55 protein-coding genes and 1 tRNA gene (1 of these 56 cut by a window edge) are annotated in these 56,917 nt (G+C 49.8%); 34 read left to right on the top strand and 22 right to left on the bottom strand.

The window, feature by feature from the left end:
- Window positions 1-454 carry the 5' portion of an alpha/beta fold hydrolase gene (locus tag AACT35_RS00950; RefSeq protein WP_099238536.1) on the bottom strand. It extends 437 nt beyond the left edge of the window, so the window shows 454 of its 891 coding nt (coding positions 1-454); it begins with the start codon at window positions 452-454; the stop codon falls past the left edge of the window.
- 86 nt (window positions 455-540) lie between these two features.
- The gene (locus AACT35_RS00945) at window positions 541-1,263 is read right to left on the bottom strand and encodes a hypothetical protein (RefSeq protein WP_099238534.1); all 723 of its coding nucleotides are present in this window, start codon (window positions 1,261-1,263) and stop codon (window positions 541-543) included.
- A 190-nt stretch (window positions 1,264-1,453) separates the two neighbouring features.
- Between AACT35_RS00945 and AACT35_RS00940 the strand changes: the two genes are divergently transcribed.
- The 9 genes from AACT35_RS00940 to AACT35_RS00900 all read left to right on the top strand — a co-directional run bounded on the left by AACT35_RS00940 (window position 1,454) and on the right by AACT35_RS00900 (window position 10,926).
- Window positions 1,454-2,005: a GNAT family N-acetyltransferase gene (locus tag AACT35_RS00940; RefSeq protein ID WP_369802353.1), complete on the top strand. Its 552-nt coding sequence runs from the start codon at window positions 1,454-1,456 to the stop codon at window positions 2,003-2,005.
- A 371-nt stretch (window positions 2,006-2,376) separates the two neighbouring features.
- A tRNA-Pro gene (locus AACT35_RS00935) sits at window positions 2,377-2,450 on the top strand.
- 420 nt (window positions 2,451-2,870) lie between these two features.
- Complete coding sequence (locus tag AACT35_RS00930; RefSeq protein WP_099238604.1) at window positions 2,871-3,713, top strand: Tic22 family protein; 843 nt, start codon at window positions 2,871-2,873, stop codon at window positions 3,711-3,713.
- A 21-nt stretch (window positions 3,714-3,734) separates the two neighbouring features.
- Window positions 3,735-4,610, top strand: a complete 876-nt coding sequence (gene prmC / locus AACT35_RS00925; protein ID WP_099238530.1) for a peptide chain release factor N(5)-glutamine methyltransferase — start codon at window positions 3,735-3,737, stop codon at window positions 4,608-4,610.
- A 281-nt stretch (window positions 4,611-4,891) separates the two neighbouring features.
- Window positions 4,892-6,385: a hypothetical protein gene (locus AACT35_RS00920; protein ID WP_099238528.1), complete on the top strand. Its 1,494-nt coding sequence runs from the start codon at window positions 4,892-4,894 to the stop codon at window positions 6,383-6,385.
- Between the two features lie 2 nt (window positions 6,386-6,387).
- Window positions 6,388-6,927, top strand: a complete 540-nt coding sequence (locus AACT35_RS00915) for a hypothetical protein (RefSeq protein WP_065716502.1) — start codon at window positions 6,388-6,390, stop codon at window positions 6,925-6,927.
- The gene (locus tag AACT35_RS00910) at window positions 6,902-7,444 is read left to right on the top strand and encodes a pilus assembly FimT family protein (RefSeq protein ID WP_065716503.1); all 543 of its coding nucleotides are present in this window, start codon (window positions 6,902-6,904) and stop codon (window positions 7,442-7,444) included. Before AACT35_RS00915 ends, AACT35_RS00910 begins: the two co-directional genes overlap by 26 nt.
- 69 nt (window positions 7,445-7,513) lie before the next feature.
- The gene (locus AACT35_RS00905; RefSeq protein ID WP_099238526.1) at window positions 7,514-10,354 is read left to right on the top strand and encodes a prepilin-type N-terminal cleavage/methylation domain-containing protein; all 2,841 of its coding nucleotides are present in this window, start codon (window positions 7,514-7,516) and stop codon (window positions 10,352-10,354) included.
- 41 nt (window positions 10,355-10,395) lie between these two features.
- On the top strand, window positions 10,396-10,926 hold the full coding sequence (locus tag AACT35_RS00900; RefSeq protein ID WP_052349659.1) for a GspH/FimT family pseudopilin: 531 nt from the start codon (window positions 10,396-10,398) through the stop codon (window positions 10,924-10,926).
- Between the two features lie 93 nt (window positions 10,927-11,019).
- Here the strand turns inward: AACT35_RS00900 and psbQ are convergent, their stop codons facing one another.
- Window positions 11,020-11,478, bottom strand: coding sequence for a photosystem II protein PsbQ (psbQ, locus tag AACT35_RS00895; RefSeq protein WP_254047972.1), 459 nt, complete (start codon window positions 11,476-11,478; stop codon window positions 11,020-11,022).
- A 123-nt stretch (window positions 11,479-11,601) separates the two neighbouring features.
- Window positions 11,602-12,474 carry an alpha/beta fold hydrolase gene (locus AACT35_RS00890; protein ID WP_254047971.1) on the bottom strand — a complete coding sequence of 291 codons (873 nt, stop codon included), beginning with the start codon at window positions 12,472-12,474 and terminating at the stop codon, window positions 11,602-11,604.
- Window positions 12,475-12,576: 102 nt separating this feature from the next.
- Between AACT35_RS00890 and mraY the strand changes: the two genes are divergently transcribed.
- The 4 genes from mraY (at window position 12,577) to hemC (ending at window position 17,920) form a co-directional block, all read left to right on the top strand.
- The gene (mraY, locus tag AACT35_RS00885) at window positions 12,577-13,671 is read left to right on the top strand and encodes a phospho-N-acetylmuramoyl-pentapeptide-transferase (RefSeq protein ID WP_099238522.1); all 1,095 of its coding nucleotides are present in this window, start codon (window positions 12,577-12,579) and stop codon (window positions 13,669-13,671) included.
- Between the two features lie 56 nt (window positions 13,672-13,727).
- Window positions 13,728-15,533, top strand: coding sequence for a penicillin-binding protein 2 (gene mrdA / locus AACT35_RS00880; protein WP_099238520.1), 1,806 nt, complete (start codon window positions 13,728-13,730; stop codon window positions 15,531-15,533).
- 99 nt (window positions 15,534-15,632) lie between these two features.
- Complete coding sequence (gene tyrS, locus AACT35_RS00875; RefSeq protein WP_099238518.1) at window positions 15,633-16,808, top strand: tyrosine--tRNA ligase; 1,176 nt, start codon at window positions 15,633-15,635, stop codon at window positions 16,806-16,808.
- A gap of 146 nt (window positions 16,809-16,954) precedes the next feature.
- The gene (hemC, locus tag AACT35_RS00870; RefSeq protein ID WP_099238516.1) at window positions 16,955-17,920 is read left to right on the top strand and encodes a hydroxymethylbilane synthase; all 966 of its coding nucleotides are present in this window, start codon (window positions 16,955-16,957) and stop codon (window positions 17,918-17,920) included.
- Window positions 17,921-17,981: 61 nt separating this feature from the next.
- Here the strand turns inward: hemC and AACT35_RS00865 are convergent, their stop codons facing one another.
- Window positions 17,982-18,158: a hypothetical protein gene (locus AACT35_RS00865; protein ID WP_158227951.1), complete on the bottom strand. Its 177-nt coding sequence runs from the start codon at window positions 18,156-18,158 to the stop codon at window positions 17,982-17,984.
- 269 nt (window positions 18,159-18,427) lie between these two features.
- Between AACT35_RS00865 and AACT35_RS00860 the strand changes: the two genes are divergently transcribed.
- The 3 genes from AACT35_RS00860 to AACT35_RS00850 all read left to right on the top strand — a co-directional run bounded on the left by AACT35_RS00860 (window position 18,428) and on the right by AACT35_RS00850 (window position 20,114).
- On the top strand, window positions 18,428-19,033 hold the full coding sequence (locus AACT35_RS00860) for a GNAT family N-acetyltransferase (protein WP_041443511.1): 606 nt from the start codon (window positions 18,428-18,430) through the stop codon (window positions 19,031-19,033).
- A gap of 64 nt (window positions 19,034-19,097) precedes the next feature.
- The gene (locus AACT35_RS00855) at window positions 19,098-19,571 is read left to right on the top strand and encodes a hypothetical protein (protein ID WP_030006998.1); all 474 of its coding nucleotides are present in this window, start codon (window positions 19,098-19,100) and stop codon (window positions 19,569-19,571) included.
- Between the two features lie 84 nt (window positions 19,572-19,655).
- Entirely contained in the window at window positions 19,656-20,114 is a 459-nt protein-coding gene (locus AACT35_RS00850; protein ID WP_099238514.1) for a hypothetical protein, read from the top strand.
- An 87-nt stretch (window positions 20,115-20,201) separates the two neighbouring features.
- Here the strand turns inward: AACT35_RS00850 and trxA are convergent, their stop codons facing one another.
- Window positions 20,202-20,525 carry a thioredoxin gene (gene trxA / locus AACT35_RS00845; RefSeq protein WP_012307227.1) on the bottom strand — a complete coding sequence of 108 codons (324 nt, stop codon included), beginning with the start codon at window positions 20,523-20,525 and terminating at the stop codon, window positions 20,202-20,204.
- A 498-nt stretch (window positions 20,526-21,023) separates the two neighbouring features.
- Between trxA and AACT35_RS00840 the strand changes: the two genes are divergently transcribed.
- Window positions 21,024-22,214 (top strand): glycosyltransferase family 4 protein, encoded by a 1,191-nt coding sequence (locus AACT35_RS00840; RefSeq protein ID WP_065716510.1) that lies wholly within the window; start codon window positions 21,024-21,026, stop codon window positions 22,212-22,214.
- Between the two features lie 9 nt (window positions 22,215-22,223).
- On the opposite strand, the gene ilvA is transcribed toward AACT35_RS00840, so the two are convergent.
- The 7 genes from ilvA to ffh form a co-directional block, all read right to left on the bottom strand.
- Complete coding sequence (gene ilvA / locus AACT35_RS00835) at window positions 22,224-23,735, bottom strand: threonine ammonia-lyase, biosynthetic (protein WP_099238512.1); 1,512 nt, start codon at window positions 23,733-23,735, stop codon at window positions 22,224-22,226.
- 81 nt (window positions 23,736-23,816) lie between these two features.
- Complete coding sequence (locus AACT35_RS00830; RefSeq protein WP_062434312.1) at window positions 23,817-24,140, bottom strand: hypothetical protein; 324 nt, start codon at window positions 24,138-24,140, stop codon at window positions 23,817-23,819.
- A gap of 302 nt (window positions 24,141-24,442) precedes the next feature.
- Window positions 24,443-25,507: an anthranilate phosphoribosyltransferase family protein gene (locus tag AACT35_RS00825; RefSeq protein WP_099238510.1), complete on the bottom strand. Its 1,065-nt coding sequence runs from the start codon at window positions 25,505-25,507 to the stop codon at window positions 24,443-24,445.
- A 75-nt stretch (window positions 25,508-25,582) separates the two neighbouring features.
- Window positions 25,583-26,764, bottom strand: a complete 1,182-nt coding sequence (locus AACT35_RS00820; RefSeq protein ID WP_099238508.1) for a HEAT repeat domain-containing protein — start codon at window positions 26,762-26,764, stop codon at window positions 25,583-25,585.
- A gap of 122 nt (window positions 26,765-26,886) precedes the next feature.
- On the bottom strand, window positions 26,887-27,705 hold the full coding sequence (locus AACT35_RS00815; protein WP_099238506.1) for a DNA adenine methylase: 819 nt from the start codon (window positions 27,703-27,705) through the stop codon (window positions 26,887-26,889).
- A gap of 79 nt (window positions 27,706-27,784) precedes the next feature.
- Window positions 27,785-28,159, bottom strand: coding sequence for a group I truncated hemoglobin (locus AACT35_RS00810; protein ID WP_012307234.1), 375 nt, complete (start codon window positions 28,157-28,159; stop codon window positions 27,785-27,787).
- Window positions 28,160-28,211: 52 nt separating this feature from the next.
- The gene (gene ffh, locus AACT35_RS00805; RefSeq protein WP_099238504.1) at window positions 28,212-29,648 is read right to left on the bottom strand and encodes a signal recognition particle protein; all 1,437 of its coding nucleotides are present in this window, start codon (window positions 29,646-29,648) and stop codon (window positions 28,212-28,214) included.
- Between the two features lie 169 nt (window positions 29,649-29,817).
- On the opposite strand from ffh, the gene crtD reads away from it, so the two are divergent.
- Window positions 29,818-31,317: a C-3',4' desaturase CrtD gene (gene crtD, locus AACT35_RS00800; RefSeq protein WP_099238502.1), complete on the top strand. Its 1,500-nt coding sequence runs from the start codon at window positions 29,818-29,820 to the stop codon at window positions 31,315-31,317.
- Here the strand turns inward: crtD and AACT35_RS00795 are convergent.
- Together AACT35_RS00795 and AACT35_RS00790 are read right to left on the bottom strand one after the other, a co-directional pair.
- The gene (locus tag AACT35_RS00795) at window positions 31,314-31,859 is read right to left on the bottom strand and encodes a hypothetical protein (RefSeq protein ID WP_099238500.1); all 546 of its coding nucleotides are present in this window, start codon (window positions 31,857-31,859) and stop codon (window positions 31,314-31,316) included. The genes crtD and AACT35_RS00795 overlap by 4 nt on opposite strands.
- Window positions 31,852-32,091 carry a hypothetical protein gene (locus AACT35_RS00790; RefSeq protein ID WP_012307238.1) on the bottom strand — a complete coding sequence of 80 codons (240 nt, stop codon included), beginning with the start codon at window positions 32,089-32,091 and terminating at the stop codon, window positions 31,852-31,854. Before AACT35_RS00790 ends, AACT35_RS00795 begins: the two co-directional genes overlap by 8 nt.
- Window positions 32,092-32,196: 105 nt before the next feature.
- Between AACT35_RS00790 and AACT35_RS00785 the strand changes: the two genes are divergently transcribed.
- Entirely contained in the window at window positions 32,197-32,814 is a 618-nt protein-coding gene (locus tag AACT35_RS00785) for a peptidylprolyl isomerase (protein ID WP_099238498.1), read from the top strand.
- 116 nt (window positions 32,815-32,930) lie between these two features.
- Complete coding sequence (gene urtE, locus AACT35_RS00780; protein WP_030006985.1) at window positions 32,931-33,656, top strand: urea ABC transporter ATP-binding subunit UrtE; 726 nt, start codon at window positions 32,931-32,933, stop codon at window positions 33,654-33,656.
- Here the strand turns inward: urtE and AACT35_RS00775 are convergent.
- A complete protein-coding gene (locus tag AACT35_RS00775; RefSeq protein WP_099238496.1) occupies window positions 33,653-34,555 on the bottom strand; it encodes a histone deacetylase family protein in 903 nt (300 codons plus the stop codon). The two genes, urtE and AACT35_RS00775, sit on opposite strands and share 4 nt — an antisense overlap.
- Before the next feature lie 263 nt (window positions 34,556-34,818).
- On the opposite strand from AACT35_RS00775, the gene AACT35_RS00770 reads away from it, so the two are divergent.
- On the top strand, window positions 34,819-35,106 hold the full coding sequence (locus tag AACT35_RS00770) for an RNA recognition motif domain-containing protein (RefSeq protein ID WP_012307242.1): 288 nt from the start codon (window positions 34,819-34,821) through the stop codon (window positions 35,104-35,106).
- Window positions 35,107-35,226: 120 nt separating this feature from the next.
- Here the strand turns inward: AACT35_RS00770 and glnA are convergent, their stop codons facing one another.
- Entirely contained in the window at window positions 35,227-36,648 is a 1,422-nt protein-coding gene (gene glnA / locus AACT35_RS00765; protein ID WP_099238494.1) for a type I glutamate--ammonia ligase, read from the bottom strand.
- 572 nt (window positions 36,649-37,220) lie between these two features.
- Here glnA and apcB point away from each other — a divergent pair.
- A complete protein-coding gene (apcB, locus tag AACT35_RS00760) occupies window positions 37,221-37,730 on the top strand; it encodes an allophycocyanin subunit beta (RefSeq protein WP_012307244.1) in 510 nt (169 codons plus the stop codon).
- A 107-nt stretch (window positions 37,731-37,837) separates the two neighbouring features.
- Here the strand turns inward: apcB and AACT35_RS00755 are convergent, their stop codons facing one another.
- A complete protein-coding gene (locus AACT35_RS00755; protein WP_012307245.1) occupies window positions 37,838-38,755 on the bottom strand; it encodes a LysR family transcriptional regulator in 918 nt (305 codons plus the stop codon).
- A gap of 228 nt (window positions 38,756-38,983) precedes the next feature.
- Between AACT35_RS00755 and AACT35_RS00750 the strand changes: the two genes are divergently transcribed.
- Window positions 38,984-40,156, top strand: a complete 1,173-nt coding sequence (locus tag AACT35_RS00750; protein WP_099238489.1) for an S-layer homology domain-containing protein — start codon at window positions 38,984-38,986, stop codon at window positions 40,154-40,156.
- On the opposite strand, the gene hisF is transcribed toward AACT35_RS00750, so the two are convergent.
- Complete coding sequence (gene hisF / locus AACT35_RS00745) at window positions 40,146-40,928, bottom strand: imidazole glycerol phosphate synthase subunit HisF (RefSeq protein ID WP_012307249.1); 783 nt, start codon at window positions 40,926-40,928, stop codon at window positions 40,146-40,148. The two genes, AACT35_RS00750 and hisF, sit on opposite strands and share 11 nt — an antisense overlap.
- 205 nt (window positions 40,929-41,133) lie before the next feature.
- On the opposite strand from hisF, the gene AACT35_RS00740 reads away from it, so the two are divergent.
- Window positions 41,134-41,430: a hypothetical protein gene (locus AACT35_RS00740; RefSeq protein WP_099238600.1), complete on the top strand. Its 297-nt coding sequence runs from the start codon at window positions 41,134-41,136 to the stop codon at window positions 41,428-41,430.
- Here the strand turns inward: AACT35_RS00740 and AACT35_RS00735 are convergent.
- Window positions 41,427-43,019: a SpoIID/LytB domain-containing protein gene (locus AACT35_RS00735; RefSeq protein WP_099238487.1), complete on the bottom strand. Its 1,593-nt coding sequence runs from the start codon at window positions 43,017-43,019 to the stop codon at window positions 41,427-41,429. The two genes, AACT35_RS00740 and AACT35_RS00735, sit on opposite strands and share 4 nt — an antisense overlap.
- A gap of 62 nt (window positions 43,020-43,081) precedes the next feature.
- Window positions 43,082-46,276 carry a hybrid sensor histidine kinase/response regulator gene (locus tag AACT35_RS00730; protein WP_339374577.1) on the bottom strand — a complete coding sequence of 1,065 codons (3,195 nt, stop codon included), beginning with the start codon at window positions 46,274-46,276 and terminating at the stop codon, window positions 43,082-43,084.
- A gap of 140 nt (window positions 46,277-46,416) precedes the next feature.
- Here AACT35_RS00730 and AACT35_RS00725 point away from each other — a divergent pair, with 140 nt between their 5' ends.
- Entirely contained in the window at window positions 46,417-47,169 is a 753-nt protein-coding gene (locus AACT35_RS00725) for a YebC/PmpR family DNA-binding transcriptional regulator (protein WP_099238485.1), read from the top strand.
- A 155-nt stretch (window positions 47,170-47,324) separates the two neighbouring features.
- Entirely contained in the window at window positions 47,325-48,563 is a 1,239-nt protein-coding gene (locus AACT35_RS00720) for a GAF domain-containing sensor histidine kinase (protein WP_099238483.1), read from the top strand.
- Here AACT35_RS00720 and dapF read toward each other — a convergent pair.
- Complete coding sequence (gene dapF, locus AACT35_RS00715) at window positions 48,560-49,405, bottom strand: diaminopimelate epimerase (RefSeq protein WP_065710788.1); 846 nt, start codon at window positions 49,403-49,405, stop codon at window positions 48,560-48,562. The two genes, AACT35_RS00720 and dapF, sit on opposite strands and share 4 nt — an antisense overlap.
- Window positions 49,406-49,446: 41 nt before the next feature.
- On the opposite strand from dapF, the gene AACT35_RS00710 reads away from it, so the two are divergent.
- From AACT35_RS00710 to AACT35_RS00675, 8 genes are all read left to right on the top strand, one after another.
- The gene (locus tag AACT35_RS00710; RefSeq protein WP_062434363.1) at window positions 49,447-49,656 is read left to right on the top strand and encodes an Hfq-related RNA-binding protein; all 210 of its coding nucleotides are present in this window, start codon (window positions 49,447-49,449) and stop codon (window positions 49,654-49,656) included.
- 64 nt (window positions 49,657-49,720) lie between these two features.
- Window positions 49,721-50,635: a M23 family metallopeptidase gene (locus AACT35_RS00705; RefSeq protein ID WP_099238481.1), complete on the top strand. Its 915-nt coding sequence runs from the start codon at window positions 49,721-49,723 to the stop codon at window positions 50,633-50,635.
- A gap of 310 nt (window positions 50,636-50,945) precedes the next feature.
- Window positions 50,946-51,188 (top strand): FeoA family protein, encoded by a 243-nt coding sequence (locus tag AACT35_RS00700; RefSeq protein ID WP_065710790.1) that lies wholly within the window; start codon window positions 50,946-50,948, stop codon window positions 51,186-51,188.
- A gap of 3 nt (window positions 51,189-51,191) precedes the next feature.
- A complete protein-coding gene (gene feoB, locus AACT35_RS00695; protein WP_099238479.1) occupies window positions 51,192-53,039 on the top strand; it encodes a ferrous iron transport protein B in 1,848 nt (615 codons plus the stop codon).
- 185 nt (window positions 53,040-53,224) lie between these two features.
- Window positions 53,225-53,527, top strand: coding sequence for a DUF5132 domain-containing protein (locus tag AACT35_RS00690; RefSeq protein WP_065710792.1), 303 nt, complete (start codon window positions 53,225-53,227; stop codon window positions 53,525-53,527).
- A gap of 51 nt (window positions 53,528-53,578) precedes the next feature.
- Window positions 53,579-54,124, top strand: coding sequence for an HMA2 domain-containing protein (locus tag AACT35_RS00685; protein ID WP_065710793.1), 546 nt, complete (start codon window positions 53,579-53,581; stop codon window positions 54,122-54,124).
- Window positions 54,125-54,143: 19 nt separating this feature from the next.
- Window positions 54,144-56,285 carry a heavy metal translocating P-type ATPase gene (locus AACT35_RS00680; RefSeq protein ID WP_099238477.1) on the top strand — a complete coding sequence of 714 codons (2,142 nt, stop codon included), beginning with the start codon at window positions 54,144-54,146 and terminating at the stop codon, window positions 56,283-56,285.
- Window positions 56,286-56,360: 75 nt separating this feature from the next.
- A complete protein-coding gene (locus AACT35_RS00675) occupies window positions 56,361-56,897 on the top strand; it encodes a ferritin-like domain-containing protein (protein ID WP_099238594.1) in 537 nt (178 codons plus the stop codon).
- Window positions 56,898-56,917 lie beyond the last annotated feature (20 nt).

The following is a 56,917-nucleotide window of genomic DNA, read 5'->3' as shown; positions in this document are numbered from 1 at the left end:
GAAACTTTTCAAAGTCTTCTTTGAGATAAATGCCCCCCCCAGCATTGATACAGATGATTCCCCGCACCCGTTCGGGACAAATGGCGGCCCCCCACAGGGCAATACTTCCCCCAAGGGAATGACCCACAAGCCAAACGTTTTTGAGGTTGAGGGTGTCGAGTAAATGTTGGAGATCGGTGCCGTAATCTTGGAGAGTGTAGCCTTGGTCTGGGTAGCAGTGATCGCCTTGGGTCTTCGCGGCAGATTCCCCAAAACCTCGGAGATCGTAGGCGAGACAAGCATAATCTTGTTTTAAAAGATCAATGAGGGGCTGCCAATAGGCGCGACTCAGGAGCCAACCATGGATAAAAACAAGAGTGGGATATTCGGTCTCTTCTCCGACAGGATCTGCGGGGCGATCGCTGGGGGTAAAGTCATAGGCATGGAGCACATCGCGAATTACCGTTGTTGCCATAAAATCTTGTTACCAATGGGCTCACAGTTCTACCACCCTTTATCTTACCCAAGAGCGTTCTCCCAGGTTTCTTCGACCTAGGGACATCATGAAAGGTGCAGTAGGCGATCGCGCACATTGCTCGCAATCCGTTGGCCTAAATACTCAGGAATCGCGCTTTCATTGGGGCCAAAAAGATACAAAATCAGCCTTGTATTGCCACGCCAAGACACCAAATTCGCATTAATCACTAACAAATCTTCCTGCCAAATCGCATACATGGCCCGGTATAACAAACCTTCCTGTTCCTTGGCTTCGATGATTAGAGTCGGTAGATGGAAAACAGGGTCAATGTAAAATTCCGTATGCACCTCGGCGAGCCCCTCTGCAAAATCAAACTCGACGGCCAACATTTCCTCTACTTCAAAGCGCCCAGCCAGGGCTTCCCGCACCGCTCGACAGACGTTTCCGGCGGTATTTGGGGCAAGGGGCTGATTATTGCGATCAAGACTAATCTTAATAAAAACGAGCATCGGCGCTTGGATTTGTCCATACAGACTGAGGCTATGGATCTTCAAACCGTAGGCTAAGAGAATGCCGAAAATATCACTTAAAAGAAAAGACTGGTTTCGGTAGGCAAACTGGAAGACGCTCCGGTTGCCTTCGGGATTAATCTCAACAATCGGCTTCTTGGCCCGGTAGAGCTGGTAGGCTAACTGGAGATTTTGAAATTGCGCTTCGCTACTGACGAATTGTTCGTAAAATTCGGGAAATGAACGGTTGAAACGTTTCAGTAGATCTAAATTAGAAGATTTGAGGGTGGCGGCCATAGTTAATGGGGGGCAGTGGGGCTAAAGATACTCAACGATAAAGATGATGATGCGTTTGTGATCTCCGAATAACCCTTATTTTCTACAGTGTACTCCAGGAATTTTGCTCTTTCTGCTCCCTAGTGCCCCAGCAGCCCACAGTCAGCCTTCGCAAAAGATCTTGTAAGATTATCAAGAATATTTATTTGTCATGTCCTGCGACTTCATCCGAGGCGATCGCCCCCATAAAATGAGCATGGGTTTCCTAAAACGACTATTTAATCCCACCGTTGATGTTCCAAATGTCCAGATCAGTGATTCACAACTTGAGTCTGCTGGCCAACCGCGTATTTTCTTTAGCCTAGATCGCGACCTAGATCTCTACGAACTAGAAGAACTCTGTGATCAAGTCGGTTGGGCCAGACGCCCGATTCGTAAAGTCCGCAAAGCGATCCAACATAGCTTTCTGGTGGTCACCGTCTGGGAAGTGCGCAATAGTAAACGGCGGCGTCTCATTGGGTTTGCCCGGGCCACCTCTGACTGTGCCTTCAATGCGACGGTGTGGGATGTGGTGATTCATCCCCAGTTCCAGAGCCAGGGTTTAGGTAAAGGCCTGATGCAGTTCATTATCAAAAAACTGCGAGAGTCAGACATTAGCAACATTACACTTTTTGCTGATCCCCAGGTGGTGGAATTTTATCGGCGGTTGGGTTTTATCCTTGATCCAGAAGGGATTAAAGGGATGTTTTGGTATCCAAGCTAAAGTGGCCCCATGGAAAGAAAATGTCGCTATTGTCAACAACTGCAACCAGAATCACACTTCGAGATTGCTAACGTTGTTAAGGACAAGATCTATCGACGCCATCGCTGTCGGCAATGTAAACAAAAACTGCAAAACGCCCGCCGCCAAAAAATTTATGATTACCTCCGAGCCTACAAGCAAAACCTGAACTGTTCTCGATGTGGCTTTTCGGACTATCGTGCTCTCGAATTCCATCACACCGATCCCACAGCAAAGGATTTCTCGGTAGCTGACTTTGTGTCCCGGGGAGCTTCCCTGGCAAAAATCCAGAAAGAAATTGAAAAATGTTGTGTTCTTTGTGCAAATTGTCATAGAATAGAGCACTACGGTAACGGGATGTAGCGCAGCTTGGTAGCGCGCCTGCTTTGGGAGTAGGATGCCGCAGGTTCGAATCCTGTCATCCCGATTTTTTAAGTTTTAGGACTTTCTGGTGGCGATCGCCGCCATTAATTTGACCATCCCAGGTCAGCCAAGACACTTCAATCAAAAGCCTAGATCGCCCCAGAATAATTGAATTTTTTGTGTTAGAGTCGAAGTCGTTGGCCAGCCTATGCCGATACTTTTCTATCTGCAATGGAACTTGAGTATAAACATTTACGAAATGGAACTCCAATTTACGGAGTCACGTCTCTAGAATACATTGATAAACTGCAACATCCGTCATCCATGGGAGACCCCAGTTCATCTAGATCATGGTGTAGACTGCCGCTTTTTTAATGGGGATTTCTAAGACGTAAACCAAAGTATTTTGCAAAGTATTTTGACGGCTTATTTTTTTAGGATTAATTTTTCTAATCTTGCAGTTATTTTGTTTGAGGTTTTATTTATGAAAAGTCTGGTTCGTTTGGGTCAAAAAGCCCTACTGATGGGCACGGTAATCGCCGGAACAATCTTAGGTGTTAATGGCAGTGTGTTGGCGCTCCCTGAGGCAGCCGTCGTCGAAAAGCTCCGGCCAATTCCGATGTATATGCTGATCAACGACGAAGGACAGCCCATTTTTGCGACAGTTACCGACCAGAATGGCGGCGAGTCGGGGGTTACGGGCGTTTTTGTGAGTCTTTCGGATGCTGAAAACCTCGTGGCGGCCCGCCAAACAGAATCAAAAAGACTCCTCGATGCGGAACGGGCAAAACCCAATGCCGATCCCCAAATTGTCGCTGAACTAGAAGCTCAAGCGGCCCTGTGGCAAGAGGCCAACGTTCTTCCCATCGGTTTGGATAAGATCTACCAGTTTGCCCAGAGCGATGAAGCAGAAGATTTGACCTTTAAGTTTTTGCCGACCATGGCGCAGTTAAATGCGGCGGCCCAAGTGACGCAACAGGAAAACTTCCCCGGTGTGCCTTTATTTTTCCTCTCGATTCAGGAAAAGGATGCCAATGGACAAGATATTGTTTCTTTCCCAACCCTGGCAGGGGATGACAACAATGGCAACGGTGAGATTCCCGTTTTCTTTGAAGTACAGCCGATTCTTGAGCAATTAGATGCTTTCCCGGAAGATGAAGAGCTGAGTATCAATGTAATGCCCCTTGAGGTATTTATCGCCAAACTGCTCGACGAGGATCTACCGGCAGAGGAGCAGGAATTTTTGGAGTCGATGACCCTAATTCCCTCAACGGAATCGGCCCAGTTGATCCAAGCTGTCATTGAGCAGCAACGGCAACAACAATAGGGTATTGGGAACGGTTGATTCTTGAGTGAGATTATTGCGGCTCAGGATTTAGTACGGTGGCGACAGTGGGCCAAAACCCAGGCGATCGCCACCGATATTTCTATTGAGGAAGTGGATTGGTTTCTCCAGGGACTGACCACCGTGGATCGGTTGAGTTTGCGGCTGGGGCTTCGGGAAGCCGTACACAGCCAGGTGTCTTTAGCTGAACTTTCACGACTCTGGGAACGGCGCTGTCAAGAAAAAATCCCGGTGCAATATCTTGTCGGGAAAACGCCCTGGCGCAATTTTGAGCTAGTTGTTTCCCCTGCGGTCTTGATCCCTCGACCTGAAACGGAATATTTAATTGATCTGGCCCAGGCGAGTCATCATGATTTACACGCAGGTCATTGGGTCGATCTAGGAACGGGCAGTGGGGCGATCGCCTTGGGTCTGGCCGACAGTTTTCCCGCAGCGACGATTCATGCGGTTGATCAGAGTGCCGCTGCCCTTGAGGTCGCCCGAAAAAATGCGATCGCCTACGGATTGCAAGATCGAATTCAGTTTTACCACGGCAGTTGGTGGGAACCGCTGCAACACCTACAGGGACAGGTGGCGGGTATGGTTTCCAATCCCCCCTATATTCCTGCTGCCCTATTGCCGGACTTGCAGCCAGAGGTTTATCGCCATGAACCCCACAGCGCCCTTGACGGGGGCATAGATGGATTAGCTGATCTGCGAATTTTGGTGAATGAAGCGCCGGATTATCTGATTTTTGGTGGTATTTGGCTCGTTGAACTGATGCGTGGCCAGGGGGAAGCGGTGGCGCAATTACTCGCAGACAATGGTCATTACACTCAAATTCAAATCATTCATGACTTTGCTGGGGGCGATCGCTACGTGTTGGCCCAGCGTATCTAAGCCAAATTACGTAAGTGTCATTCGTGATTAAAATCACTGATAACATCTACCTTTAGACTTAAATTTAACTTAAGGCAGCTTATCTTTAACGCGTTGTCCCCACGTAACTTTTGGTTAATTGTCTCAGTTGGGAAAACTGATACATAAAATTTAATCTGTAAAATGTTACAAACACCTCAAGTTGTGGGCACCCTAATAATTAGAGGTAGAAGCAGTGCTGCCCAGGTCGTTGCTTAAAATATTGCGAAATTTCAACAAACACTGCGAGGTTAAAAACCACCATGTATACATTCTTACTCCAGTTCCTTCTAAAAACAAAGCAGACTCAGGAGAGCGGTTTTAGTCTCGTGGTTGCTCTAGGGCTAGGTCTTTTCATGGTGGTCACTGGCGCAACGATGATCCTCCGTTCCAATGACGATCAAGTCGCCTCGACTCTGCAACAACACAATCTGGAAAATATCGCGATCGCCGAAGCAGGTCTAAATCGAGTGCTTGGGGTACTTCGTTCTGATAACAACAGTCTTTTCCTAAAACTTGACTACGATCCTAATAATCTTTTAGGTAGCGGTATCAACGAGTGGGAAGACGCAGCCTATGCCGATAAACGTGTTCTCAAAACCTCTGTTTTCGATGGTGGTTGCAGTGGTAATTCTGGTGACGTAGAAGTTAGCGTCCCTAGCGGCTTGACCACCAATAGTACTGGCGATGGCAACTATGAACTGCTTGCCTATGATTACAACCCCCAAACCAACACGGGTACTTTCATTGTCGAGGGAGAATTCCAGGATGCTCAGGGCAATGCAAGCCAGGGAACGGCGCGCTTACAAGCATCAATTTATGTTGACAACTACCTTGATGAAGTACCAACCAGTTTTCCTGGCCTCTTTATGGAAAACTTCATTGAACTAGGTAATAACGATGTTTCTTTGATTCCTAATGTCAATGCTGATCCCAATGAAAAAAGCAGTGTAATCTGTGCAAAATGCCAATTTTCAGAGTCCGCGAAAGAAAATGCTTGTGCTGCCGGTATTTCTGAAGCAGATTACCAAGGCTATATTCACAGTAGTGCAATGGGGGCCCAGAATAATTCAACCCTAACAAATGTTATCCCTCGGCTGGGGAGACCCAACCTGCCAGATTTACCTGTAGCACCACAAACAATTACTGCAGATTTAGGTAATAGTGTTCGGGATTTACCTAGCGGTAGTGACGCAACAGTTTCTTTTGACCCCGATGGAAATGGCCCAGCCCAAGCTTATCAAGCCTATGTCTATAAAGCCAATAATTTGACAATTGGTGGTGGCGTTAGAAGCTGGACTATCAACACAACAAATGCGCCTGTCGTTGTCTTTTTGTCTGGTGATTTAACAATTTCTGGAAGCCGCCAAATTATTCATGAAGGTGATTTTGGTGACTTTGCAATTTTTGGTAAACCAGATAGTGGCACAGGCACAGCTTCGCAGAATATTCGCATCAATGGGACAGCTAGTTCGACATTCTTTGTTTATGCCCCTGATGCCCAGGTAGGGATCAATGGTGGTGGCAATGGTGACGGAATGAATGGTGTTGTTTGGGGTAAAATTTGGGATGCTTCCAACTCAAATGCTAGTGGTGCTGTGGTTAATATTCCCCCTGGTGCGCCCCAGGCTCTTGGTAATACCTTCGGGATGACTTTTGAAAATGTCTCCCTCTACACAGAGAAGTTTGAAAATAGTGGTGTGGTTGAATGGGAAAGACAGGAGGTAACGTCTCTACCCCAGAGAACGACTAACTAGTGATGATTAACGCTCAACGGAAGATCGACAAATCTTCTAGTCATGTAACACAACAAAAGGAACAGGGCTTCACTTTCATTGAAGTCCTGGCAGGGATTATCGTTTCGACAATCTTTGTGCTTGTGACAGCCCAGGCTACGTTTATTGGTGTTGTCCTGCGAGTTCAGGCCCAGCGTGCATCCGAAGCGATGAATGCGATTCAGTCGGACTTTGATGAAATTAAATATCTGGCCGCTTTATCCTTTTCGCAAGCTTCTCCTGTTTGTGATGCTGCAGCCACAACAGATGGCTATGCCCAGGCTTTGATCACAGAAATCAAAGACAGTTTGGGCCAATCTAATAACCAGACAGGGGAAGTCTCTAGTTCGGTTTCTCTGGTCAATAAAAGCTACACTATGACTCGAACTTTGAGTGTTTTTAACCAGGCCCCATATCATACGATGCAAATTGGTTATCGTGTTGTTGATCCGGACAGTGGGCGACAAATTGCAGAATATTATTCGGAGATTGTGCCTGATGCTTCCTTCGCTTGCCGAAACTAAACAAAAGAGCACCGGATTTACACTCATTGAGTTGATGGTCGCAATCTTTATGGCAGGCATTTTGGCAACCATATCTGCACCTGTGATGTTTGGTTTTGTCAATCGTAGTAAATTAACCAGTGCAAGGAGTGAGCTTTTTGGTGCTTTAGAGGAAGTACAGCGTCAGGCTATCCGTCGGAGTATTAATTGTCGGTTTATTTTGCCGTCAAGTCCTGCCATCAACCCTACCTTTGACAGTGATTGTTTTGTTACAGGCGATCGCAGTTTAGAGGGGATCACGCTTCGTCACAATGGAGCCACCGTCAAGGCAGGAGACTTTTTATTCGACTTTCGGGGAAGAACTAGTGATATGACCAGCAATCTGCTCACGGGAGATTTAGTGCTGATCCTCACAAAAAATGGCAATTTAGGTAATCAGAAATGTGTCATTGTTTCCCGTGGTTTGGGCTTAGTCCGTAGTGGCAATTACCCATCTGGAGACAGTTCAACAGACTCAGCTAAATGTGTTTTGCAATAGCTTTTTTGGGTATCATTGAGGTGTGATTATGGCATTTTATCTTGCTACCGGTTTGAGGCCTGCAAAACGATGAGACGTTGGCTCCTAAAATATTATTTTAATTTGCTCAATAGACGATCGACCTCACAAGGTAGCCGAGGCTTTACTGTTACAGAAGTGCTCCTGGCGATCACCCTGAGTGGGATCGTGGCTGCCGGTCTTGGCACTGCCATGGTCGCCACCCTCAATGCCAGCAATCGCACCGAAGCCCGGACCCAGCGCCGTTCTCAACTTAACCGCGCCATTGATTACATCACAGAAGACGTCCGGCGATCGCGTTTTCTTTCCGTTGCCACCACAGATGACGACACCCCCAATGACACCCTGGTTTTAGAATATTTTCCAACCACAGGGGATAATGCTAGTTCGCGAACCATTGAATATTCGATCGCAGAAAAAGATGCGAATTCCCCTTGGGTCGGGCCGATGGTGCTGCGGCGACGAGATTATAGAACAGGTGATGACCCTAGTAACTGGACAGTTCTCGTTGATGCTATTTCTGAAAACACGAGTCTTACCATTGATTGCGCCTCTGGAACTGCAATTGGCAATGCTGGTTTCCGAGCGTGCTTAGAAGTAGGTACATCCGCAACGGGCAATGATGTTTTTAAAGTCGATCTAGCACTCTACGGTGAAGTGAATGACTTTGATGGTAGCAATAATACATCTGAAGTTTTGAGTGTTAATAGTGCTGCTTTTGCCCGGAGTCTCAGTCCAGAAGGAGGCTTTCTGAAAAATCCTTCCATTACTTCAGTGACCTTAAGTAGTGATTTGACGACCGCAACCGTCAACTGGAGTGAAGCCCTCGGAGGGACACAACCCTATTCCTATACCCTTTATCGTTGTAGCGAAGGGCCAGACACCTGCGCCATTGATATTGCCACTTCCGATACTGTTGCGAGTAGCTTAACAACCACAACCTACACCGATAATATTTCCAGCTTATCCCAGGGAAATACCGTTTGTTATGCTGTCAAAGTCACGGATGCAGAAGGAGATATTGGCACGAGTAATCCTGTTTGTGTTGAAATTGTTGATAAACTGATCCCGCCGCAAATTGAAGATATTTGGGAATCCCAAGGAGAAGTGGGCCTTGAATGGCAAGCTGCTTCTGGCGGTGATCCCGGCTACCTCTATGGTCTGAAGCGTTGCGATGTTGCAGGGAATGCAGATGATTGTGACCCCACAACATTGGTGCGCGATCCAGAAATTGCCGATACCTCCTACTTCCCCGATCCACTAACAGGGATCAGCGATGGTCAAAAAATTTGCTATGCCGTCGTTGTCAAAGATCAAGCAGGTGGCGAAGCCCAGAGTGACCCGAAATGTATCATCAAGGGGCAACCCCTCTCTGCACCACCAATCAAAACAATTACGGAACAAGCTGATAACACCGTCGATCTAACTTGGTTAAGCGCCTCTGGTGGCGACTATCCCTATACTTACGATCTATTGCGCTGTGTCAGCCCGTCTATACTTGGTATTATTAATCTTCCAGACTGTACTCCGACCACACCTCTCAATTTAGCGACCCAAGATAAAAGTTTCTCTGGAGATAATATTGCAGCGGTTACCAGTGGTAGTAAAATTTGCTATGCCGTGCAAGTGACAGACAGTAGCGCTGTCACCAGCATTGGCGCAACAGAATGTCTAGTTAAAGATGCTCCCCTTACTGCGCCAGATTCTCTAACAGTAACCCTTGATGTTAGTAGTGCAGAGATGGACATTACCTGGCCTAATGCAACAGGTGGCACCCCAGACTATACCTACAATCTCTATCGGTGCGATACAACCAATAGTAGCTGTACGCCCAGCTTGCTGACTTCTGATGTTACGTCAGTGCATGCAGATGGTATTAGTGGCATTGCTAGAGGCCGAAACGTTTGTTACGCAATTCAAGTCAGCGATGCAGACGGGACAACAGACCAAACAGAAACTGTATGTGAAACTAAAATTGATCCCCTGTTGCTGAGCGGCCTTGTTGTCACCATTGATCCAGATACTTCGGAAGCAAATATTGCTTGGAGTTCGATTACAGGGGGCAGTACGGCATCACCGACCTATAATCTTTCTCTGAAACGTTGTACTGGAGAAAACTGTACACCCACCACGGCGAGATCTACTAGAACGACACAAAATACGGGCAGCGGTAGTTTCACTGATAGTGTTTCTGGCATTGCTGAAGGAACTAACATCTGTTATGCCATTGACGTGACTGACGGCACCCAAACAACCAGCCGTCAAACCTGTACAACCCTCGAAACCAGTCTCGCGGCACCCGTAATTACTTTGAATAACTCATCTTTAGTGAGACCAACTGTGAACTGGTCAGCCGTGACCGGGGCAACGGGTTATCGGGTATTTAGTTGCCAAGGATTAAATTGCGACCCATTATCAGGGAGTACAACGAATACCACCAATCTTTCCTTTACACCGAGTAGCGATCCAGGTGTCGGTAATCAATGGTGTTTTGCAGTTAAGGCCACTAAAAGTTCAATTGTTAGCCCTGCAAGTAATCAAGTTTGTGGAGCCCAACAAGGTTTATCGAAACCGACGATTAATACGATTGACTTTAGTCGAAGAGATCTTGTCGGCAATAATGGCTCTGATACAGATCTCAGAATTGATTGGTTAGCACCGGATGGAGGGACAACATTTGACCTTTACCGTTGCCAAGGCAATAACTGTACACTACCAAGTACAGCAACTGTTCCTAATATTGCAGCGACAAACTATACATTTGGAAATTTAACCGGCAAAAACGATAGCACTACTTGGTTCTGTTTTGGAATTAAAGCCAAACAGGGAGGGTTGACCAGTGATATGAGCGATCGCGTTTGTATACGCTCAGGTAGTACTTACAATAATTGATATGATGGAAATTGTAGTTAGATCTACTTAGACTGTGCGTCATGTCACTATTATTTTCTGAGTTCAAAGCACCCTTTAAAAACTCCCAAGACAAAGGATTCACTCTCTTTGAAATGTTGGGAGTTTTGCTATTAGTCGGCATTTTGGCAGGAATTGCAACGCCATCACTACTTGGCTTTTTGGCACGGGCAGGCGCAAGACAAGACTTTACGGCTTTGCAGGGTTTGTTACAACGGACTCAACAGGAAGCGATTCGCCAAAGTCGCACTTGTCGGGTAATTTTGCCCACTAACAATAGTGAAAATGCAAAAGTGTCCTCTGACTGTCGGGTAACGGAAGATGTGGTGCTTGAAAATGTTGTGATCAAATATAACAATGCCAGTAACCAAGCGATTAACTTTAATTACCGAGGTAACACCAGTCCGCTGCGCACTATTGTCCTTGCGGATACCCAGTCTCAATACCAACGTTGTTTAATTATTTCCAATGGGATTGGCGTGATTCGTAAAGGGATTTATGTTGGTGATATTTCAGGCACAGTTTCCGCCAGTTCTTGTGAGACAACAGGTTAATTTTTTGAAAAAAAGTAGGTAATAAAAAAAGGCGATCACCTGACCGCCTCATCACTTTTACAAGGAATTTTTTTAAAACCGAATAAATTTCAATTAGCTTGCTTCAGCATCACCTGGGATCAACTGTAAGAAAGCATCAAAATCCGCAAGGGCATTTCTATATTCCGTTGTGGTCGCAGTTGCGTTCCGGGCTTGGGCCGCAACATCTAGACGTTCTAAATGAGCAAAGATTTCATCGATGAGATCCTTAGCTGCTTTTTGGTCATTCGGCAGCAGGGTATTCGCAAGATAGGTCAGATCACGACGTAGGAACCCGAAAGGCCCGTGAATATAGGTGCGTGTATCTACCCAGTTATCGGCTTGAACAAATTCCCCAAGGGTCTCCATGCCTTCGCGGGCTTCGCTAACAGGCACCATATAGGTTTGGATTTGGGAAATCCGGTCGGGGGTGTAGGTATCAGGTACTTTGACCACAGGGCTAGAGCAACTGACGAGAAAAGTGGTGATGACCACTAACAGCAAGGACAAAACTGACCGCAAACGTAGCATCATGATTATGTATTAAAGCTTAATGACGTTATCAGGTTTTCAATTGCCAACATCATCTCACAAATAGGACTGAGATTAGGTTTTCTGCTGGTGCCATTCATATTTTTTTATGGCTCCCCTAGTTTTCTAAGCAAGAAATTCACTCAGTACAGGGGCGATCGCCTCCGGAAAATGCTCCTGGGGATAATGTTTCGCTTCGGGCAAGGCTTCCCAACGGTGGGCGGTTTCTGTTTTGACCCAGTTTTCGATCTGGCCATTGTCTAACCAAGGATCTTGAGTCCCCCAGACAAGCAGGGTCGGTGCAGGCCGATTTTTGAGGCGATCGCCCAAGTCCGGCAAAACTTTGGCTAACTCAAAGCGACGCACCGTCGTCATCAGGGCACGACCCACGGCAGAACTGGTTTTGTAGGGTTTGCGGTAGGTGGTGAGGTCACTGTCACCAATCACGAAGCCACTACCTTTTTCGAGGGTGCGGTCTACTAACAGCGGATCCTGAGTGAGCATCTCCCCAGCAAGGAGCAGGCCCCACTGCTGCATCACCCAGGGCAGTTTACTCCCCGGCAAGATCGGACTATTGAGAATCACCAGGCGATCGCAAATTTCTGGTTCGTTGAGGGCAAATAAAACCCCCACATGGCCGAGAAATCCCTGGGTGACAATGTGGCAACGCTCAATTTTTAAAGCAGCGAGAAAATCCTTTAATGCCCCTTGGAACGCCTCGGCTCGGTAGGAAAACTCCCGACTGCTGGGATAGCTCGAAAAACCAGATCCAGGCCAATCCGGGGCAATACAGTGAAAATTTACCGCCCCTAAACGTTCCAGCACACCGCGCCAACCGTAACTGTGGGCGGGCAGTCCATGGAGAAAGAGGATCGGCAGGCGGCCATTGTCTTGTTTTTCGGTCTCGCGGTAGAACCAAGTGAGGTTACCGACGGTAATTTTTTCTGTGGCGATCGCCATGGTTTGATTAGCCCCATAACAGTTAGGTGAAATTTTCACTGTGGCATACTCCTCGACCAAAACAAAGTCCCCTAAGTAGAGCGAGATAGAGCCAGGGAGATGCTATCTTTTTGGGGAGTTTGATCAACGCCAAATAACCCCGTGGAAAGCAAATCGTCACTGCCTCTCTTTTTTCAGAAACCCTCTGGCACCCAACTGCTAGGTCTCTTGAGCGCCCTGCTCGTGGGCCTCGCTGTGTTGATTAGCCATCAGCCCCAACTGAACCCTAGCAATATTTTGCCCCTGTGGATTCCGGTTTTGGTCTCGGCGATTGTGGCTGGGATCTTTGGGGTGTGGATCGTGCCCCTACTGCGGCGGCTGAAAACGGGTCAAATTATTCGCGAAGAAGGCCCCCAGGCTCACCTCAAAAAAGCGGGAACTCCCACCATGGGTGGCCTCATTTTCTTGCCCGTTGGTCTAATTGCTGGAGTAATCTTTGCGGGGTTCGATCCAGAGGCGATCGCCGTGGCCCTTGTGACCCTCGCCTACGGTTTTATCGGTTGGGTGGACGATTGGCAAGTGCTGCGTCTCAAGTCCAATAAAGGCATTTCTCCCCGGATGAAACTGATCCTGCAAATTGCGATCGCCGTGGTGTTTTGTATTTGGCTTGCCCTCACCGCCCCGGAACTGACGACAATTACCTTTTTTGCGGGACTGAGTTTACCCCTCGGTGTTTTCTTTTGGGCCTTGGCTGGCTTTGCTATGGTCGCCGAAAGTAATGCCACGAACCTCACCGATGGTGTCGATGGGCTGGCAGGAGGGACAGGGGCGATCGCCTTCCTGGGCGTGGGTGCCCTCGCTTTGCCCGCACATCCTGGCCTGAGCTTACTTTGTGCTTGCTTGAGTGGGGCTTGTCTCGGTTTTATTTACCACAACCGCAATCCCGCAAAAGTTTTCATGGGGGATACCGGTTCCCTCGCCCTGGGGGGAGGTTTGGCCGCAGCGGGAATCCTGAGCGGCAACATTTGGGGGCTGCTGATTATCAGTGGCATTTTTTGTATTGAAGCCGTCTCTGTCATTGCCCAGGTCAGTTATTACAAAGCCACCAAAGACGAAACCGGTCAAGGGAAACGACTCCTCAAAATGGCCCCCATTCACCATCACCTAGAACTCAGTGGCTGGCCTGAAACCCAGATTGTTGGCGCTTTTTATCTGATCAACCTGGGCTTAGTCCTACTCAGTTTTATCTTGACCTAAAAAGCCTAATGCGCACGCTAAAATTAGAATCAATTTTCCTTTTTTCCTAGGCACCCATGACCCTCATCTCTCCCCTTGCAAAAGCCTCACGCAAAGAATCGGGTCGCACCGTTGGCCGGGGTGTTCGTCCCTGGGGAATTATGTTTGCCGTTAGCTTGGCACTCCTGGGCGGCATTGGTTCCCGCTTGGCTTTTTTGCAACTCGTTAAGGGAGATGAACTGCGACAAACGGCCCGGAATAATAGCGTCCGCATTGCCCCCAAACCACCGATCCGGGGTAATATGTTTGACCGCCATGGCAAGGTGCTGGCCACCACAAAACTTGCCCATGCCGTCTATGTGTGGCCCGTAGCCCGCACGAGACCCGATTGGCCAAAAACGAAACAATTGCTCTCCCAGTTGGTAGGCATTGCCCCCGCTGAAATTGAAAAGCGCCTAGAATCTCAAGATATCTACGCCACTGAACCCTTGGCGATCGCCCGCAATTTGACCCTTGCCCAAGTTACCGCCATCGAAGAACATCACCAGACCCTTGCCGGAGTAGAGGTGATTATCGAACCGGTGCGTTATTATCCCGAAGGAGATACGGCCTCCCATGTCCTCGGTTACACGAGAGAATTAACCCCCGAAGAATTTGAGACCCGCCAAGCAGAAGGCTATCGCCTCCAGGATTACATCGGTAAATTAGGTCTAGAAGCGTCCCTAGAATCCCGTCTGCGTGGGGAATGGGGCGGCCAAGAAATTCAAGTGGACCGCGATGGCCGGTTTGTGAAAATCCTGGGAGAAAAACCAGCCCAGGCCGGGGAAGATCTGCGTCTTACCCTAGATGCTGAACTTCAAAAGGTTGCCCAGAGGGTTTTGGGACGACGCAAAGGGGCGATCGTTGCCCTCGATCCGCGCAATGGCGATGTCTTGGCGATGGCGAGTTACCCTAACTTTGATCCGAATATCTTCTCTGATCGCATTTCCCCCGAAAAATGGGCCGCCGTTACTGCCCAGGGCGATCCCTTTATTAATCGCGCCATTCGTGGGTTTCCGCCAGCATCGACTTTTAAAGTTGTGACCGCCGCCGCCGGGATGGAATCCGGCAAATATCCAGCCAACACAGTGTTGAGCACCAGTCCTTACCTCGCCGCTGCCGGGGTTCGTTTCTATGAGTGGAACCGGGCTGGTTTTGGCGCCGCTGGCTACGTGAAAGCAATGGCCTGGAGTAGTAACACCTTTTTTGGCCAGGTGGGGCGGGGTGTTGGCGGTGAAACCCTGATTGATTGGTCGCGCCGCTTTGGCTTTGGTTCACCCACTGGCATTGAACTCAACGAAGAAACTAGCGGTCTAATTCCGGATGATGATTGGACCCAAGAGCGCCTCGATCGCCCCTGGAATGTGGGAGACACTGTAAATATGTCCATCGGCCAAGGCTTAACGTTGGCGACCCCCCTACAGGTGGCCCAGATGTTTGCGGTAACAGCGAATGGCGGCTATTTAGTGCAACCCCACCTCGTCCAAACCGATACTCCGGTGAAAACGTCCCTCAACATGGCCCCCAGTACCCTAGAAGCCATTCGCCAAGGCTTGCGGGCCGTGGTCACTAACGGCACGGGTACAGTGCTCAATATTCCTGGGATTCCGACGGCAGCGGGTAAAAGTGGCACGGCTGAAGCTCCCCCCCGGGAAAACCATGCTTGGTTCGGTGCCTTTGCTCCCTATGACGAGGCAGAGATCGTTGTCGTCGCCTTTGCGGAACATTCCGGTGGCGGTGGTGGTTCTGTGGCTGGGCCGATGGTGCGGGATGTGATGGCGGCTTATTTTGAATTGAAGGAAAAGGCCGAAAATCCTGAAGCCATAACCGCAACCCCAGAATAGGCAGCTTATCGCTTCGCTGCATTCAATAATCTCAGCAGAATATGGCACAATAGGCAGGTTTAAATTTCCACAATTGAGTTAACAAAATCCCCTGTGAATATGTCTGCGAATCTTGAGTGGCTAACCCGTGGCACCAGCGAAATTTTTCCGGATAATCCTGAAGAAAATTTAGCCCAGGTTCTCCAGACAGGCGATCGCCCCTTGAGGGTCAAATTAGGCATTGATCCGACGGGTTCAGATCTCCACCTCGGCCATAGTATTCCGTTCCGTAAACTGCGTGCATTCCAAGATGCGGGCCACACCGCAGTGGTGATTATTGGCGACTTTACCGCCCAGATTGGCGACCCCACCGGCAAATCAGAAGTGCGCAAACAGCTCAGTGCCGCCGACGTGCAACAAAATGCCGAAACCTACCTAGAGCAACTGCGACCAATCCTCGATTTTGAGACCCCAGGCCGCCTCGAAATTCGCTATAACTCCGAATGGCTTAAGGATTTAGATTTAGCCAAAATCCAAGCACTGCTGGCGACAATGACGGTGCAGCAAATGCTGGCTAAAGAAGGCTTTGCCAAACGTTACCAAAGCGAAAACCCAATTTACATCCATGAATTTCTTTATCCCCTAATGCAGGGCTATGACTCGGTGGCCGTGGATGCAGATGTAGAACTTGGGGGCACTGACCAAAAATTTAATATTGCCGTGGGGCGGGATCTGCAAAGACACTTTGGGAAAAAGCCCCAATTCGGCCTATTGCTGCCTATCTTGATCGGTACCGATGGCAAAGAAAAAATGTCCAAAAGTCTCAATAACTATGTGGGCCTCAAGGACAATCACCACACCATGTACCAAAAGTTGCAGAATACCCCCGATAGCTTGCTGAAGGACTATTTTGAACTGCTCACTAAACAAGACCTGCAAACCTTGCCGACAAACCCCCGTGACCAACAAAAACTCCTGGCCCGGGACATTGTTACTCAGTTCCATGGGGCTGCAGCGGCGGTAGATGCGGAGAAAGCTGTACAGGATGTTGCCGCCGCCAATATTCCCGAATTTTCCCTGGGCGCAGTGGAATTCCCCTCGCCTCTGTTTTATATTTTGGGGGCTTCTGGCCTGTGTTCCAGCGGTGGGGATGGTCGTCGCCAAATTAAAGGGGGTGCAGTTCGCCTCGATGATGAGCGGATCACGGACATGAATCTTGCCTTTGAGAAGCCGGAGCAATTAGTAGATAAGGTGCTCCGGGTGGGGAAAAAGAAATTTGTCCGCCTCGTGCTCTAGGATTGGGACTCTGATTTTTGGGGATTTCGTGAACAGTTGTAACATTTCCGGCTGTTCTCAGAAAAAATTCTGCGATTAGGGACGGACAACGCGATACCCTAGTTTGAGTCAAAATTTTAAGATCATTTTTATAAATCCGAATTGATATGACCGCTGAGACCCCTTCAAAACGCACTGTGCGGATTGGCTCCCGCAAAAGCCAACTTGCTTTAGTCCAAACCTATTGGGTACGGGATGAGCTCCAAAAGGCTTACCCAGAGATCACCTTTGAAGTCCAAACCATGGAAACCCAAGGGGATAAGGTGCTGGATGTGGCCCTCTCGAAAATTGGCGATAAGGGGCTATTTACCCAGGAACTCGAAGACGGCATGTTGAAGGGAGAGACAGATTTTGCGGTGCATTCCCTGAAGGATTTGCCCACGAATTTGCCTGAGGGGTTGATGCTCGGCTGTGTCACGGAGCGGGTTGACCCGGCGGATGCCCTGGTGGTTAACGAGAAGCATCGGGATCAAAAGCTAGAAACCCTCCCAAGCGGTTCGGTGATTGGCACTTCTTCGCTACGGCGTCTGGCCCAACTACGGCACCACTTCCCCCATTTGGAATTTAAAGATATTCGCGGCAATGTGAATACGCGCCTAGCGAAGTTAGACCGGGGCGAGTATGACGCGATTATTTTGGCGGCGGCGGGTCTGCAACGGCTTGATTTTGGCGATCGCATCCACCAGATTATTTCCAGTGATATTTCCCTCCATGCCGTGGGCCAAGGGGCCTTGGGTATCGAATGCCGGGATGAGGATGAGGAGATTTTGGGTCTGTTGCGGCCTGTACTCGAACATGCCGAGAGCCGCGATCGCTGTTATGCAGAACGCTCTTTCCTGCGTCAGTTGGAGGGGGGCTGCCAAGTACCGATTGGGGTCAACACAACCATTGAAGGCGATCGCCTAACCTTAGTGGGGATGGTTGCGAGCCTTGATGGCCAAACCTTAATCCGCGATGAGGTCAGGGGTAGCCGTGCCGATGCGGAGAAATTGGGCATTGAATTAGCCCAAAAGGCGATCGCCCAGGGAGCAGACAAGATTTTGGCCGAAATTAATGAGGCGAACCGCGCCTAATTCCGTAGTTGAGTGATCAATTGCCCCCTCCTCCAGGCGAGGGGGGATTTTTATTACAGCTTTATAACTGGGGTTCTGGTCGATCGGCGGGAATTTCTGGCGATCGCAGTCGATTATGTTCGCCGTAGCCAAGCCGATTCAGGGTCTCGATATCCCCCTTGGGTGATGGAGACTTGGCAGTGGATAGATTTTGGGCGATCGCTTTACGCTGTTTTTTTAGTTTAGATTTTCGTCCCATGGTGAAGATTCCCTCACAATATGCAGTGCCGCTTTCAAACGTGCATTGAAAATGGCATCGGCTTGCCTTCAGTTACTCAAATGCCCTTCATGCAAGACTTGTTTACCGATTGTCGGTGGACATCATGATCAGAATGGTGGCCCACAAATTTAGAGCCTTGCAGATGATTGGCAAAATCTATCCCTCGACAAGCCATTCATAAAATTGGCACAATGGTTTGTGGTTTCAAGTTTTTCTAGAAAAATTTTACCCTTGTTTCCGGAGGCTTGGTGAATCCTCGTCTTTCTTCTGTTTGGAATATCCCGCAACTGTCCTCAGTCGATGTGGCCCTCAGCCAGAGTACCCTGAGTATTCGGCCTGCTACCCTGGAGGATGCCCGCGCCCTAGCAACGGTCTTGACCCATAGTTTCCATCACTACCAAGGCACTTGGGGCTGGCTGACGCCTCTCCTGCGCCTGGGGGTCTATGAAGATTTACACCATCGTCTCAAACAGACCAAAGAGCACCACGCTTGTTTTGTGGCAGCAATGCAAACGGCGACAGCCCAGGAAATTGTCGGCACAGTGGAAATCTCTGTACGTTACTTAAATGCGCTGGCGATCGCCCCCGCCAAAGCCCCCTATATTTCTAATTTGGCAGTAAATCCCCAATACCGTCGCCTGGGCATTGCCCGAAAACTTTTGGCCCGTTGTGAAACCCAAGTTCGTTACTGGCACTATGGCAGTGTGGCCCTCCATGTCTTGGAAAATAATGAAGCTGCCAAACAACTCTATCTCAGTTGTGGGTATGATATTAAATATGCAGAACGTCCCCTAAGTGCTTGGCTCCTGCGTCGGCCGCGCCGTCTCTTTGTCCAAAAGAGTTTATCTCCCTAAGTCTTTTTGTTTCTTAATTCACCGCCGCTGATGTGGCGATCGCCACCGTTCTTTATCCTTTGCCATGGGCTCTACTCCCCCCTCAACGACAAATTCTCCCATAGACCATCTTGAAATTTTGGCCCAATTGAAGCAGGGAGAGCTTTTGATGGTGAACCCCCGCCGTAAAAATGGACTGATTTTGCGCAAAGCCTACCACGGCGATTTTGCTGGCCCAGGGGCGATCATTGGTGGCGTTTTTGATCAAGATGTAGAATCGGTAATTCCCGTGGGTGCCCTGTCCCTGTTGGTGCCAGCGCCCGGTACTGAGCGGGAAAAAGCCTACCTTATTCGGCGGCAGTGGGTCCGACTCCTGAAGCAGATCACCGACAAACCCGTACCAGAACAGCGGGCCCAAATTATTTTAAATCAGTTTGAAAATTGGTTTGACCTCGACACAGCCGCCCAACTGTCCGATGATGTCTTTGCTGAGTTGGTCGGGGTACTGCCCCAAACCATTGCTAAAGTGCGTAACCGTGTTAACCGCTCAGAAATTTGACGGCAAAATGTTCACCTTTAGATTGTTGTAAACCTCACCTTTAGGGGATGATAGAAACCAGTCACCAAGAGGAGAACAGTTGCTATGGGGGAGAGCATCCCAGAACAGCAGGCGATCGTCGAAACAATTGCCCTCTTAGAATATTATGGCTTTGAACTCAATGGTCAGACCGCTGCAGCCACCATTGAGCAATGGTGTGCCCATAGTCCCGTCGCCTGGGTTCGTCTAGCTGTCCTCGAAGCCCTATATCGGGGGCGCTATAAAAAAATTTCGGTCACAGCAATCCTGCGGGTTTGGCAGCGCTGGGAAAAGCCCCAAGTCCAGTTTAATCGAGAATTTGAAAGCCTGATCTGTGCCGAACTGCCGACCAAAGTCGCCTCCACTCCGCCTGCACAATCTCGCCCCGAAGCCTCTATCGCTTCAGCACTACCGTCCCCAAGTTTCGGCATTGCCACCTTTTCGCCACCACCGGAGTTGGCAAATTCCGATGCTTATCAAAAACTCAAGGCGATCGCCACTCAGCCAGACACTAAAAAACCCTAGGAATACGCTAGGGCTGAGTGCAAAAGCCGGATGTTAAATGATGCCGTTGCTGTCTAGGAGTGCGTTGAAGTTCTTAAGAGAATTTTTTTAAAGTTCTTTATCAATCGCAGCAGCGAGGGTTGTTTTGGGCACAGCACCGACTACCATGCTGACCTTTTTGCCCCCTTTGAAAATCATCAAGGTCGGGATGCTCCGAATACCATATTCGCTGGCGACACCAGGGTTTTCGTCAGTATTGAGCTTAAACACCTTGATTTGATCTTGGTATTGTTCGGCGATCTCCTCCACGACGGGAGCAACCATACGACAGGGACCACACCAAGGAGCCCAGAAGTCGACGAGTACAGGGACGTCACTTTCGAGGACTTCTTCTTGAAAGGTTGCGTCTGTGACTGCGGCAGTTTTTGACATGCCTCTAAATTCCTAATTTATACAAGATTTTTCTAAGGATACCTAGGGATTCTAGCATAAAGGCTCCGACCCATCTGGAACTTTAGGCAAAATGATAGAAAATTTTGCGTTTGATGCTTTCTTGAAAACTGAAGGAAAACCAATGCTAGGATATAGCGAGCTTTTTCTATGCTCCATCGCTTAGGGGAATATGACAGCAGCAAACCCTACCAAGAAATGTGATTGATCCCAGGGAGAGTCGGCAACTTTGAGCGCAACAATCTGGTTAAATTACTGACAAAAAAAAACGCCCGAATACTATGGCGATTCGGACGAAGTATGGTGTGAGGAGTGAACAAAAACTTTCATTCTTTATCGCAAAAGTTTTTGCCCACCTCTATTGTAAAGGAAAAAAGAGCGTTTGTTCAGACCCACTCGGCGAGCTGTGAAATTTCTTTAAGGGATTAAATGAATGGGGAAAGAAAGGGTATTTTTGCAAGCGGTGAGGGAGATGGAATAATGCGCATCTTAGTACTCAGTTGGGAGTTTCCCCCCCGGGTTGTGGGTGGGATTGCTCGCCATGTGGGGGAACTGTATCCAGAAATTGTCCGCCTGGGCCATGAAGTGCATATGTTGACCTTGGCCACAGGGTTAGCGCCAGCCTATGAAATTGTCGAGGGCATCCATGTGCATCGGGTTGTTGTGCCGGATCACCCTGATTTTTTCCAGTGGGTGGGGGCAATGAACCGGGAAATGCTGGCCTATGGTGCTGCCTTTTTAGAAAAAACAGGCTCCTGTGCATTGATCCATAGCCATGATTGGTTAGTCGCTGATGCGGCGATCGCCCTCAAACATCAGTTTAAAATTCCCCTATTGGCTACCATTCACGCCACGGAATATGGTCGTCACAATGGCATTCACACCGACACCCACCGCTACATCGCCCGTAAGGAAAAAATGCTGTCCCACGAGGCCTGGCGGGTGATCGTTTGTAGTCAATACATGCGCCACGAGCTAGAGCGGGCCTTGCAAACCCCCTGGCCGAAAATGGATGTGATTTTTAATGGGATTCGGCCAGAAAAAAAACAACATGCGGTTAGTTTTGACCGTCAGTCTTTTCGTCGTCAGTTTGCCCCCGATGACCATCGAATTGTCTATTATGTGGGACGTTTAACCTACGAAAAAGGAATTAATGTGCTCCTGAGTGCGGCGCCTCGGATTCTGGAGGTGATGCGGGGGAAAGTCCGGTTTGTGATTATTGGGGGGGGCAATGGCGATCGCCTGAAGGAACAGGCTTGGAATTTGGGCATCTGGGAACAGTGTAATTTCACGGGATTTATGTCCGACGAGGATTTAGATAAGTTCCAAACCATCGCCGATTGTGCCGTGTTCCCTAGTTTGTATGAACCGTTTGGGATTGTTGCCCTCGAAAGTTTTGCGGCGAAAGTTCCCGTGGTGGTTTCCAATACGGGAGGCTTACCGGAGGTGGTCACCCACGGTGAAACGGGCATTGTCACCTACGCGAATGTGGCCAGTTCCCTCGCCTGGGGAATTTTGGAGGTCTTACAACACCCGGAATATGCCAAAATCCTCGTAGAAAATGCCTACGCGGATCTGCCCCGACGTTTTAATTGGGCAAAATTGGCGATCGCCACGGAGCAGGTTTACCAACGTGTGGTTCAAGAGCGGGCCGCCGTGGTGTGGGAGTAGGACAAAACCTTAGCCCAAAAAGAGCTTGTAGGCGGGATTTTGATTTTCGTCCCAGTAACGATAACCGAGTTGGTCGAGGAACGTTTGCCAATCGTCCATTTCTGCCGGGGGCACCTGGACGGCGATCGCAATCCGTCCATAATCAGCACCATTATTGCGATAGTGGAACCCACTGATATTCCAATGGGGGCTCATGGTATCGACAAATTTCATCAACGCCCCTGGATATTCAGGAAACTCAAAGCGATAGAACAACTCATGGGTTGCCTTGGGACTGCGGCCACCGACCATGTGACGCAGGTGTAATTTCGTCAGTTCGTCATCGGTGAGATTGAGGGTTTTAAAGCCATTGGCTTCGAAGGTTTCGGCGAGGGTCTTAATTTCACTGCGGTCAGCAATTTGTACCCCCACAAAAATATGGGCTTCCTGTTCATCGGCAATGCGATAGTTGAATTCCGTTAAATTGCGATCGCCCATGCAACGGCAAAACTTTCGTAAACTGCCCGGTTGTTCTGGGATTGTCACGGCAAAAATTGCTTCTCGCCCTTCCCCTAATTCGGCTCGCTCGGCCACAAACCGCAGGCGATCAAAGTTCATATTGGCCCCACAGGCAACGGCCACTAAGGTTTCGTCCTGAATGCCTTCTCGCTCCACATAGGCTTTCATCCCGGCGATCGCCAATGCCCCAGCCGGCTCCAAAATAGAGCGGGTGTCCTCAAATACATCTTTAATGGCTGCACAGGTATCATCGGTGGATACCAGAATAATTTCATCGACATATTCCTGGCACAGGCGAAATGTTTCTTCCCCGACATAGCGCACCGCCACCCCATCGGCAAACAACCCCACTTGGGATAACTGCACCCGTTCCCCTGTTGCAAGGGATTGTTTCATAGCATCGGCATCCACAGGTTCGACGCCAATAATTTTGATCTCCGGCCGCACCCGCTTCACATAGGCCGCAATGCCTGCAATTAATCCGCCGCCGCCAATCGCCACAAAAATCGCGTGGATGGGCTGTTGGCACTGGCGTAAAATCTCCATGCCGATGGTGCCCTGACCAGCGATGACATAGGGATCATCAAAAGGATGAATGAGCGTTAAGCCCTGTTCCTCCGAGAGTTTGCGGGCGTGGGCGTAGGCATCATCATAGGCATTTCCATGCAAGATCACCTCGCCACCCCTGGCTTTAACGGCATTGATCTTGACCTGGGGTGTCACCACAGGCATTACAATCACTGCCCTCGTGCCCAACTTTGTCGCGGCAAGGGCCACCCCCTGGGCATGGTTTCCGGCGGAGGCAGCGATCACGCCACATTGCAGTTGCTCTGGGGTTAGGTGCGCCATCTTGTTGTACGCGCCCCGCAGCTTAAAAGAAAAGACCGACTGCATATCCTCCCGCTTCAATAGCACATGGTTGTGCAGGCGGCGCGAAAGATTGGGGGCCACTTCGAGGGGAGTTTCTTGGGCTACGTCGTAAACGCGGGCATTTAAAATTTGGATCAAATAATCGCAATGCATAGGGCGATCGCCAACGGGAATTTTAGGACAGATAAAGTGTGAGGATTTTACTGTAACCCCATCCCGTCAATCCACGAAAGCCTAGTTCAACGAAAAGGTTAATTTCTTGAGGGGCGATCGCCAATCTCGCGTTGTTTTCTTGGGGGGAGGTGGGGCTTGACATTCTGGTTGTACCACGGGGACTAGGTGCTGCTCTTCAACCACTAATTGCCCATTGTCTAAAGCTTGTCGCCATTGTTTGCCCTGTTTCCAAGCCTGATATTTGCGGACATTCCAACGGGGATTACTGGGATAACCCGCAAAGCCAGACCGCAGCGCAGGATGACTTTCCCTAGGGATCGCAGTTTCGATGTAAATGCCTTCGGCCAATTCCACCAACCGTTGTACAGCATGGTTTGTCATCATCTGACTCTGCCTCCCTAATGTCAACGAATATTACAAGATCACATTACCCTTTACTAAATGCACCAAAAAACAAGACTGGCTTTTGGTATCAATGGTTGAGAAAAACGCCAGGCGAAATTTCTCACATTCACATATATAACGATGGGCCGCCACAAAAAACAAGCCCAGTCCTTTTATTAACGAAAAAGTATTATTCCGGTATCTTCCCTTTAGTCTAGACGGAAAATGTTGTTTTTACAAATTTTTAAGATTGTGAACAATAAAAATATTAGATGGCATTCATCGGTGTGATTGTTGAAATTTTAGGAGGCGATTCTTGCCCCTAAATCAGCCTTGAGAGCCGTGAGGGTTGCTTGTAATTTTCCGGTTTTGACCCAGGTTTGGGCTAAATCTAAACCACTTTGGAGATCCTTGACTTGCCCACAATGCCACAAATAAAAGCCCCCATTCCACACAGCAGAATCGGTTAGCGGTGAAGGCTGTCCCTGGAGAAGCGCGGCGAGATCTTGATAGTATTGATCCGGACTTTCTAGGTGAATGTCTTCACCCCCTAAACCGTAGTCATAGGGATTGGGTTTGAGATAGACAAATCCATCGGCGGATTCGGTTTGATTGGTGACCACAATGGTGGTCTGGGAAATCCGTAGATCGCCACTACCTTCTAAGCCCTTGATCAGGGTATAGGGAGGATTGCCCCGCTCGGTGAAAGTATCGCGAATAATCGCTTCGGTGGGGGGGTGTACATAACCCGCGATGGTGTGGGCTTGGCGATCGCCAGAGGGCGACCAGACCAATTCGAGAGTAGCCAGGGACGGACGTTTGCCCAATTCTTCACGGTAGGAGATCAGGGTTTGGCTAGCGGGCAGGAGCGTCGGCGTATAGCAGCAGGCAAAGTGGGTGCGCTGGAAGTAGCTTTGTAGTTGCGCAAAACTGAGGGCTTGGAAATCGAGGCCCAGGGCTTGCCAAATTTCTCCGAGGGGGAGGCCATATTTCGTCGGCAGGCGATCGCCACCATGCATGAGCACGGGCACCCCAGCCGTTTTCAAAATCAAAGCTGTGATCGGTGCAATGGGGGCTGTTTTGGTGCGGCCATCGTAGGGAATCCCTAGGATATATACTTTTTCTCCGTTGGGGAGGGGGTCTAATTTTTGGCTGCGGCGGTCATAGGTATCGAGCATCCCTGCCAGTTCTACCCCGGTAGGCCGTTTAATCCGTTGGGAAATGAGGAAGGCCCCGATTTGGGCGGGAGTCGCGGTACCATCGAGTATCATGTCTAGGGCGATCGCCGCTTCGGCACGGGTCAAACTTTTGCTGGTGTGTTTACCGCTGCCAACTTTCTTCAGTAGCTCACGAAATTCGGTACTCATGGGGCCTTGCTGTGGGTGGGGAATGGATGTTCTCAGATTAAGAAATAATTAGCTTAACTGATTGGCTTCTAAAAATCAGCTAACTTCGGAACTTGCGGCGATGCCAATTTTTTTCAGGGCGGCGATCGCGTGGAGTTGAATTGGTTTTTCGAGGCTTTGGCTAAAGGCAGTTAGTAAAGCCTGGGCGCGGGGATCCTGGAGCTGGCCGAGGGCATAAATGAATGCTTGTTGAATCGGCAGGGGTTGGGGCTGGGAAACCTTTTGCCAAAACTGCAGCAAAATTGTTGTCCCCTGCCCCCGCAGGTTAGGTTCGGTGATTCGGCCAAATGCCTTGAGAGTTTCTAAAACCACTGTGTCAGCCCCATGGTAAAGCAAGGGTTCGAGCTGGGTTAAACTTTCTGGAATGGCTAACCAACCGAGGGCTTGGATCAGGTTACATTGCAAGGGTTCGGGCGTATGGGGGGATTGCAGCACGGTGGCGATCGCCTCGGCAGCCTGGGGAATCGGGAAACGACTGAGGGTAAACCCGGCCTGGGCACAAACCTCCAGGTTGAAATCGTAGAGCAACGGCTGGACTTTTTCGCACAACAAAACCGGATCAACGGACTGGCCCCAAAAGCCCAAACCCTTAACTGCTTCCCGACGCACTGGGGCCGCCGTATCTGTGAGGGCAGACAACAGAGCGGTAAAAATTTCTGGTTGGCGAAATTGACTGAGGGTTTCAATGGCTAAGGAACGGATTTGCGGATCTGGATCATCAATGACCGTCAGCAGGGGATCAATAATTTGCGGATAGCGTAATTTACAAAGGGCGTTTACGGCGAGGCTACGACTTTCTGGCTTGGCCAACAGCGGCACTAGATAATCCACGGCCTTTCCTTCTAGCTGCACCAACGTTCTCATGATTTCTTCGAGGAGGAATTCTTCTGAACAATGGTCAATGAGCAAGATCAGACGGGCGATCGCCTCAGGATCTTGGTATTGTCCCAAAATACGAATCGCAAACCACCGTAATTCTATTTCGGCGGTGTGATCTTCAGCGATGCTCAGGAGAGGGGCGATCGCCGTTGTACCTAATTTTGCAAAAACCTTAACCAGTCGCCAGCGTTCTTGAAATGTCCCTTCCCGGAGTAATTGAAAAGCCCAGGCTTGGGCGGTGGGTTCCTGGCGAAGATCCGCCGTTGTACATAACTGCAAAAATTCCTGGAGTGTTGGCTGTTGGGCAACATCAGACAGTGCTGTATTTCTTCGCCCCATGAATTCACTCCCCTTACCAAGACATAAAAAGTTGACAGACCTTCAAGGTAAGTTCTTCTCGCCGGAAAACTGGTATCACAATTTACAGGGTGCCTAAAATGGTTGCAGAAATTGCATAAACCCTATGTATTCAACAAATCTTTTGCTGCCAAATTACGGAAGGCGAGCATCTCTTTAGCCGGAGTGCGATCGCCGTTGCAGGCAATGCGTCGTGGGGCGCTTAAGGTCGTCACGGTGAAGCCCAAACTTTGATACAGATCTAAGATTCTGGGCGTGGCTTGATTAGAAGCAATTGTTGGCGCGGTTTGTGCTGCCAGCCAGGTGGCTAATCGCTCTTGATCGGCCCAACTAAACCCCCCGGCGGCATACTGACGAAACTCCACATCATAGGGCGGATCAGCATAAATAAAACTATGGTCAGCAACTGGAATTTTCTCAAAATCTCCCCATTGAAACTGCCAAGCTTGAAATAACTTTTTGTAGGCAAAAAAATCATCCCTATAGTTAATCGAACGATATCGCCCGAAAGGGACATTAAATTTTCCCTGGGAATTGAATCGACACAAGCCATTAAACCCAGTCCGGTTTAAATAATAAAATAAAATAGCAGCTTCTTGGGTCTCGCTTTGATTATTTTCAATCAATTCATTAAAACGGTCTCGGCATTGATAATATAAATCAGCATCATTTGCCATTAAAATACTACTTTTTAAACCTTTTTTGAGCTGCTGATAAAAATTAATTAAATGGAAATTAACGTCATTTAAAATTGCTTTTTGCGGAACCAAACCCAAGGCGATCGCCAAACCACCACAGAACGGCTCAATTAATTGATAGTCTTGATAATCTTGCCAAATTAACCGTAATTTAGGGACTAACCAACGCTTACCCCCAGCCCACTTTAGGGGCGGTTTTAACTGCTCTGAATTAATCATAGCCATAAAAAAGATGGGGCTTTTTGGTCATTGTTCCCCATCCATCGTCTGATTTCACTGTGCAATGGTCGATCGATACTAACGACTAGCGGTTTAAAACATCGTTGCGGTGCTGTACTGAACCCACAATGGTGACGACTTCATCGATCAAATCTTGGGACACATTTAATTCCTGGAGGGTCAACACTAAATTCTCGGCGATCGCATCGAAATGGACATCCGTTAGACCCGCATTTTCAACTAAGTCCTGATGGGCAGCCCGCATCGAACGGCCCGGAAATCGATCCGTGCCCCCAAAAGCATAGGTCATAAAATCCTTTTGGTGTTGCTTCTGTTTGGCCATGTCAGTATTGACAAAAAAACGATTAACTCGTTCATCGGCCAGAACCTTACCGTAGAATTTTTCCACCGCCAGATCAACTGCCGCTGCGCCGCCTAACTTTTCATACAAACTAGCCATGGACGAATCTCCGTTTATTTGGCACCATTTCATTCATCGTAGCAACGAAAACCTAGAGGTCAGCAAAACCTTTTTTCTTTTTCGCCTTTTTCTTCTTCTTCGGTGCGCCACCACGACCGGGACGTCCGCCCATCTCAGGCATTCCCCCACCGAACAGATCACCGAGTCCACCCATTCCAGGTAAGCCTCCCCCTTGACCCATTTGCTGCATCATTTTCCGCATCCGGGTAAAGTCAGCAATGAGTTTTGAGACATCTTTTTCTGATAACCCAGAGCCCTTGGCAATACGGGTACGACGCTTGGGTGTTTGGGCTAATACATCCGGATTTTTGCGCTCCTCCTTGGTCATGGAGTTGATCATGGTCTCCACGCGCTTCAGTTGCACTTCCCCCTGTTCGAGCATATTTTTATCAATTTTGTTACCCATGCCAGGGATGAGCTTCAGCATGCCGCCCAGGGAGCCCATATTTTTTAACAGGCGCATCTGTTTGAGAAAGTCATCAAAGTCAAAGCGGGCTTCGAGTAACTTGGCCTGCATTTCCTCGACGTCGGACAGATCAACGGCTTCCTGGGCCTTTTCAACGAGGGTGAGTACATCGCCCATGTTGAGGATACGGGACGCTAAACGGTCTGGATAGAATGGTTCTAGGGCTTCTACTTTTTCACCAACCCCAATAAATTTGATCGGTTGACCAGAGATCATCCGCACAGATAGGGCCGCACCACCTCTGGTATCCCCATCCATCTTGGTGAGAATGGCCCCGGTAACGCCAATTTCTTCGTGGAAGGTGCGGGTTAAACTAGCAGCCTCTTGGCCCGTCATCGAGTCAACGACTAGCAATGTATCGTCGGGATTGATGCTTTCTTTAATTTGCTTCAGTTCGGCCATCATGTCGGCATCGATCTGCAAGCGACCCGCCGTATCCACGAGGACGACATCAACACCGAGTTCTTTTGCCTTTTCAACCCCTTGTTTGGCAATGTCAACGGGATTGGCGTCACTGCCCAGGTCGAACACGGGCACGTCAATTTGTTCACCGAGGGTTTTGAGCTGATCGATCGCCGCTGGACGGTAAACGTCGGTTGCAACCATCAGGGCGGTTTTATTTTGCTTGCGGAGATAGAGGGAAAGTTTGGCGGTGGCAGTGGTTTTCCCCGTCCCTTGCAACCCAGCCATGAGAATCACGGAGGGCTTATTTTCTGCTTCGGCGAGGGGAACGTTGCTTTCCCCCATGATTTTGACGAGTTCGTCGTAGACAATTTTGATGAACTGTTGCCCTGGGTTAACGCCAGAAATAACTTCTGCACCGACTGCCGCTTTTTCCACATCAGAAATAAAGCCCTTGACCACCTGGAGGTTAACGTCGGCTTCGAGGAGGGCGCGACGAACTTCCTTTAAGGCTTCTTTGATGTTAGATTCGCTGATTTTGTTCTGGCCCCGGAGGGATTTCCAGGCATCTTCTAGGCGTTCGGCTAGGGCGTCAAACATAGGTCTTTTCTCTGGGTGGGCTGTTTAGTGACTGTCTAAATACTTTACCAAGTTGCGGACTGTAGCAGGTTCGGCAATCTCTCTTTATCAGGGGCGATCGCCTTTTTGTCAAGAAAGGCAAAATTTTGGACAATAGGGAAAGGTAAAGAATTGTAACGGATGTTTCGGGATGAGTAAGGGCAAGATTGCGGTCATTGGGGCGGGCATTGGTGGCTTAACGGCGGGGGCTCTGTTGGCGAAACGGGGCTACGATGTCACGGTCTATGAGCAAGCGGCGATCGCCGGGGGCTGTGCGTCCACTTTTAAGCGTTGGGGTTTTACCTTCGATGTAGGGGCGACCCAGGTGGCGGGCTTAGAAGTAGGGGGGATTCACCAGCGTATTTTTCAAGAATTGGGCGTCGCTTTACCCGAAGCAACGGTTTGTGATCCGGCTTGTGCGGTTTTTTTACCGGGCGAAACAGAACCCATTAATGTTTGGCGTGATGCGGAAAAATGGGAAGTTGAACGCCTTAAACAATTTCCCAAAAGTGAAAAATTTTGGCATTTATTAAAGATTTTATTTGCGGCGAGTTGGCAATTTCAAGGCCGCGATCCGGTGGTGCCACCCCGTAATCCTTGGGATATTTTGCAGTTAATCAAGGCATTTCGTTTAGATACATTGATCACAGTTCCCTTTGCTTTGATGACGGTTTTAGACGCGTTGAAATTATGTGGTGTTGCGGCAGATCAAAGATTAAAAACTTTTTTGGATTTGCAGTTAAAGCTGTACTCCCAAGTTGATAGTTCCGAAACCGCACTACTCTACGGCGCAACAGCCCTCGCCGTTTCCCAAACCCCCCAAGGTTTATTTCATCTCCAGGGTAGTATGCAAGCCTTGAGCGATCGCCTGATCGAAGCCCTCGAAAAACATGAGGGGAAATTACTCACTCGCCACCGCATTAAGGAAATTAACTTGGGTCAAACTAAGCCTCAATTAACAGTCTTTGATCAGCGTCAAAATGAAATTGTTACACAAGCCTTTGATCACGTAGTCGCGAACACCACGGTTCAAGATTTAATTAAAATTTCAGAGCATCCGCCTGAATCAATTTTCAAAAAAATCTATCAAAAACGCATTGAAAATTTGCCCGATCCATCGGGGGCCTTTGTCATTTATTTAGGGGTCAAGGAAGCGGCAATTCCCAAAAATTGTCCACCTCACCTGCAATTTCTCTATGATTATGACCAAGCAATTGGCGAAAATAATTCCCTCTTTGTTTCGGTGAGTAAGCCGAATGATGGCCGCGCCCCAGAGGGTCACCGGACGATTATCGCCTCCTCTTTTGTCGATCCTGATCCTTGGTTTGGGGAAGATTACGCCGAACGGAAGGAGCGTTACACCCAGGAGGCGATCGCCAAATTAAATCGCTTTTTTGACCTTTCCCCAGAAAATATCATTGTTCAAGAAGCCGGAACGCCGCGCACCTTTGCTTTCTATACGGCCCGACACAAAGGCTTTGTTGGCGGTGTGGGACAGCGAATTTCTACCTTTGCGCCCTTTGGATTCGCCACCAGAACACCGTTTAAAAATGTTTGGCTCGTGGGAGATTCTGTCCATCCGGGGGAAGGTACGGCGGGGGTAAGTTATTCTGCCCTGACCGCTGTACGCCAAATTGAACAGGTCAGCTAAACAGCCAATAGATGAGCTTCAATTTTTTTCATTCGTTGATTAAATTCTCGCCAATGATCTCGATGAAAGAGATATTGATTAATATCTGCAATTTCTTGGGCGATCGCCACTTGTTCTTCTGAAACTAAACCCTGTTTAAACAGCCATTGAGAAACCCTTGACCAACTCCAGATCATTGATTTTTGACTCATCCCAGAAATAGGTAACGGAAAATTGCCTGTACCTCTTTCGCCATTAATGAGCAAACGTACATATTCACGACTTTTTTGGATACGACGTGCTATTTCAGACACTGTCACTAAATCATCTGGCTGAATACTATCGACACGAATCTTAGGTTGAGCAATACTTTCAACTTGACGAATCGCCGACCAAACGGCTTCAGTAAAAGAAGTTGCTTCACGATCAAAATCTAGATAGACTACACCATTACGGGTTAATAACGAAGCATCGTCACAGCCTGCTTCAAAAATGCAATCAACAAGCTGTTCATTAAAGTCGCGAACATTTGCTAAAACCAACGAAAATTCATAATTATTCATTGTTTTCTGAATGGGAACATTGTTTAATGGCTTTTCTGATTTGCTTAGCATGATTTTCAGGATTGCGGGGTGTAGACAGAACTGATTTTTTACAACCCAAACGATTATGTTCTGGACAAAGCAAAACCCCAAAAGCATGGGCAGAACCACTAGATTTTTTGAATGTCCAACCTTGCTCTAATGCTTCTTGTATGGCGGCCGCGATTTCTTTGTTGTGGTGTAGCTTGCCCATTGACGTCCCATGTTACTGGTCATCTGTATTTTGATTGGAATAGTAATACTCAATCTAGTCCTGCTGTTGCCATATGTCAACTGCCAATAACGTTGTGGATGAAGAATGTACTTCTCGATTTCTTTACGGGCGATCGCCCCTGACCACCCTTGCAGTACCATTTGGTTAAAGAGACGACATTTTTTAGGACAAGTAATCGTGAGCGAACAGCCCAACCCCAAAGTTTTTTTTGATATCACCATCGGCGGCGAAAGTGCCGGACGCATTGTTTTTGAACTACGGGCCGACGTTGCCCCCAAAACCGCTGAAAATTTCCGCGCCCTCTGCACTGGTGAAAAAGGCATCGGCAAACGGGGCAAACCCCTCCATTTCAAAGGCTCCAAATTTCACCGGGTGATCCCTGAATTCATGTGCCAAGGGGGAGACTTTACCAATGGCAACGGCACCGGCGGTGAATCCATTTATGGAGACACTTTTGAAGACGAAAGCTTTGAACTGCGCCACAATGTTCCAGGTTTGCTGAGTATGGCGAACCGTGGCCCCAATACCAATGGCTCTCAGTTCTTTATCACCACAACCTTAACCCCTTGGCTCAACGGTAAGCACGTGGTCTTCGGTAAGGTTATCGAAGGTATGGATGTGGTCAAAGCTATGGAAGCCCAAGGTTCTGGTAGTGGTGCCCCGAAACAGGAAATTGCGATCGCCGATTGTGGTGAGCTCTAAATCTGGCAGCACGGGACGCATTTAAAAAAATACTGCTGTTTTTGTTACGAAATGGGGGGAGAATTCCTGTCTATGATTAGGGAGCCAATATTCCCCCTTTTTGTTTTTCTGAAACCATGACCCAAGCTAACGATGCCCCAGTTCTGAATGTTTCTGATCTCAATGTCTATTACGGTGAAAGTCACATTTTGCGGAATGTGGATTTGAATGTGCCCCAAGGGGAGATGGTTTGTCTAATTGGTCGCAATGGCGTCGGCAAAACAACGCTTCTGAAAACAATTATGGGATTGTTGCCGCCCCGCACCGGAAAACTGCGTTTTATGGGCCAGGAAATTAATTCCCTCGCGACGGATCGCCGTGCCCGGTCTGGGATTGGCTATGTTCCCCAAGGACGAGAAATTATTCCCCGGGTCACGGTTAAGGAAAATCTCCTCCTCGGCCTAGAAGCTTTACCCAAGGGTCGTCGCAATAAGAGCAATATTCCCTCAGAAATTTTGAATTTATTCCCGATGCTTAAGGAGATGCTGCACCGGATGGGGGGCGATTTGAGTGGGGGTCAGCAGCAGCAGTTGGCGATCGCCCGCGCTTTAATGGGTCGACCAAAGTTACTAATCCTAGATGAACCCACCGAAGGAATTCAGCCGTCGATCATTTTAGAAATCGAAGCGGCTGTGAAACAAATTATTGCGGAAACGGGGATTTCAGTGCTTTTAGTCGAGCAACACTTGCACTTTGTGCGCCAAGCTGACCGTTACTACGCGATGCAGAAAGGGGGCATTGTTGCTTCTGGGAGTACCCATGAACTCAGCCAGGCTGTCATCCAGGAATTTTTGGCCGTTTAATAAACATCTCGCGCCGCCCGATGGAGCAGGGAATGGCGATATACAAGGTCATGGATATTTTTTGCATAGCCTCCACCAATCACACAGGCCACGGGATAACCCGCCGCCAAGCAGGTACTCAACACCAGCCGCTCCCGCCGATACAGACCCGTGTTCGTCATCGCTAATTTACCGAGGCGATCGCCCACATGGGTGTCCACCCCCGCATCGTAAAACACCAAATCCGGCTTCACCTGACTCAAAAGATCTTCTAGATGGTGCGCCAAAATTTGCAGGTAGCCATCGTCGTCCAATCCTTCCGGTAGGCCGAGGTCTAAATCACTGCGCTGCTTTTGGCTGGGAAAATTCACCTCGCAGTGCATCGAAAAAGTAAATACCGTCGGGTCATCTTGGAAAATAAACGCCGTGCCGTCCCCCTGATGCACATCGAGATCGACGATTAAAATCCGCTGCGCCAAGCCCCGTTGCTGAATTGTCCGGGTGGCGATCGCCAAATCATTCAAAATACAAAATCCTGACCCATAGCCCGGAAAAGCATGATGTGTTCCCCCCGCCGTATTACAGGCCAACCCATGCTCTAGGGCCAACTGCGCCGCCAAAATCGTTCCTCCCACCGCCGTCAAAGTCCGTTGGACGACCCCCGCACTCCAGGGCAAACCAATGCGCCGTTGGGCCTTTGGGGTCAAGGTTCCCTGGCAATAGGCCGTCACATAGTCCGGTTCGTGGACAAGTTCTAGCCAGGCTCGATCTGGCAATTGCGGTTGGTAAACTTGCTCCGGTTGAATCACCCCATCCCCCAACAGCAACCCATGCAATAACCGAAACTTCGGCATCGGGAAACGATGCTCCTCCGGAATCGGCGTCACATAATCAGGATGATAAACAACCGGAAACCCCATACAATGCCCCCCAAATTAGCAACTTATCCTCCCAGGATTGTAAAGAATTTTTGCAGTAAGAGTCGTAGGATTAACTTTTCCCTGCCCAAGACCCTCAAAAATTGAAACATCTGATTAAAAATCAAATCGAGCAGCTATAATCAAACGTAACAAGATAAGGATTTGATCCAGTTAAGTAAGATTGTCTAAAGTTTTCCTGACTGCGTAGCTTTCCGAATCTCTGCCCTCTACGATTCTCCGATTCGGAAGAATATTCGTTAATTATGTCGATTTACATTGGAAATTTGTCCTATCAGGTTACTGATGAGGACCTAAAAGAAACCTTCGCCGAATATGGCAAGGTAAACCGTGTCCAAGTTCCCACTGACCGGGAAACTGGCAGACCGAGAGGATTCGCCTTTGTGGAAATGTCTAGCGAAGACGAAGAAAATGCGGCCATTGAAGCCCTAGATGGTGCTGAATGGATGGGTCGTGACCTCAAGGTTAACAAAGCAAAACCCCGTGAAGACCGTCGTCCGGCTTCCCGTGGGGGTGGCCGTAGCCGCTACTAAAGCATTTTTCGTAGCATTACTACTCGACACAGCCGTTTAGTCTAGCTGTCGTCACAAATAAATTAGTTTGTATCCCACTACTATCGGCAGTGGGATTTTTTTGTGGAGCTAGGTTGCCATTTAGCAATCGTAATAAAGGGCAAATTCGTAGGGATGGGGCCGTAACCGGAGGGGATTCACTTCGGCGTCTAATTTGTACTCAATCCAATTCTCAATGAAATCTGTCGTAAAGACACTGCCTGCTGTTAAAAAGTCGTGATCCTGTTGGAGGGCTTCGAGGGCAGCTTCTAGGGAAGCGGGAGTTGAAGGAATTTTGCTCAGTTCCTCTGGGGTCAAATCGTAGATATCAACATCTAGGGGATCACCTGGATCAATGGCGTTTTTAATGCCATCAATGCCCGCACAGAGCATCGCCGCAAAGGCTAGATAGGGGTTGGCCGTGGCATCAGGGCAACGGAATTCAAGGCGTTTGGCTTTGGGGTTTGGCCCAGACAGGGGAATGCGCACCGACGCCGAACGATTGCCTTGGGAATAGGCTAAATTCACCGGGGCCTCGAAGCCGGGAACGAGACGCTTGTAGGAATTGGTACTGGGATTAGAGAAAGCGAGCAGGGCTGGGGCATGTTTGAGGATGCCACCAATGTAATGGAGCGCTAGTTGACTGAGATTGGCGTAGCGATCGCCCCAAAATAGTGGTTGACCTTCTTTCCAGAGGGATTGGTGGGTGTGCATCCCGGAGCCGTTGTCGTTAAACAGTGGTTTCGGCATAAATGTCACGGTGCGGCCATACTTACGGGCGACATTTTTGATCACATACTTATAGGTCATCAAATAATCTGCGGCCTTGAGGAGCGTTGCAAAGCGAAACCCTAATTCATTTTGGCCCCCGGTGGCGACTTCGTGGTGGTGCTTTTCGATGGGAACGCCGCATTTCGCCATGGTCAGCAGCATTTCTGTGCGCATATCCTGGAGGGTATCCGTTGGTGGTACGGGGAAATACCCCTGTTTGTAGCCCGGTTTGTGGGCGAGATTGCCCCCCGGTTCTTTGCGGCCTGAATTCCAGCGACCCTCGACGCTATCAACGTAATAAAACCCTTTATTCTCCGTCTGGTCAAAACGCACATCATCAAACACGAAAAATTCTGCTTCGGGGCCAAAATAGGCAGTATCGCCCAGGCCAGAGGCTGTGAGATAGTCCACGGCTTTTTGGGCAATGCTGCGGGGATCACGACTGTACCACTCCCCCGTGCGGGGTTCTTTGATGGAACAAATGAGGCTGAGGGTTTTTTCTTTACAAAATGGATCGATCCAAGCGGTTGTGGGATCAGGCACCATCGCCATGTCAGACTCGTTAATCGCTTTCCAGCCTCGAATGCTTGAACCGTCAAAGGGCACCCCATCAACAAAGGAAGCTTCGTCCAGTTGATCTTGGTAAAACGAGCAATGTTGCCAAATGCCTGGCAGATCAACAAACTTGAGGTCAATAATTTGAATATTTTCCTCTTGGATCAGCCGTAAAACATCGGTTGCTGTCTGGGTCATGGTGGGGTGCCTCACAAACAATTCTTAATCTTCACTGGTAGGATCCGGCAAGCGATGGGATTCACGCCGACACAGTTCGCTTGATCCTAGAAAGAGTTATGGCAGTTCGTTGTAGTCTGGGTCACATCTCCACTGGTTGCGGCCCAGGAACTGTTTACTGTCAGGGTAGGTTAGATTTAAAGCTCCGGGTCAGGCGATCGCCAAAATTTCACCAAAATATTTACAGAAAGTCGCCCCATCTGGCATGGATGGCCACAGCCTCGGTACAGCTTGGGAAAAACAAAAATCGTCTTTTAGATCTCAGATTTAGAGCAGTTTTATTATTTTTTTTAAAGAAATGTAATCAATACGCCCCGAAACCTGGGATTATAAATGCCGTATAAAATTACGAGAAAAGACATCCTCCACTCCTTTGGGCGACGTAAAACAGGCTCGTCCTGGGGTCTTTACCCGAGGGAAAAACCATGTACTTCAGTCATGGGAGTATGTCAATATAAAACGAAGCTTCTCATCCCCCTGGGATGATCCTTTTCTAAACGCGCTTAATAAAACTGCTGTTCGGAGAAAATTTAATGCGGGACGCTGTTACAAGTCTGATCAGAAATTACGATACCACCGGGCGTTACTTTGACCGTGATGCCATCGAGAGCCTCAAAGACTACTTTGCTTCGGGGAATGACCGAATCACCGTTGCGGCGATGATCAATAGTCAATCTGCGGAGATCGTCAAGGCCGCGGCTAATAGTCTCTTTGAAGCGGTCCCTGAACTGCTCTTAGCTGGGGGCAATGCCTATACGACCCGTCGCTTTTCTGCTTGCTTGCGGGATATGGACTACTACCTCCGCTATGGCACCTATGCCTTAATTGCTGGGGATATGGACGTTCTCAACGAGCGAGTCCTACAGGGTTTGAGAGAAACCTATAATTCCCTAGGGGTGCCCATTGCACCGACGGTTCGGGGAATTCAATTCCTTAAGGATGCGATTAAGGAAATGGCGGCGGCGGCTGGCATTGCGAATACGGCTTTTATCGATGAACCGTTTGACCACATGACCCGTGAACTGAGCGAAGTGGATCTCTAAATTAGTTGACGGCAACTAACTTACACCAATGGTGGGCTGTCACCTCAGTTCCTTGCTCTGACCCTGGTCGGGGCAATTTTTTTATGGGTCTTTTTCTAAACCGAGACCTAGGCACTGAGGGTATCGAGGCGCGGTTGGGAAAGAAGTTGGGTAATGAGACTACAAAAATATTGAATTGGGGGAATCTCTAGGCGATCGCTAGTCGTGACGAGGACAACTTCCCGCATATCCATGGCATCGGGTAAAGGTTTGACCACAAGGGCAGAATCAGTGCGGGCTTCGACGAGGGCAGATTGGGGCAAGAGCGCAATCATATCGCCCTGGCGTACCAGGCCACGGAAGGCATCGAGGCTATTGAGTTCAACGGTGGCCGTGGGGGCGAGGCCGTGGTTGGCGAGCTGATCTTGCACGTAGCGTTGCATACCGTAGCCGTCCTTAAAGACCACTTGGGGGTAGCTCGCGATATCGATCCAGCTTAATTTTTCCTTTTGGGCGAGGGGATGATGTCTGCTGAGGAGGACTTCAACGCTTTCCTTGTAGAGGGGCATCACGACCATATCGGGACTGGCGGTGAGAAAGCGATTATTCATGACAATGGCCACATCCACAAGGCTATCCCGCAGCACTTTTAGGGCGCGATCGCTGCCGAGGGCGGTGACTCGCAGTTGGGTTTGGGGGTACATCCGACAAAATTGTTGGAGTACGGGCGGCAGATGGTAAGCACAGACGGAGTGAATGGCAGCGACGCAGAGTTCCGATTGATTGCCCGCGAGGAGATCATTGATTTCGGCACGGGCATTGTCCCAACTGCTACAAATTTTGCGGGCGTAGGGCAGAAACCGTTCCCCCGCCAGGGTGAGTTTAACCTGGGCACTGCGGTGAAAAAGGGGCATCCCGACGGCGGCCTCAAGGCTTTGAATTTGGCGACTGACGGTGGATTGGGTGACGCCACATTGCTGGGCTGCTTGACCAAAATTTCCGGTGGCGGCGATCGCCAAAAATGCTTGCAATTGCTCCAGGCGCATGGGTCATCCCCTTGGTTAAATGTTTTCCTGTCATGTGCCCAATGAGTTTACTGCATTGATTTTGGGGCTTTTTGTTCTGGATGTTACAAACCTCAAGAAAGGAAAAGGGCCAGAACTCAATAATCTGACAAAAATCTGGCAAGTCCTGCGGAAGAATCTATCATGGGGACAATTTGCGCCTGTGTTCAATCCGTGGCCGAGTGATTTGCCTCGGTTGCATCCCTAGCTATGCCCAATATGAATCGCTCTAATCCTGATCCCCTGGTTCCCTCCCTTGACCATTGGGCCATGCCGTTTAGTAATCAGCTTGCTATGGTCAAGGGTTTAGGGGCTTGGTTTGGGCCTGGGTTTGATCCGGCTCGACCACTGACCCGGACTGAGTTTGCCAGGGTGCTGGTCCAATGTTTTGATCTGCCACGACCCTGGGGCACTTTTGTGCCGGAATTCCCAGATGTTGCGCGCCAAGACCAGGCGGCGATCGCCCAAGCGGTCTCCATGGGATTTTTGACGGGTTATCCCGATGGTACCTTTCGCCCCCAAGCTGTGCTGAAACGGTTTGAAGTGCTAGAAGCGTTGGTACGGGGTTTAGGGTTGAGTCCAGGAAATCCAGCGGTATTACGGGCTTTTCGAGACTATGCCCAGATTCCTTCGACGGTGATGGGGGCGATCGCCGCTGCAACTCAACACCATTTGGTCGTGACCCAGCCCCAAGTTGATCTGCGACCCCTCCAGCGAATCACCTGGGGAGAAATGGCTGCTTTTTTGCACCAAGCCTTGGTTTTACAGGGGGAATTACCCGTTTTGGCTGCGCCTGGGTTGGTCGATCCCCTGCCCTATTTGCCGACCTTTAGCGATGTGCAAAACCACTGGGCCAAACCCTTTATCCAGGCGATCGCCAATCTTGGCTACATTCACGGTTCAGCCCAGGGCCAATTTTTCCCCGATCAGCCCCTCAATCGCGCCCAGTTTGCCCTGTGGATCCAGGCCATATTTCACCCCAGTCCCCGACGGCCCCGGAAACAATTTTTCGATGTGCCGTCCCATTTGCCTGCCGCCGAGGCCATTCAACAGGGATATCAAGGCTGTTTTTTCTCTGGTTTTCCTGACCATACTTTCCAACCCCAGCAACCCCTACGGCGCGTCCATCTCCTCGTGGCGATCGCCCAGGGCCTGCGTTTACCACCAGGGGACATTGCCTTAATAGAACATTACGCAGATTATGGGGAAATTCCCCCCTATGCCCAGGCAGCGGTGGCGGCAGCTCTCCAGGCGAAAATTGGTGTACTTCCCCAGGAAAAATCAATGCTCAAACCTCAGGCGATCGCCAGCCGAGCCGAAGGCCTCGTTTATTGCCACCAGGCCTTGGTTTACGGCCAACGATTACTGCCCCTTACTGAGTGATTTGGGTTGGGCGCACGGGCACTTGATGCTGTTGGAGGTAGGTCTTAATTTCGGCGACGGTCAGTTGACCATAGTGGAGCAATGAGGCTAAAAGGGCGGCCTCTGCTTTCCCCGTCGTCAGGGCTTCGTAAATATGCTGGGTGTTGCCCGCTCCCCCGGAGGCAATGACCGGAATTTCGACGGCATTGGCGATCGCCTTGGTAAGTTCTAGGTCATAACCCGCTTGGGTACCATCAGCATCCATACTCGTGACAAGCAGTTCCCCAGCGCCCCGTTGGGCCATTTCCTTCGCCCAGCCCAGGGCATCAATACCGGTATTTTCGCGGCCGCCCCGCACATAAACATCCCAACCCGGATTGGCCGGGTCCGGACGCCGTCGGGCATCGATCGCCACCACAATGCACTGATTGCCAAACCGTTCCGCCGCTTCATTGATAAAATCCGGGTTCCGCACCGCCGAAGAATTGATACTGACTTTATCGGCCCCGGCCCGCAGGAGGTTTCTAATCTGGGCCGTGGTACTGATGCCACCGCCGACGGTGAGGGGAATAAAGACCTGTTCTGCGGTTTGGTAGACCACATCGATAATGGTGTCGCGGTCTTCGTGGGTGGCGGTAATATCGAGGAAAACCAATTCGTCAGCCCCCGCATCGTTATAAACCTTCGCCAACTCCACCGGATCGCCAGCATCCTTGAGATCGACAAAATTCACACCTTTGACAACCCGTCCAGCATTCACATCGAGGCAAGGCAAAATTCGTTTGGCGAGCATTTTAAAGGGGGTCTCCTAGGTCGGGGGGCAAGGTCATATTTTACCCCTTGCTCGCAACACTACAATTGCGATCGCCCCCAAGAAATTAGCAGAAATTTCACGAATCGTTTATTGCGGAAATTAGCCGCTGCAGCGGCTCGGTTTGACCTTGAGAATTTTGCGGTGATTTAAAATGGGCCTGTGTGTGTTTCGCCGATCAGTGTTTATGCGTGTTGTAGCTCTCCAGGATGACATTCTCTGTATTCACCAAGATGATCTGCCCCCCTACAAAAAAGGCGGCTCGGTGGTGCGCAACAGTTATTTTTGGGCGTTGAAATCCATTGCTTGCTATACGCCGCGCCAGGGAGATTGGGAATTTGATCGGGTGGTGTGGGTTGCTTTAGGGCGGATGTTGATGGCCTTTACCACCTCCGGGTACCTCGGCAGTTCGGAAACAACTTTAGAATTTCCTGAGGCGATCACCATCCCTGACTCTTTACGCGCCGTTGCCACCTATCTCTAGGGGGTTTCCCGCCAAAAGACAATGGACTCATCCAAGGGTTGGAGGGTGGTGCCAGGATAATAGAACTGGAGGATCCGCGCTGCTGACCAGCCCAAGTTAGCGAGATTGTAGGAGCCATATTGACTCATGCCGACCCCATGGCCGAACCCACCGCCCACAAAGGTATAGCCCGTGAGTTGATTTTGGGGATTGAGGTTGGGTTGTAGGTAAAACAGGGTACTGCGGGGCGGCCCCAGGGCACTGCGAATTTCATTTTTCAGGAGTTTGACAATGCCCCGGTCGGTGGTGACATCCAACTCCAGGACACGTCCCGAAGGCGATCGCCGCTTAATCTCTAGTTTTTGAACCGTTTGGATGCCCGCGAGGGGATTTTGGGTGCGCTCTAGATAGGTTTGTAGAGTCGTGGCTAATTCCTGGAGAGTGGCGGATCTTTCCCAGCGAAAGACAGTCCGCCCCGTTTCGTTAAAGCCTTGGTTGAGAGCGATAAATTTCCGAAAAGCCTGTTCATCAGCGAGGGAGTTGCCTTTTAGATCCCAGACTGGATTTGGAGAATCAATCACGGCTTTGAGATAAGGCCGCTCTGCCCCATCCCACACATCGCTAAAGGAAGCGGTTACGCCGCCAGTGGTAGAGGAATACAGGGCATCGACTAATTCGTTGTTGTAGGTGAGCACTAAACCTTTGGTGCGGGCGATCGCCTGGTCAATGCGGGGACTGGTGCCCTGGAGACCTTTATAAACTTGGCAATGGATCGTGGCACAGAGTTCGTAATCGTCAGCTTCAAAGCGCCGTAAATTGCGTAGAGCGTAGGTGCGGGCAATGATTGTCTGGGCTTCGACGGCATTATCAGGGGCATTGGGGCCAATTTCGTGGGGCACAACACCCCGTAAATACACCTCAATATCGACGTCATTAACAAGGGTAAAAGTACCGTAGGCGTTGGGCTGGAGCCTGAGTTCCCCGGCAAAGCGACTTTCTGGGCCGCCGTCTTCTTGGACATTAAACAAACCGTTGCGCGAACGGATCGTCACATTGGCCCGATTGTACCGGTACCCCCCCACCACAAAGGAGGCGATCGCCTTTTCGGTACGCACCGTCGAACTGAGATAAGGGGTGGTGTAACCCTTCGCTTTTAATTCCTGGAGCAACAACCGCCGGAGGAGAGGCGTTTGGTAGACATCCCGTTTCGCCCAGACTTGCCAGCGACCGGGTTGGGTAATTTCTACTTCAATGCCGAGGGAACGCCAAAATTTTGCGCTGTCCTCTGCCGTCTCAAAGGTACCCTGGTCACTGAGGACGATATATTCCGCTAATTCCGCCTGGGGCAAGGGTTGCTGGGCGACCTCTAGGGTGACTTGATTGGTCTGGAGCGTCTGTTGTTGGCCGCCGCTGATAATGTCCACCTCAAGGCGATCGCCCGGCAGACTGGAGATGGTCAAAGTATCGTTTTGCTCTTCTCCGAATCGTTGGACAATGCCCACTTCGATCTCAACGGCATTACCGGGCAAAGCCCCCGGCCCCCATAGTCCAAGTCCGATCCATAGCCCCAATCCGAGCCACTGCCCCTGAAATTTAGCACTGCGCACCATGGCGAGTCCCCTGACACCTAAAACAATTGATGAAAATATAGACGGCGATCGCCAGCCCAAAGTTACGCCACCACCTTACCATTTTCGTCTAGTAAAATTTCCCCAGCCATTAACCGGGCCGCTGCTTCTAGCAAATGATCTTCCACATAGGGCTTTGTGAAATAGGCCTTTGCCCCCCGGTCCGCCGCAATTCTCCGGTGTCGTCCGGCCCCGCGCGAGGTCAACATCGCAATGGGAATGTGGGCCAATTCAGGATATTGTTGAATTTCTTCGAGCAACGCCAAACCATCTAGGCGCGGCATCTCAATATCACAGAACACCAAACTAAAATCGGGATTTTCCAACAACTGCTCTAGAGCCTCTTCACCATCCCGGGCCCGCTCCACATGGTAGCCCGCCTTTTGGAAGGTAATGGCTAACAATTCTCGCACCGTCACCGAATCATCCACAATCAAAATCCTTGGGGCCGTTATTTTTACCGACGCATCATCTAGGGGTTCAAAATCGCCCATCCCGTCCCCAGGCTCCGAGACCGTGGGCTGTTTCGTACTGCCTGGCAGCAACACGTCCCCTTGGCGCATTTTTTGGGCTGCATCCAACAGCACTTCTTCTAAATAGGGTTTCGTAAAATAGGCACTTGCCCCCAGTTCAGCGGCCATTTGTCGGTGGCGATCGGCCCCCCTTGATGTCAGCATGGCCACCGGAATTTTTTCTAAATTCGGGTCTTTTTGAATGCGAGATAATAGCTCTAAGCCATCCATGCGCGGCATCTCAATATCGCAAAAGACCAGTTCACAGGGTAAGCCTCCCCGCAGTTTTTCCCAAGCTTCCTGGCCGTCCCGGGCCTGCTCAACCCGATAGCCAGCCTTTGTGAAACTCATCGAGAGGAGTTCACGCACCGTGATTGAATCATCCACAATCAACACAATGGGCTCCGTTTGTACCATCTCTGGCACGAGCAAGTGTAAGGCCGGATTATCTTGCCAGGTGGTAGCCTTGGCCCTGACCCGTCCCTGGGCCGCAAGTTCAATCAGCTCTAACACATCAACCACAGGCATAACTGTGCCATCCCCCAGGACTGTCGCCCCGGCGATCGCCGCTGGTTTCGGAATCGGCCCCTCGATCTGTTTAATCACGATTTCCTGTTCCCCTAGCACCTGATCCACTTGAATCGCCAGGAGATTGCCCGCACTGCGCAGGATCACAACGGGAATTTGGTCAGGATCCCCAACCCCTCCATAAATTGAGCCCCGCCCAATTTGTCGTTGGAGCGTCAATAGATTACTGAGGGGATACACCCGCAATCGAGAATCTCGCCAGCGAATATAACGTCTGCGGCCTTCCTGTTCCACTTGGTCGAGGGTGTAGGTCTGCATATCTTCAACCCCATCCATGGGCAGAGCAATGCGGGCGTGGCGATTGAGACAAAATAAAGCGCGACAGATATTGAGGGTGAGGGGTAGCCGGATGGTAAACGTTGTACCTTTACCCAGGGCGGAGTCAATGGTGATTGTGCCTCGAATACTCCCCAGGGCAGTGCGGACCACATCCATGCCAACCCCCCGACCAGAAAAGTCATCGGCCTGCGCCTTGGTGGTAAAGCCAGGATGAAAAATAAAATCATAAATATCCTGTTGACTGAGATCCGATAATTGATCAGGGGTAATCAGGTTTTTTTCGAGGGCTTTGTGGACGAGGGCTTCAGAATCCATCCCCGCACCATCATCGGCAATGGCAATCACAATTTGATTTCCCTGAATATAGGCTTTGAGGGAGACAACCCCCGCCGCAGGCTTACCTTTACTGAGGCGTACTTCCGGGGACTCAATCCCATGGGTAATGGCGTTGTTGATCAGGTGAGTCAGGGGATCATAGAGCTGCTCTAGGATCATTTTGTCAATGAGCACTTCTCGACCTTCGACATTGAGGGAGGCTCGCTTATTGAGTTTGAGGGAAATTTCTCGGACGGGGCGCACCAGGCGATCGGCTGCTTGGGCAAAGGGAATCATCCGTGATTTAGTCAAGCCTTCCTGGAGCTGCGTACTGACCTGCCGGAGATTACGGGCAACTTGTTCATTGTCATCGACTAGAAATTCGATATCCGAAGAAGATTCTCGCACCCGCACAATCAGTTCAATCATCTCCTGGGAAAGGAGGTGAAAGCCGGTGAACTGATCCATTTCTAGGGGATCATATTCTTGGGAACGATGGCGACCGGGGGCATCCGCCTTATCGGTGAAACCTGGGGGAAAGTGATATTCACTACTTTGACCACGACTGGCCAGCAGGGAACGCTCCAGGAGAGAACGTTCATAAAGATCTTGCATCTGGCTACCAATGTCGTTGAGCCGTTGCACTTGGCCCGTGAGATTGTCGAGGAATTGCCGGAGTTTTTCTTGGCTTTGTTCGAGGGTATTGCGGTTGACCACGAGTTCTCCCATCAAGTTACTAAGGTTATCGAGTTGCTTGACGGGAATCCGCATGGTCTGCTCAAAGCTGTTGACCTTTTGGGAGCGTTGACGATTTGTACTAGGGCCGCTGGTGGTGGTAATGGGAGGCCCTCCCATGGTGTCTGCCTGTTGGAGCAGGGCTTCTAATTCACCAAAGTCCGTCTGTTTGGAAATGGCAATTTGGGGGCGTTTTTTGGGGGAGGGACTAGGGCTAGGAGCGCTCGGAGTTTGTTCAATGAGTTGAGTGAGGGCTTGCCAGTCAACAGAGTTGGCCGACGAGCCTGGTGACACTTCTAGGTATTGACCGAGATCCTCTAGGGGAGGGTAGTAGGTGATCTGACCGTTGGTAACCGGGGAGATCTGGGAGGAAATGGCCTTGGGGCGTTTGAGGGGCGGGGAAACGGGATCTTCGAGGGGAAAATAAGGTTCGCTCTCGGTGGCGTAAGTTTCTGTTTCGGAGGGTTGGTTGGGATCAGTATCTTGGAGGAGAGCTTCTAAGTCGGCTTCGAGGTCTGCTTCGTTTTGGGACGAGGCTTGCTGAGGCGTTTGGGACTGGGGGGATGTCACTTCCTCGAAGGCTAAAAGTTCTTCAAAGTTATTCGCGAAGCTGATAAATGAAACTTTCGGATCGATCTCCTTGGGAAAATCGGTCGCTGGGGGGGCAGAGGTTTCTGCGTCGAGGTCTTCAAACAGTTCTAGGAGTTCGTCTTCAAACTCAGAATCTTGATAGTTATGTGCTTCATTATGACTGTTGTTGCTCACTGGTGCCCCCATCCAACGCTGGTCAAAAAATACAGGAATTGTCAATTACAATCAGGATAACCTAATCTTTCGGGTGGATTACCTAAGGTAAAGTTTTACTGACAGGTTCAAAATCTGCTGTGTATTGGTGGCCTGTTATGGTTTAAGAAGAAAGCAACAGTGATGATTTGATTTGAGCATTCACCATGGCTGGACATAGTAAGTGGGCAAATATTAAACGACAAAAGGCACGGGTTGATGCCAAGAAGGGGAAAACGTTTACTCAGTTATCCCGGGCGATCATTGTTGCGGCGCGCCATGGTCTCCCTGATCCGGCGGGGAATTTTCAACTCCGTACTGCCATTGAAAAGGCAAAGGCTGCGGGTATCCCCAATGAAAATATCGAACGGGCGATCGCCAAGGGAGCGGGTACCTACAATGATGGCGAAGCCAATTACGAAGAAATTCGCTACGAAGGCTACGGGGCCGGGGGCGTGGCGATTTTGATCGAAGCCCTCACCGACAACCGCAACCGCACAGCGGCGGATTTACGTTCTGCCTTTAGCAAAAATGGTGGCAATTTGGGAGAAACGGGTTGTGTGAGCTGGATGTTTAGCCACAAAGGGGTGGTGACGCTCACGGGCGACATTGATGAAGAGGCACTGCTGGAGGCATCTTTGATCGGCGAAGCAGAAGGCTATAGTGCCCTCGAAGACAGCGATGAGGTGGAAGTCCTCAGTGCCGTTGAGAACCTAGAACACCTCAACCAAACCTTGCAGGATGCAGGCTTTACGGTAAAAGAGGCGGAGTTGCGCTGGTTCCCGGAGACAGAAATGAACCTCACCGACGAAGTACAGATCCAAACGATCCTCAAAATGATCGACACGATCGAAGCCCTTGATGATGTGCAAACGGTCACCAGTAACTTGGCGATCGCCCCAGCCTTTGCGACCCTCTAAAGGTCATTTAAAAATAGATCCAAAGTGATCCCCTAGCGACAGAGACTTGATTTGAAGGCTCCTTTGAGGTTTCAGGGGCGCACAAAATATTTCTAGTTTGGGTACCTTGGAGAGAGAAAATAATCTTTTCACAGCAGTAAGGAAATCCTGAAGTGATGCGAACCCCCGAACCTTTGCCCCATGAAGCAGAACGCCTCAAATCATTGTTCCAACAGGATCTTTTAGATACCCCCCAGGAGCCTGAATTTAATCGCATTGTCAACCTCGCGGCGCGACTGTTTGGGGTCAAAATCGTTCTGATTTCCCTCGTGGATGATTGTCGGCAGTGGTTTAAGGCGAAGGTCGGCTTAACGGCAACGGAAACCCCCCGCAATGTTTCCTTTTGTGGCCATGCGATTCGAGAGGCAGACATTTTTGAAATCCCGGATACCTTGGCCGATGAACGCTTTTGGGACAATCCCCTTGTTACTGGAAAACCCTACATTCGTTTCTATGCGGGTCATCCCATCCGCTCTGGGGACGGCTATCCCCTGGGTACCCTGTGCTTAATTGATGAACAACCCCGTAAATTGACGGCCACTGAACGGGAACTGCTGCAAATGCTGGCGCACCAGGTAGAAGATTTGCTCCGTTTGCGCCGTAATCTAAAACGCAAGCAAAACAAAATTAAGCTGCTCACGGTGCAAGTACAATCCCTAGATCGAAGCAATAACCTCAAGGATCAACTGTTAGCGGTGTTGTCCCACGATCTGCGCAGTCCCCTGATTAGTTTCCGGTCGGTGATAGAACTCTTGGCCGCCCAGGCCCTAGAGCCGGAGGAGCTAGAAATTTTAATTCCCGAAGTCTGCAACAAGTTTGACCAAACGGAAATGAAGGTGATGCAGATGTTGCAATGGGCGCAGCAGCAACTCCAGACGGAAGTGGTTCCCATTGAGATGATCAAAGTCGAGGCGATCGCCGACCATGTGTTGCCCTGGTGCCAGGACTGCGCCCAACGAAAAAATGTGACCTTACAAGTTGAAATGGAGCCCCAATTACAAGTTCTAGGCAATTTAGAGCTTATCGGGGTTGTGCTGCGTAATTTCCTGGGCAATGCGGTGAAATATTCCCGTCACGGTGAAACGATCACCTTGTTCGCGCGCCGGAGTGGTCAATATGTGGAATTGGGGGTCAGAGATACGGGGCTGGGAATGAAGCCCGAAACCCTTAAAAAAATTCGTAGCCATAGCTATCAACTGTCAGCCCCAGGCACCGACAATGAGAAAGGGACTGGCCTGGGGTTATTGCTCTGTCAGACTTACCTCAACCAGATGGGCACTGCCCTAGAGATTGAAAGCCGCTGGATGGAAGGATCGACGTTTTCGTTTCGCTTGCCGATCGCCCCAAGAGCCTAGAGGGTCACTTGACCCTGGAAGCTAATGGCTGCTGGCCCAGTCATATAGATGTGATTGTCTGCCGCTGACCATTCGATCTGGAGACAACCCCCCGGTAGTTCTACGGTACAAAGGCGATCGCAATGGCCCGTTAAGACCCCAGCCACCACCGACGCACAGGCCCCTGTCCCGCAGGCAAGGGTAATCCCCGCGCCCCGTTCCCAGACCCGCATTTTGATGTAGTCGGGACGAACTACTTCAATAAATTCAGTATTAATCCGTTGGGGAAAAGCCGGGTGGTGCTCAAAATCTTTGCCAATGGTCTCTAGGGCGATCGCCGCCACATCTTCGACAAAGGTAATACAGTGGGGATTCCCCATGCTCACACAGGTCACCGTCCAGGTTTTTCCAGCGACGTCGAGAGGTTGATTCACCGCCTGAGCGTTACTGTCTTTGAGGGTAGTGGGAATATCTGTTGCTGTGAGGATCGGTTCACCCATATCAACCCGCACCAGTTCGTCGGCTTCTAACCGGGGTCGAATCATCCCCGCTAGGGTATGGATGCTGTAGGTTTTACCGGACGGATTTCCCCCTTCGAGGTGGTCAATGAAGCGGGCTAGACAACGAATCCCGTTGCCGCACATTTCCGGTTCAGAGCCGTCGGAATTAAAAATGCGCATGGTATAGTCGGCACCAGCCTGGCCTGGCAGAGCGAAAATCACACCGTCGGCACCAATGCCAAAGTGGCGATCGCACAGTTGAATGGCTTGCTCCGGGGTGACGAGGGGCGTCGTTTGCTGGCGATTATCCAGCAGAATAAAATCATTACCCAGACCTTGATATTTCGTAAATTCCAGCACCATACTTGTCGGTTAAGCTAATCAATAAAAGTTAATTCGCCATTATGACAGAATTTAATACGGGCTATCCGAGTGTGCGTCGCATCCAGAGCTTCGTCAAAGTAAAGGGGGAAGTGGAGATTAAACTCCTGACCAATGATGTCATCATTGGCAAAATTTTATGGCAAGATCCCCACTGTCTTTGTGTCGTAGACCGCAGCTCCACTAGGGAATTTATGATTCCTCGCCAGGCGATCGCCTACGTCAAAGCTTAAACTGTCGGTAAACTTTTTCGTCTGCGATCCGTCCCTCTAATCTGTTGACCTAACGCAATTTACCATGACTGTTTCTTTCCCCCGTTTTCTCCCCCTCGTTGCCAGCCTTGCCCTAGTTGTGGGGTTTTCAGAATCAGCCACCAGCGAACCGCAACTCCAAGTCACAGTCAATCCCAGCAGTCCCAAACTTGGGGAGAGCATGGCCGTAATCATTGATCCTCCCGGCACCCTCGATCCCCAACAGGCCGATACTTTAACGGTGCGCTTTACTAAAAGTGGCGCGACCCAGGCCGATACTTACCCTGTTTTCCCTCTCGATCCGGCCGGCGATCGCTACCGAGCTTTAATTCCGACATCTCCCCTCGAATCCCACGGCAAAACCCTCCTCCAGGTGAGTGATGGCAATGAAACCCGCAACCTCGCCGTTTGGATCCAAGACCGCCGTTTCCCGACCCAACGCATTACCCTTTCTGGTAGTGGCTCTGGCCCTGCAACCCAATACGAACTTGACCGTGTTGCCACCCTCAAAGCCATTGTCTCCTCCACAAAACATTGGAATGGCCCTTTCCTGCGGCCGAATAGTGGTCGCGTTTCAACGATTTTTGGCGTGCGGCGCTACTACAATGGCGTTTTTGCCCAAGATTACTACCATCGCGGCATTGACTATGCAGCAGGCTATGGTTCTCCGGTGGTCGCTCCTGCCGCCGGTAAAGTGGCCCTGATTGACTTCGAGAAAAATGGTTTTAAAGTACACGGCAATACCGTCGGCATCGACCATGGCCAGGGCGTCATTAGCGTTTTCCTACACCTCAACAGTATTCCCAGTAACCTCAAGGAAGGAGATTTTGTCCAAGCAGGTCAAGCGATTGGTACTGTCGGTTCTAGTGGTGCTTCCACCGGGCCTCACCTCCACTGGGGACTCTATGTCAATGGCGTGGCGATCGATCCAGAACTTTGGCGTAACCAAACGGTTCAATAACCCGATGGTGATTTACGCTATTTAGCTGAGGACATTGCGTTACTCATCCATGGCTTAAGCGCTCCTGTAAACCGCTCTATCGCCCTTAGATCGCTGAAAAACTAAGACAAACTATGCTTTTGAGCTTTCTTTAGTTCAAGGGCTTTTTGTTGCGAAAGTGGGGCCTTTGGTGATCGAGGTCTAGACTACCTGGGTCTAGGTTACAAAAAATTTCATTGATTTAGCGGTATGCAAAAATATTATAAAGTAGTAAATGCAAATATTTTTTATTATTCTCTTCAAAATTAAATCCGCTAAGAGGACAAACAGCATGACCCTTTTAGACTTAGCTGTTGGGCAAATCGCGCTAGTTCGTGAAATTTCTGATAGTAAATATGGTCAAAGTTTAATTACACGCCTAGAAGCACTAGGAATTATTCCTGATAAACCCATTCAGGTTTTACGGAAGGCGGCCCTTGGGGGGCCACTCCATTTACGGATTGGTAGTACGACGGAAGTTGCCATGCGACGGGATGAAGCCCAGCATATTTCTGTGAGCATCGCTGAGGTGTAGTTGATGATTCACCATTGCCATGCAACCCCGATCAACTCGCAACGGAAAGATGTGACGCGACGAATTGCCTTCGTGGGGCATCCGAATACGGGGAAATCGACGTTTTTTAATCGGATCACTAAAGCCAATGCGGCGATCGCCAACTGGCCGGGTTTGACGGTGGACTTATTTCGGGCGGTGATCAAGCTCGATCAAGAGATCGTCGAATGTGTTGATTTGCCGGGAATTTATGACCTTAATGGTTATTCTGATGACGAGCAGGTGGTACGGCGGTTTTTAGAGGAGTATGCGGTCAATTTGGTGGTGGTGGTGCTGAATGCGGCACAGATTGATCGCCAGTTACGGCTCCTGTTGCAAATAAAATCCCTCGGTCTGCCGGCGATCACCGTGTTAAATCTGGCCGACGAAGCGAAACGCTATGGGGTCAAATTTGATGCCACCACAATCAGCGAACGGGTCAATGTTCCCGTGTATGCCATTAGTGCCAAATATGGTGAAGGCTGTCCCCGTGTTCTGCAATGCATTACCCGCACGGTTCATGAACAGGCAGAAGCCTATCGTATTAAGGATTTAAGGCAATCGCTCCATGACCACTACGTCCACAGCGAGGAAGTAGACGCCATCCTTGAAGGGGTATTGCAGATGCCCTCGCCCACTATCCGCACCTTTACCAATGTACTGGATGGCATTTTGTTGCATTCCGTCTGGGGATTACCGATCTTTTTCATCTCAATGTTTGGGGTCTTTTGGCTCATCTGGACAGTCGGTTTACCCAGTGCGGATCCGGTAGATGCCATCACGGGTTGGCTGCAGAAGATCATTTTAGAACCGCTCCTGTCTCCCTTGCCGACGCTACTCCATGACTTACTACTAGATGGGGTTTGGGCCGGTTTTGCCGCCTTGTTATCATTTGTGCCGTTGGTGGCCATCTTTTTTATCGTGATGAGTTTCCTCGAAGGCAGTGGCTATCTGTCCAGAGCAGCCTATTTAATGGATTCTCTCATGGGGCGTTTGGGCCTTGATGGTCGCACCTTTGTGCTGCAAATGATGGGCTTTGGCTGTAATGTCCCGGCGATTATGGGCACAAGGGTGATGCGGAGTCGGGGGATGCGCCTCTTGGCGATGCTGGTGATTCCTTTCTCCCTCTGTTCAGCGCGGTTGCAGGTGTTTGTGTTTATTCTCGCAGCGGTAATGCCGGGCTACCAAGGGGCGATCACCTTATTTGTGTTGTACCTCATGAGTTTTGTTACCGCCTTTATCGTGGCCGCTTGTTTGAGTCGTTTTAAGTATTTTGCCGTGCGGGATCCCTTTGTTTTAGAACTGCCTCCCTATCGTCTCCCCACCCTCACCCAAGTCGCCCTGAGAGTATGGGGAGAGATGAAAGAATTTGTAGTACGTCTCTCAACTTTCATGATTATTGGCAGTAGTCTGATTTGGCTGCTTACGAGCTTTCCAGAAGGCAGTACTGGGCTCGACACCTACGCCGGACAAATTGGCGGCTTATTTCAGCCCATAATGGCCCCCCTCGGTTTTAATCCATTTTTGACGATTTCCGTGTTGTTTGGCTTTGTTGCCAAAGAAGTCCAAGTTGCAGCCCTGGCTGTTCTCTATGGCCTAAGTGAAGTCGCCACAGCCCAAGAATTGAGCAATAGTATTACCTTTGCCCAGGGTTTTAGTTACTGTTTATTTAGTCTTATTTATATGCCCTGTTTGACGACCCTCGGTGCTATTTGGGGTGAGGCAAAGTCAGTGCGTTATTTACTTATTGCAATCATCCTTCCCTTTGTTACAGCTTGGATCTTTAGTTTTGTTGTTTACCAAAGTTTTCTGTTATTAAATATTGGCACTTAAAATATTTTTTGCGAAATAAAATCAACAAATTAAGTGTATATAAATTCCTGTAAACAACACCAAAAAACTTTTTAAATTCACAGTAAAAATTAATAAAGGTAAAACTTAGGCCATGCCATAATAAAGACAAGAGCATCAAGCCTCAAAGTAGTTGACCGAAAACGCGGAAATTCTGGAGAAAATCAATGTTAGAACAAGTCAAAAGTGCCTACAATCAAACCTTAACTCGTCACGGCACCCTCAAAACCGTCGCCCTTGTTGCAGGGGCTGTGGTATTAGCCCCCGCCGTTGCGTCGATCCTGAAGCCAGTGGCGAAAGCCTCCATTAAAACAGGGGTGGTTCTCTATCAAAAAACGAAAGGGGCGATCGCCGAAGCTGGAGAACAAGTTGGCGATCTTGTCGCTGAAGCCAAGGCAGAAGTTTTAGCGGAACAGGCTGCTAAGCAAGAACTTCCTGCCATCGAAGCCGTACAGGATCACAATGCTTAAGACTGAAATTTCAGTCTCAATGTTAATTATTGCCATGAAAAGGATAGTGCCATGGTCAGCACAATTACCTCTGTAGAAAATACATCTCAAACCAGCCCTGATTCAGAAGTGACTCAACTGGCAAATTTTGTCAAAGAGCATGAAGAAATCGAAATGATTTTGCCTGTTTTGTTAGGGTTATTTATTACCAGTCGCCTCCAGTTGCGAGGGGCAAATGCGCTGTTGGTAAATCTAGGGATTGCCACTGTTTTGCGGCAGGTTTTTAAAGAGTTAAAACATCCCACAGTAAGCCCAGAGAAAAAAACAACAGCTCCAGAAATGGATCACAGTGATGTCTTTGGGGATGGGGTAAAAATTGTTCATTCTGTGCCCGGTCGAATTCGTCTCCGGATTGATCAAATTGCCGGCGATCGCCTTTTTGCGAAACATTTAGAACGGCTGCTGCGGGATGATGACCATGTGCTGGGGGTGCGTTTTAATGCCTCGGCGAGTTCGGTGGCGATCCAATATGATGCCGGCTCCTTCTCGGATATGGAATTGGGGCTCCGTCTGATGGATATTCTCAATAAAGCCCGTCTCGGTGAGGCGATCGCCTAAGTCAAGCAATCGAAAATTAATGACCTCTCTCCAGCTTAGTTCGCAATTCACCTGGGATTTTCCCTTTGACTATAAGATTGTCCACCAACTTGTAGGGCGGCTTCGTTTAAAGTTAATCGCCTTTCCAGAGAACGGTTACGGTCGCTTATCAGCCTATTTCGCCACACTACCTTGGGTCGAAACCTTTCGGATTAATCCTTGGGCCGCATCGGTGGTGATTTACTACAGACCCGAACAGTTGCGGGCGGCACCTCTAACCCAAATAACGGCCAGTCCGCCCCCAAAAATCGCTGCTTTGTCCCTCTGGACACAAGTGCGGCAATCTAGTTTAACGCTACCCCTCTTTGCAACAGCACTAGGTCTAGCAAGTAATCAGTGGGAAAGTTTGTTGCTCACAAGTTTGGCGCGATTAACTTTATTGGGGGCTGGTTTTCCGGTGGCACAGCGGGCGATCGCCAGCCTTTGGCAAGACCATAAACTTAATATCGACTGCCTAGATTTACTTGCCCTGATTTTTAGCGGCTGGCAGGGCAAACTCGTCACCCCTGCCTTGGTAATTACCCTCCATGAACTGGGGGATTTAATTCGTGAACAAACCGCCCGCGCCACGGAACGCACCACCACCAATTTGATGGATACCATCGGGCGTTGGGCTTGGGTCGAGCGAGAGGGAGAAATTATTCAAATTGAGAGTGATCGGGTCCAAGTCGGCGAAACGGTCATCGTCTATCCAGGGGAACGGATTCCTGTCGATGGTGTGGTCATTGGTGGCGAAGCGACCGTCGATCAACAGCAACTGACGGGTGAATCGATGCCCATCGTCGCCCAGGTGGATACAGAAGTCTATGCCGCCACCCTCCTCCGTTCAGGAAAATTACGGATTCGCTGTGAGCGGGTCGGTCACAATACCAGAGCCGCCCTCAGTGTGGAATTGCTTGAAAAAGCCCCCGTCCACGATACTCGCATGGCAAACTACGCCGCCCAGCTGGCCGATAAACTGATTTTGCCGTCCCTTGTCCTTGCCAGCGTGGTGTATGGCACGACCCAAGATCCAACCCGGGCTGCCTCGATCCTGACCCTTGATTTTGTCACGGGAGTCCGGGTATCGATGCCGACAGCCTTTTTAGGGGCGTTAAACCATACCACCCGCCACGGCATTCTCGTCCGCAGTGGGCGCACCCTGGAACTGTTGGCGGAAATTGACACGATTGTCTTTGATAAGACGGGGACCCTCACCCAAGGAAAAATCGCCATTGAATCGGTAACACCATGGGGGACTTGGAGCGATCGCCTTTCCCCAGAACGATTATTGCAACTGGCAGCCTCTGCCGAGCAACGGATCACCCACCCCGTCGCCGAAGCCATTGTCCACCATGCCCAACAACAGGGCATTGAACTCCTACCCCGTCAAGGTTGGGACTATCAGGTGGGATTTGGGATTAAAGCCACCATTGAGGGGCAAACGATTCTCGTCGGTAGTGCAACTTTCCTTGAACAAGAGGGCATTTGTCCCCTCGTCGATCAGCGAGAAACTAATAATTTTGCGGCATCAACGATTTATGTCGCCTCTGACCAAGCGTTACTCGGTTGGCTGGCCTATACCGATCCGTTACGTCCCGAAAGTGCGTCTTTGATTGCGATGCTGCAACATGAGCATCAAATGGCGGTGCATGTGTTGACTGGAGATAGTCACCAACGGGCGCATCAGGTGGCTCTCGCCCTAAAAATTCCCGCGCACCATGTCCATGCGGAAGCCTTCCCAGAGGATAAGGCGCGGATTGTGCGCAACTTACGGCGGTCTGGTCGGGTAGTTGCCTTTGTGGGGGATGGTCTGAATGATTCGGTCGCCCTCGCCTATGCGGATGTCTCGATTTCCTTTGCCGATGGTTCGGACATTGCCCGGGAAACGGCGGATGTAGTCCTAATGAATAATGACTTGGGGACATTACTGGAGGCGATCGCCATTGCGAAGGAAACTCAAGCCCTCATCGAACAAAATACCCTGCTGGTGGTCGCCCCCAATATGATCGGCTTGGGACTGGCAGCCACGGTGGGGCTGAATCCCCTCTGGGCAACGGTGATCCACAACGGTACGGCGATCGCCGCTGGTTTGAATAGTCTCCGTCCCCTGCTCCAACACCAATTGGAAACTATGTCCTAATCGTCTCCAGCGGTTGGGTTGCACAATCAATGGTTATATTCTGACACCAACTTAACTTATCTTTGCTTTTTTAAAATGTTCAAAAATCTAGAAATTGCCCTGAACGAAGCCCTCCAAGACGAATACAAAGCCTGCGAAACCTACCGTGTTGTCATTGAAAAATTTGGAGCAGTGCGCCCTTTTATCAACATTATCGAAGCTGAAAAACGACATATCCGCGCCCTTTTACCCCTTTTTCGTAAATATCAACTGCCCATCCCCATTAACCCTTGGGTAAACAAAATCCCTGCCCCCGCAACCCTCCATGAGGCCTGTTTAGCGGGAGTACAAGCGGAAATTGAAAATGGCGAAATGTACAAAAAACTCCTTGCTCTCAGCGAAGGCTATGACGATGTGCAACGGGTCTTTCGCAATCTGCAACGGGCTTCCCAACAAAATCACCTCCGCGCCTTCCAACGGGCCGCAGGATTACCGATCAATACCCCACCCCTCGACCCCGAACAGGCAACATTCTATGAACAACGAGGCACAGGGGGAAGGAAAGGGCGGGGCTTTCGACATGGTCAACGCAGAAGAACTCTGTCTGGCCACTGTGGGACGAGCTGTCGTTAATGTTTCGGGGGGCGATCGCC

The organism is Synechococcus sp. BDU 130192, from assembly GCF_963876085.1.
Taxonomy (GTDB): domain Bacteria; phylum Cyanobacteriota; class Cyanobacteriia; order Cyanobacteriales; family MRBY01; genus MRBY01.
This window is presented reverse-complemented; position numbering and strand designations above follow the sequence as displayed.

What these genes read in the sequence shown, in the direction of transcription:
- AACT35_RS00855 (WP_030006998.1), top strand. Translation starts at nt 19,098, where the DNA reads ATGGGCTCTACTCCCCCCTCAACGACAAATTCTCCCATAGACCATCTT.
- AACT35_RS00795 (WP_099238500.1), bottom strand. Translation starts at nt 31,859, where the DNA reads ATGAATAATTATGAATTTTCGTTGGTTTTAGCAAATGTTCGCGACTTT.
- crtD (WP_099238502.1), top strand. Translation starts at nt 29,818, where the DNA reads ATGAGTAAGGGCAAGATTGCGGTCATTGGGGCGGGCATTGGTGGCTTA.
- apcB (WP_012307244.1), top strand. Translation starts at nt 37,221, where the DNA reads ATGCGGGACGCTGTTACAAGTCTGATCAGAAATTACGATACCACCGGG.
- tyrS (WP_099238518.1), top strand. Translation starts at nt 15,633, where the DNA reads ATGTCTGCGAATCTTGAGTGGCTAACCCGTGGCACCAGCGAAATTTTT.
- AACT35_RS00790 (WP_012307238.1), bottom strand. Translation starts at nt 32,091, where the DNA reads ATGGGCAAGCTACACCACAACAAAGAAATCGCGGCCGCCATACAAGAA.
- urtE (WP_030006985.1), top strand. Translation starts at nt 32,931, where the DNA reads ATGACCCAAGCTAACGATGCCCCAGTTCTGAATGTTTCTGATCTCAAT.
- AACT35_RS00750 (WP_099238489.1), top strand. Translation starts at nt 38,984, where the DNA reads ATGCCCAATATGAATCGCTCTAATCCTGATCCCCTGGTTCCCTCCCTT.
- AACT35_RS00810 (WP_012307234.1), bottom strand. Translation starts at nt 28,159, where the DNA reads ATGGCTAGTTTGTATGAAAAGTTAGGCGGCGCAGCGGCAGTTGATCTG.
- AACT35_RS00865 (WP_158227951.1), bottom strand. Translation starts at nt 18,158, where the DNA reads ATGGGACGAAAATCTAAACTAAAAAAACAGCGTAAAGCGATCGCCCAA.
- AACT35_RS00720 (WP_099238483.1), top strand. Translation starts at nt 47,325, where the DNA reads ATGCGAACCCCCGAACCTTTGCCCCATGAAGCAGAACGCCTCAAATCA.
- AACT35_RS00680 (WP_099238477.1), top strand. Translation starts at nt 54,144, where the DNA reads ATGACCTCTCTCCAGCTTAGTTCGCAATTCACCTGGGATTTTCCCTTT.
- AACT35_RS00940 (WP_369802353.1), top strand. Translation starts at nt 1,454, where the DNA reads ATGTCCTGCGACTTCATCCGAGGCGATCGCCCCCATAAAATGAGCATG.
- glnA (WP_099238494.1), bottom strand. Translation starts at nt 36,648, where the DNA reads ATGACCCAGACAGCAACCGATGTTTTACGGCTGATCCAAGAGGAAAAT.
- feoB (WP_099238479.1), top strand. Translation starts at nt 51,192, where the DNA reads ATGATTCACCATTGCCATGCAACCCCGATCAACTCGCAACGGAAAGAT.
- AACT35_RS00710 (WP_062434363.1), top strand. Translation starts at nt 49,447, where the DNA reads ATGACAGAATTTAATACGGGCTATCCGAGTGTGCGTCGCATCCAGAGC.
- AACT35_RS00685 (WP_065710793.1), top strand. Translation starts at nt 53,579, where the DNA reads ATGGTCAGCACAATTACCTCTGTAGAAAATACATCTCAAACCAGCCCT.
- ffh (WP_099238504.1), bottom strand. Translation starts at nt 29,648, where the DNA reads ATGTTTGACGCCCTAGCCGAACGCCTAGAAGATGCCTGGAAATCCCTC.
- AACT35_RS00910 (WP_065716503.1), top strand. Translation starts at nt 6,902, where the DNA reads ATGCTTCCTTCGCTTGCCGAAACTAAACAAAAGAGCACCGGATTTACA.
- AACT35_RS00905 (WP_099238526.1), top strand. Translation starts at nt 7,514, where the DNA reads ATGAGACGTTGGCTCCTAAAATATTATTTTAATTTGCTCAATAGACGA.
- AACT35_RS00770 (WP_012307242.1), top strand. Translation starts at nt 34,819, where the DNA reads ATGTCGATTTACATTGGAAATTTGTCCTATCAGGTTACTGATGAGGAC.
- AACT35_RS00705 (WP_099238481.1), top strand. Translation starts at nt 49,721, where the DNA reads ATGACTGTTTCTTTCCCCCGTTTTCTCCCCCTCGTTGCCAGCCTTGCC.
- AACT35_RS00900 (WP_052349659.1), top strand. Translation starts at nt 10,396, where the DNA reads ATGTCACTATTATTTTCTGAGTTCAAAGCACCCTTTAAAAACTCCCAA.
- AACT35_RS00755 (WP_012307245.1), bottom strand. Translation starts at nt 38,755, where the DNA reads ATGCGCCTGGAGCAATTGCAAGCATTTTTGGCGATCGCCGCCACCGGA.
- trxA (WP_012307227.1), bottom strand. Translation starts at nt 20,525, where the DNA reads ATGTCAAAAACTGCCGCAGTCACAGACGCAACCTTTCAAGAAGAAGTC.
- AACT35_RS00775 (WP_099238496.1), bottom strand. Translation starts at nt 34,555, where the DNA reads ATGGGGTTTCCGGTTGTTTATCATCCTGATTATGTGACGCCGATTCCG.
- AACT35_RS00920 (WP_099238528.1), top strand. Translation starts at nt 4,892, where the DNA reads ATGTATACATTCTTACTCCAGTTCCTTCTAAAAACAAAGCAGACTCAG.
- ilvA (WP_099238512.1), bottom strand. Translation starts at nt 23,735, where the DNA reads ATGCATTGCGATTATTTGATCCAAATTTTAAATGCCCGCGTTTACGAC.
- AACT35_RS00690 (WP_065710792.1), top strand. Translation starts at nt 53,225, where the DNA reads ATGTTAGAACAAGTCAAAAGTGCCTACAATCAAACCTTAACTCGTCAC.
- mrdA (WP_099238520.1), top strand. Translation starts at nt 13,728, where the DNA reads ATGACCCTCATCTCTCCCCTTGCAAAAGCCTCACGCAAAGAATCGGGT.
- AACT35_RS00915 (WP_065716502.1), top strand. Translation starts at nt 6,388, where the DNA reads ATGATTAACGCTCAACGGAAGATCGACAAATCTTCTAGTCATGTAACA.
- hemC (WP_099238516.1), top strand. Translation starts at nt 16,955, where the DNA reads ATGACCGCTGAGACCCCTTCAAAACGCACTGTGCGGATTGGCTCCCGC.
- psbQ (WP_254047972.1), bottom strand. Translation starts at nt 11,478, where the DNA reads ATGATGCTACGTTTGCGGTCAGTTTTGTCCTTGCTGTTAGTGGTCATC.
- AACT35_RS00850 (WP_099238514.1), top strand. Translation starts at nt 19,656, where the DNA reads ATGGGGGAGAGCATCCCAGAACAGCAGGCGATCGTCGAAACAATTGCC.
- AACT35_RS00830 (WP_062434312.1), bottom strand. Translation starts at nt 24,140, where the DNA reads ATGATGACAAACCATGCTGTACAACGGTTGGTGGAATTGGCCGAAGGC.
- AACT35_RS00700 (WP_065710790.1), top strand. Translation starts at nt 50,946, where the DNA reads ATGACCCTTTTAGACTTAGCTGTTGGGCAAATCGCGCTAGTTCGTGAA.
- AACT35_RS00725 (WP_099238485.1), top strand. Translation starts at nt 46,417, where the DNA reads ATGGCTGGACATAGTAAGTGGGCAAATATTAAACGACAAAAGGCACGG.
- AACT35_RS00825 (WP_099238510.1), bottom strand. Translation starts at nt 25,507, where the DNA reads ATGAGTACCGAATTTCGTGAGCTACTGAAGAAAGTTGGCAGCGGTAAA.
- AACT35_RS00675 (WP_099238594.1), top strand. Translation starts at nt 56,361, where the DNA reads ATGTTCAAAAATCTAGAAATTGCCCTGAACGAAGCCCTCCAAGACGAA.
- AACT35_RS00815 (WP_099238506.1), bottom strand. Translation starts at nt 27,705, where the DNA reads ATGGCTATGATTAATTCAGAGCAGTTAAAACCGCCCCTAAAGTGGGCT.
- AACT35_RS00840 (WP_065716510.1), top strand. Translation starts at nt 21,024, where the DNA reads ATGCGCATCTTAGTACTCAGTTGGGAGTTTCCCCCCCGGGTTGTGGGT.
- hisF (WP_012307249.1), bottom strand. Translation starts at nt 40,928, where the DNA reads ATGCTCGCCAAACGAATTTTGCCTTGCCTCGATGTGAATGCTGGACGG.
- AACT35_RS00735 (WP_099238487.1), bottom strand. Translation starts at nt 43,019, where the DNA reads ATGGTGCGCAGTGCTAAATTTCAGGGGCAGTGGCTCGGATTGGGGCTA.
- AACT35_RS00820 (WP_099238508.1), bottom strand. Translation starts at nt 26,764, where the DNA reads ATGGGGCGAAGAAATACAGCACTGTCTGATGTTGCCCAACAGCCAACA.
- dapF (WP_065710788.1), bottom strand. Translation starts at nt 49,405, where the DNA reads ATGGTGCTGGAATTTACGAAATATCAAGGTCTGGGTAATGATTTTATT.
- AACT35_RS00930 (WP_099238604.1), top strand. Translation starts at nt 2,871, where the DNA reads ATGAAAAGTCTGGTTCGTTTGGGTCAAAAAGCCCTACTGATGGGCACG.
- AACT35_RS00945 (WP_099238534.1), bottom strand. Translation starts at nt 1,263, where the DNA reads ATGGCCGCCACCCTCAAATCTTCTAATTTAGATCTACTGAAACGTTTC.
- AACT35_RS00740 (WP_099238600.1), top strand. Translation starts at nt 41,134, where the DNA reads ATGCGTGTTGTAGCTCTCCAGGATGACATTCTCTGTATTCACCAAGAT.
- AACT35_RS00785 (WP_099238498.1), top strand. Translation starts at nt 32,197, where the DNA reads ATGTACTTCTCGATTTCTTTACGGGCGATCGCCCCTGACCACCCTTGC.